50 protein-coding genes, 2 pseudogenes and 1 riboswitch (2 of these 53 cut by a window edge) are annotated in these 56,806 nt (G+C 73.9%); of the genes and pseudogenes, 18 read left to right on the forward strand and 34 right to left on the reverse strand.

Annotated features, from left to right (window positions below; all coding sequences use genetic code 11):
* From ACFYML_RS00540 to ACFYML_RS00555, 4 genes are all read right to left on the reverse strand, one after another.
* A protein-coding gene (locus tag ACFYML_RS00540; protein WP_387418620.1) for an alpha/beta fold hydrolase crosses the window boundary here: on the reverse strand, positions 1-320 show its beginning. Its footprint begins 772 nt before the window's first position; only the first 320 of its 1,092 coding nucleotides appear in the window; its start codon is at positions 318-320; its stop codon lies beyond the left edge, outside the window.
* A gap of 114 nt (positions 321-434) precedes the next feature.
* Positions 435-1,553 (reverse strand): alanine racemase, encoded by a 1,119-nt coding sequence (alr, locus tag ACFYML_RS00545; protein ID WP_387418621.1) that lies wholly within the window; start codon positions 1,551-1,553, stop codon positions 435-437.
* Between the two features lie 111 nt (positions 1,554-1,664).
* The gene (locus ACFYML_RS00550) at positions 1,665-3,134 is read right to left on the reverse strand and encodes an NAD(P)H-hydrate dehydratase (protein WP_387418622.1); all 1,470 of its coding nucleotides are present in this window, start codon (positions 3,132-3,134) and stop codon (positions 1,665-1,667) included.
* Between the two features lie 56 nt (positions 3,135-3,190).
* Positions 3,191-3,559 carry a holo-ACP synthase gene (locus tag ACFYML_RS00555; RefSeq protein WP_073834878.1) on the reverse strand — a complete coding sequence of 123 codons (369 nt, stop codon included), beginning with the start codon at positions 3,557-3,559 and terminating at the stop codon, positions 3,191-3,193.
* Positions 3,560-3,780: 221 nt separating this feature from the next.
* Here ACFYML_RS00555 and ACFYML_RS00560 point away from each other — a divergent pair, with 221 nt between their 5' ends.
* On the forward strand, positions 3,781-4,077 hold the full coding sequence (locus ACFYML_RS00560) for a type VII secretion target (RefSeq protein ID WP_387274779.1): 297 nt from the start codon (positions 3,781-3,783) through the stop codon (positions 4,075-4,077).
* Positions 4,074-5,828 carry an alpha/beta hydrolase gene (locus ACFYML_RS00565; protein WP_387418623.1) on the forward strand — a complete coding sequence of 585 codons (1,755 nt, stop codon included), beginning with the start codon at positions 4,074-4,076 and terminating at the stop codon, positions 5,826-5,828. The genes ACFYML_RS00560 and ACFYML_RS00565 overlap by 4 nt, the downstream gene beginning before the upstream one ends.
* 65 nt (positions 5,829-5,893) lie before the next feature.
* On the opposite strand, the gene glmS is transcribed toward ACFYML_RS00565, so the two are convergent.
* Both glmS and ACFYML_RS00575 read right to left on the reverse strand, forming a co-directional pair.
* Entirely contained in the window at positions 5,894-7,807 is a 1,914-nt protein-coding gene (gene glmS, locus ACFYML_RS00570; protein WP_387418624.1) for a glutamine--fructose-6-phosphate transaminase (isomerizing), read from the reverse strand.
* Positions 7,808-8,053: 246 nt separating this feature from the next.
* Complete coding sequence (locus tag ACFYML_RS00575) at positions 8,054-9,823, reverse strand: LVIVD repeat-containing protein (RefSeq protein WP_387418625.1); 1,770 nt, start codon at positions 9,821-9,823, stop codon at positions 8,054-8,056.
* Between the two features lie 300 nt (positions 9,824-10,123).
* On the opposite strand from ACFYML_RS00575, the gene ACFYML_RS00580 reads away from it, so the two are divergent.
* The 4 genes from ACFYML_RS00580 to ACFYML_RS00595 are packed head-to-tail and all read left to right on the forward strand — an operon-like array spanning position 10,124 to position 14,094.
* On the forward strand, positions 10,124-10,813 hold the full coding sequence (locus tag ACFYML_RS00580) for a DUF305 domain-containing protein (protein ID WP_387418626.1): 690 nt from the start codon (positions 10,124-10,126) through the stop codon (positions 10,811-10,813).
* A gap of 4 nt (positions 10,814-10,817) precedes the next feature.
* Positions 10,818-11,753, forward strand: a complete 936-nt coding sequence (locus ACFYML_RS00585; protein ID WP_387418627.1) for an MmpS family transport accessory protein — start codon at positions 10,818-10,820, stop codon at positions 11,751-11,753.
* A gap of 47 nt (positions 11,754-11,800) precedes the next feature.
* Complete coding sequence (locus tag ACFYML_RS00590; protein WP_387418628.1) at positions 11,801-12,988, forward strand: pyridoxal phosphate-dependent aminotransferase; 1,188 nt, start codon at positions 11,801-11,803, stop codon at positions 12,986-12,988.
* Positions 12,985-14,094, forward strand: a complete 1,110-nt coding sequence (locus ACFYML_RS00595; RefSeq protein WP_387418629.1) for a threonine aldolase family protein — start codon at positions 12,985-12,987, stop codon at positions 14,092-14,094. The genes ACFYML_RS00590 and ACFYML_RS00595 overlap by 4 nt, the downstream gene beginning before the upstream one ends.
* Positions 14,095-14,623: 529 nt before the next feature.
* Here the strand turns inward: ACFYML_RS00595 and glmM are convergent.
* From glmM to ACFYML_RS00630, 7 genes are all read right to left on the reverse strand, one after another.
* Positions 14,624-15,979, reverse strand: a complete 1,356-nt coding sequence (gene glmM, locus ACFYML_RS00600) for a phosphoglucosamine mutase (protein WP_357438115.1) — start codon at positions 15,977-15,979, stop codon at positions 14,624-14,626.
* A 118-nt stretch (positions 15,980-16,097) separates the two neighbouring features.
* Positions 16,098-16,562, reverse strand: a complete 465-nt coding sequence (gene rpsI, locus ACFYML_RS00605; protein ID WP_030501567.1) for a 30S ribosomal protein S9 — start codon at positions 16,560-16,562, stop codon at positions 16,098-16,100.
* Positions 16,563-16,582: 20 nt separating this feature from the next.
* Complete coding sequence (rplM, locus tag ACFYML_RS00610; RefSeq protein WP_073834885.1) at positions 16,583-17,026, reverse strand: 50S ribosomal protein L13; 444 nt, start codon at positions 17,024-17,026, stop codon at positions 16,583-16,585.
* A 190-nt stretch (positions 17,027-17,216) separates the two neighbouring features.
* On the reverse strand, positions 17,217-18,587 hold the full coding sequence (locus ACFYML_RS00615) for an MFS transporter (protein ID WP_387418630.1): 1,371 nt from the start codon (positions 18,585-18,587) through the stop codon (positions 17,217-17,219).
* Positions 18,588-18,709: 122 nt separating this feature from the next.
* Positions 18,710-19,003, reverse strand: coding sequence for a hypothetical protein (locus ACFYML_RS00620; RefSeq protein ID WP_387418631.1), 294 nt, complete (start codon positions 19,001-19,003; stop codon positions 18,710-18,712).
* Entirely contained in the window at positions 18,993-19,253 is a 261-nt protein-coding gene (locus ACFYML_RS00625; protein WP_265007346.1) for a DUF6364 family protein, read from the reverse strand. The genes ACFYML_RS00620 and ACFYML_RS00625 overlap by 11 nt, the downstream gene beginning before the upstream one ends.
* A gap of 146 nt (positions 19,254-19,399) precedes the next feature.
* Entirely contained in the window at positions 19,400-20,095 is a 696-nt protein-coding gene (locus tag ACFYML_RS00630) for a class I SAM-dependent methyltransferase (RefSeq protein WP_387418632.1), read from the reverse strand.
* Positions 20,096-20,241: 146 nt separating this feature from the next.
* Between ACFYML_RS00630 and ACFYML_RS00635 the strand changes: the two genes are divergently transcribed.
* From ACFYML_RS00635 to ACFYML_RS00655, 5 genes are all read left to right on the forward strand, one after another.
* Positions 20,242-22,434 carry a molybdopterin oxidoreductase family protein gene (locus ACFYML_RS00635; RefSeq protein WP_387418633.1) on the forward strand — a complete coding sequence of 731 codons (2,193 nt, stop codon included), beginning with the start codon at positions 20,242-20,244 and terminating at the stop codon, positions 22,432-22,434.
* A gap of 112 nt (positions 22,435-22,546) precedes the next feature.
* Positions 22,547-24,007 carry an FAD-dependent oxidoreductase gene (locus ACFYML_RS00640; RefSeq protein WP_387418634.1) on the forward strand — a complete coding sequence of 487 codons (1,461 nt, stop codon included), beginning with the start codon at positions 22,547-22,549 and terminating at the stop codon, positions 24,005-24,007.
* Between the two features lie 26 nt (positions 24,008-24,033).
* Positions 24,034-26,565, forward strand: coding sequence for a nitrite reductase large subunit NirB (gene nirB, locus ACFYML_RS00645; protein WP_387418635.1), 2,532 nt, complete (start codon positions 24,034-24,036; stop codon positions 26,563-26,565).
* Positions 26,562-26,978, forward strand: a complete 417-nt coding sequence (gene nirD, locus ACFYML_RS00650) for a nitrite reductase small subunit NirD (protein ID WP_387274805.1) — start codon at positions 26,562-26,564, stop codon at positions 26,976-26,978. The genes nirB and nirD overlap by 4 nt, the downstream gene beginning before the upstream one ends.
* Positions 26,978-28,066: a uroporphyrinogen-III synthase gene (locus ACFYML_RS00655; RefSeq protein WP_387418636.1), complete on the forward strand. Its 1,089-nt coding sequence runs from the start codon at positions 26,978-26,980 to the stop codon at positions 28,064-28,066. Before nirD ends, ACFYML_RS00655 begins: the two co-directional genes overlap by 1 nt.
* A gap of 80 nt (positions 28,067-28,146) precedes the next feature.
* Here the strand turns inward: ACFYML_RS00655 and ACFYML_RS00660 are convergent, their stop codons facing one another.
* From ACFYML_RS00660 to ACFYML_RS00675, 4 genes are all read right to left on the reverse strand, one after another.
* Positions 28,147-28,770, reverse strand: coding sequence for an ATP/GTP-binding protein (locus ACFYML_RS00660; protein ID WP_387418637.1), 624 nt, complete (start codon positions 28,768-28,770; stop codon positions 28,147-28,149).
* Positions 28,751-29,113, reverse strand: a complete 363-nt coding sequence (locus tag ACFYML_RS00665) for a DUF742 domain-containing protein (protein ID WP_387418638.1) — start codon at positions 29,111-29,113, stop codon at positions 28,751-28,753. Before ACFYML_RS00665 ends, ACFYML_RS00660 begins: the two co-directional genes overlap by 20 nt.
* Before the next feature lie 66 nt (positions 29,114-29,179).
* Positions 29,180-29,587 (reverse strand): roadblock/LC7 domain-containing protein, encoded by a 408-nt coding sequence (locus tag ACFYML_RS00670; RefSeq protein ID WP_013288588.1) that lies wholly within the window; start codon positions 29,585-29,587, stop codon positions 29,180-29,182.
* Positions 29,584-32,580 carry a nitrate- and nitrite sensing domain-containing protein gene (locus ACFYML_RS00675; protein WP_387418639.1) on the reverse strand — a complete coding sequence of 999 codons (2,997 nt, stop codon included), beginning with the start codon at positions 32,578-32,580 and terminating at the stop codon, positions 29,584-29,586. Before ACFYML_RS00675 ends, ACFYML_RS00670 begins: the two co-directional genes overlap by 4 nt.
* 445 nt (positions 32,581-33,025) lie before the next feature.
* On the opposite strand from ACFYML_RS00675, the gene ACFYML_RS00680 reads away from it, so the two are divergent.
* Positions 33,026-34,207: an ABC transporter substrate-binding protein gene (locus ACFYML_RS00680; RefSeq protein ID WP_387418640.1), complete on the forward strand. Its 1,182-nt coding sequence runs from the start codon at positions 33,026-33,028 to the stop codon at positions 34,205-34,207.
* Positions 34,208-34,410: 203 nt separating this feature from the next.
* Here ACFYML_RS00680 and ACFYML_RS00685 read toward each other — a convergent pair whose 3' ends face one another.
* Both ACFYML_RS00685 and ACFYML_RS00690 read right to left on the reverse strand, forming a co-directional pair.
* Positions 34,411-35,250 (reverse strand): ABC transporter permease, encoded by an 840-nt coding sequence (locus ACFYML_RS00685; RefSeq protein WP_387418641.1) that lies wholly within the window; start codon positions 35,248-35,250, stop codon positions 34,411-34,413.
* 110 nt (positions 35,251-35,360) lie between these two features.
* Positions 35,361-36,392 (reverse strand): ABC transporter substrate-binding protein, encoded by a 1,032-nt coding sequence (locus ACFYML_RS00690; protein WP_387418642.1) that lies wholly within the window; start codon positions 36,390-36,392, stop codon positions 35,361-35,363.
* 285 nt (positions 36,393-36,677) lie between these two features.
* On the opposite strand from ACFYML_RS00690, the gene ACFYML_RS00695 reads away from it, so the two are divergent.
* From ACFYML_RS00695 to ACFYML_RS00710, 4 genes are all read left to right on the forward strand, one after another.
* Positions 36,678-37,472, forward strand: coding sequence for an ABC transporter ATP-binding protein (locus tag ACFYML_RS00695; protein WP_387419004.1), 795 nt, complete (start codon positions 36,678-36,680; stop codon positions 37,470-37,472).
* A gap of 2 nt (positions 37,473-37,474) precedes the next feature.
* Positions 37,475-38,425 (forward strand): LLM class F420-dependent oxidoreductase, encoded by a 951-nt coding sequence (locus ACFYML_RS00700; RefSeq protein ID WP_387418643.1) that lies wholly within the window; start codon positions 37,475-37,477, stop codon positions 38,423-38,425.
* Positions 38,422-38,730, forward strand: coding sequence for a cupin (locus ACFYML_RS00705; protein ID WP_148793507.1), 309 nt, complete (start codon positions 38,422-38,424; stop codon positions 38,728-38,730). Before ACFYML_RS00700 ends, ACFYML_RS00705 begins: the two co-directional genes overlap by 4 nt.
* Before the next feature lie 74 nt (positions 38,731-38,804).
* Positions 38,805-42,203, forward strand: coding sequence for a hypothetical protein (locus tag ACFYML_RS00710; protein WP_387418644.1), 3,399 nt, complete (start codon positions 38,805-38,807; stop codon positions 42,201-42,203).
* 23 nt (positions 42,204-42,226) lie between these two features.
* On the opposite strand, the pseudogene ACFYML_RS00715 reads toward ACFYML_RS00710, so the two are convergent.
* The 7 genes and pseudogenes from ACFYML_RS00715 to thiE all read right to left on the reverse strand — a co-directional run.
* Positions 42,227-42,561: pseudogene (locus ACFYML_RS00715) on the reverse strand (phosphomethylpyrimidine synthase ThiC); the annotation flags it as partial.
* 5 nt (positions 42,562-42,566) lie between these two features.
* Positions 42,567-43,355 carry a bifunctional hydroxymethylpyrimidine kinase/phosphomethylpyrimidine kinase gene (thiD, locus tag ACFYML_RS00720; RefSeq protein WP_387418645.1) on the reverse strand — a complete coding sequence of 263 codons (789 nt, stop codon included), beginning with the start codon at positions 43,353-43,355 and terminating at the stop codon, positions 42,567-42,569.
* Between the two features lie 245 nt (positions 43,356-43,600).
* A pseudogene (locus ACFYML_RS00725) lies at positions 43,601-44,188 on the reverse strand (thiamine phosphate synthase); the annotation flags it as partial.
* 86 nt (positions 44,189-44,274) lie between these two features.
* On the reverse strand, positions 44,275-45,051 hold the full coding sequence (locus tag ACFYML_RS00730) for a thiazole synthase (protein ID WP_387418646.1): 777 nt from the start codon (positions 45,049-45,051) through the stop codon (positions 44,275-44,277).
* Positions 45,048-45,248, reverse strand: a complete 201-nt coding sequence (gene thiS / locus ACFYML_RS00735; protein WP_073834907.1) for a sulfur carrier protein ThiS — start codon at positions 45,246-45,248, stop codon at positions 45,048-45,050. Before thiS ends, ACFYML_RS00730 begins: the two co-directional genes overlap by 4 nt.
* A complete protein-coding gene (thiO, locus tag ACFYML_RS00740) occupies positions 45,239-46,333 on the reverse strand; it encodes a glycine oxidase ThiO (RefSeq protein ID WP_387418647.1) in 1,095 nt (364 codons plus the stop codon). The genes thiS and thiO overlap by 10 nt, the downstream gene beginning before the upstream one ends.
* Positions 46,327-46,953, reverse strand: a complete 627-nt coding sequence (gene thiE, locus ACFYML_RS00745) for a thiamine phosphate synthase (RefSeq protein ID WP_387418648.1) — start codon at positions 46,951-46,953, stop codon at positions 46,327-46,329. Before thiE ends, thiO begins: the two co-directional genes overlap by 7 nt.
* Positions 46,948-47,055: riboswitch (TPP riboswitch) on the reverse strand. Its footprint overlaps the gene before it by 6 nt.
* A 121-nt stretch (positions 47,056-47,176) precedes the next feature.
* On the opposite strand from thiE, the gene ACFYML_RS00750 reads away from it, so the two are divergent.
* Positions 47,177-48,091 carry an endonuclease domain-containing protein gene (locus ACFYML_RS00750; protein WP_387418649.1) on the forward strand — a complete coding sequence of 305 codons (915 nt, stop codon included), beginning with the start codon at positions 47,177-47,179 and terminating at the stop codon, positions 48,089-48,091.
* 191 nt (positions 48,092-48,282) lie between these two features.
* Here ACFYML_RS00750 and ACFYML_RS00755 read toward each other — a convergent pair whose 3' ends face one another.
* The 4 genes from ACFYML_RS00755 to ACFYML_RS00770 form a co-directional block, all read right to left on the reverse strand.
* The gene (locus ACFYML_RS00755) at positions 48,283-49,245 is read right to left on the reverse strand and encodes an aldo/keto reductase (RefSeq protein ID WP_387418650.1); all 963 of its coding nucleotides are present in this window, start codon (positions 49,243-49,245) and stop codon (positions 48,283-48,285) included.
* 121 nt (positions 49,246-49,366) lie between these two features.
* Positions 49,367-50,164: a nucleotidyltransferase family protein gene (locus ACFYML_RS00760; protein ID WP_387418651.1), complete on the reverse strand. Its 798-nt coding sequence runs from the start codon at positions 50,162-50,164 to the stop codon at positions 49,367-49,369.
* Positions 50,161-51,840 carry an ATP-binding cassette domain-containing protein gene (locus ACFYML_RS00765; protein WP_387418652.1) on the reverse strand — a complete coding sequence of 560 codons (1,680 nt, stop codon included), beginning with the start codon at positions 51,838-51,840 and terminating at the stop codon, positions 50,161-50,163. The genes ACFYML_RS00760 and ACFYML_RS00765 overlap by 4 nt, the downstream gene beginning before the upstream one ends.
* A gap of 41 nt (positions 51,841-51,881) precedes the next feature.
* The gene (locus tag ACFYML_RS00770) at positions 51,882-52,487 is read right to left on the reverse strand and encodes a class I SAM-dependent methyltransferase (RefSeq protein ID WP_387419005.1); all 606 of its coding nucleotides are present in this window, start codon (positions 52,485-52,487) and stop codon (positions 51,882-51,884) included.
* Between the two features lie 126 nt (positions 52,488-52,613).
* Between ACFYML_RS00770 and ACFYML_RS00775 the strand changes: the two genes are divergently transcribed.
* Positions 52,614-53,810 carry a hypothetical protein gene (locus ACFYML_RS00775; RefSeq protein ID WP_387418653.1) on the forward strand — a complete coding sequence of 399 codons (1,197 nt, stop codon included), beginning with the start codon at positions 52,614-52,616 and terminating at the stop codon, positions 53,808-53,810.
* A gap of 26 nt (positions 53,811-53,836) precedes the next feature.
* Here ACFYML_RS00775 and truA read toward each other — a convergent pair whose 3' ends face one another.
* From truA to rpsD, 4 genes are all read right to left on the reverse strand, one after another.
* Positions 53,837-54,670 (reverse strand): tRNA pseudouridine(38-40) synthase TruA, encoded by an 834-nt coding sequence (gene truA / locus ACFYML_RS00780; protein WP_387418654.1) that lies wholly within the window; start codon positions 54,668-54,670, stop codon positions 53,837-53,839.
* Positions 54,671-54,744: 74 nt separating this feature from the next.
* A complete protein-coding gene (gene rplQ, locus ACFYML_RS00785) occupies positions 54,745-55,296 on the reverse strand; it encodes a 50S ribosomal protein L17 (protein WP_387418655.1) in 552 nt (183 codons plus the stop codon).
* 34 nt (positions 55,297-55,330) lie between these two features.
* Positions 55,331-56,353, reverse strand: coding sequence for a DNA-directed RNA polymerase subunit alpha (locus tag ACFYML_RS00790; protein WP_013735931.1), 1,023 nt, complete (start codon positions 56,351-56,353; stop codon positions 55,331-55,333).
* A gap of 98 nt (positions 56,354-56,451) precedes the next feature.
* Positions 56,452-56,806, reverse strand: the 3' portion of a protein-coding gene (gene rpsD / locus ACFYML_RS00795; protein WP_357438186.1) for a 30S ribosomal protein S4. The gene runs 272 nt beyond the window's last position; 355 of the gene's 627 nt are visible here — the last part of the coding sequence; the start codon falls outside the window, past its right edge; it ends in the stop codon at positions 56,452-56,454.

The raw sequence follows: 56,806 nt of genomic DNA on the forward strand, positions 1-56,806 counted from the left end.
GTCCCCATGTCCAGGCAGAAGCCGTGCACCAGCACGACGGTAGGGTGCCCGGCGACCGGCCGGGTCGGCTCGACCACCTCCACCTGGATGTCGGTGCCGTCCGGCATCTCCAGCAGGAACGACTCGTCGTACCGCTGCTGGCCGAAGTCCTCCTGCGTGTACCGGTCGGCGGGGTCGGCCTTGAGGCGGCGGACCAGGACCCGCTCGCTCACCACGCCCGCGGCGAGCCCCGCGGCGGCGACACCGACGGCGGCGCCGACCACTCCGGCGACCCGCCCCGCGGCGGTCCGCGGCCGCGGGACACGGAAGCGTCCGCTCACGGCGCTGTCTCGGTTCGCGACTGCGGGGCTCGCAACCCCGGCTCACTCCTCGCGCTCACGGCGCTGTCTCGGTTCGCGACTGCGGGGCTCGCAACCCCGGCTCACTCCTCGCGCTCACGGTCGTTCGCCGTCGTAGACGCGGGGCACCCGGACCCCGCCGAACCGGGTCACGATCTCGTAGTTGATGGTGCCGACCGCCTCGGCCCAGTCGTCGGCGGTGGGCTCGCCGGCCGCGCCGCTGCCGAAGAGGGTCGCCACGTCGCCGGCCGCCACCTCGTCGTCGCCGCAGTCCAGCACGAACTGGTCCATGCAGACCCGGCCGGAGATGGTCCGCCGCTTGCCGCCGAGCTGCACCGGACCGGTGTTCGAGGCGTGCCGGGGCACCCCGTCGGCGTACCCGAGCGGGATGACGGCCAGGTTGGCCTCCCGCTCGGTGAGGTAGGTGTGGCCGTACGACACGCCGGTGCCGGCCGGGACGCGCTTGGTCAGCATCACCCGGGCCCGGGCGGTCATCGCCGGGCGCAGCCCGAACTGCTCACCGGCCACCGGCGAGAGGCCGTAGACCGCCAGACCGGGGCGGACCAGGTCGAAGTGGGTGTCCTGGCGGGTCAGGGTGGCGGCCGAGTTGGCCAGGTGCCGGTAACGGGGGCGCAGCCCCGCCTTCTCGACCATGGCCAGCCCCTCATGGAAGACGGCGAGCTGGCGGTCGATGGTGGGGTGGCCGGGCGAGTCGGCGTACGCGAAGTGGCTCCACACCCCGACCACCTCGACCTGGCCGTCGGCCTCGGCCTTCGCCGCGGCCTCCAGCAGGGCGGGCCAGTCGGCGACGGTCGCCCCGCCGCGCGCCAGGCCGGTGTCGATCTTCAGGTGCACCTGGGCCGGGCGCTCCGCCCGGCGGCTCGCCTCGATCATCTCGTCGAGCTGGGCGAGGCTGGCGCAGCCCAGGTCGACGCCGACCGCGACGCCGTCGTGCAACGGCAGCCCGGGGGCGAGCAGCCAGGCCAGCACGGGCGCGGTAATCCCCGCCTGGCGCAGGTTGAGCGCCTCGTCGAGGGTGCAGACCCCGAGCCAGTCCGCGCCGGCGTCGAGCGCCGCGCGGGCGGCCGGCACCATGCCGTGGCCGTACCCGTCGGCCTTCACCACCGCCATCAGCTCGGCGCTGGTGCCCGCCCTCAGGCGGGCCACGTTCTCCCGGATCGCGTCCAGGTCGACGCGCACCTCCGACTGCCACATGTCCCCAGCCTACTTCCGCCGGTGATCACCCTGGCCCGGAGCCGCGTGGTCCGCCCGCTGGCACCCCCGCCAGGCAGCCCGACCGCCGGCCGGGCCGCTGGGCCACCGCGGTCAGCCCAGGCGGGCGATCACCGGGCGGAGCGCGGTGGCCACGTCGGGTGCGGTCACCGGACCGCCCCGGGCCGCCTCCCGGCCAGCCAGCCCGTGCAGGTACGCCGCCGCGGCGGCCGCCCGCTCGGCGGGCAGCCCGGCGGCGAGCAGCGCGCCGAGCAGCCCGGCCAGCACGTCGCCGGTGCCTCCGGTGGCCAGCACCGGGGTGCCGGTCGGGTTGACGTACGCCCGGCCGGCCGGGGTGCCGATGATCGTCCGGTCGCCCTTGAGCAGCACCACCGCGTTCATCCAGGCGGCCAGCCGCAGCGCGGCCGACACGCGGTCCGCGCCCGGGGTCTCCCCGCTGAGCCGGGCGTACTCGCGGTCGTGCGGAGTCACCACGATCGGCGCGTCCCGCTTGCGCAGCAGGTCCGCCATCGCGCCGTCGACCAGCAGGGTGAGCGCGTCGGCGTCGAGCACCGCCGGCACCGGCGCGCTGAGCACGGCCCGCAGCTCCGTGGCGGCCTCCTCGCCGGTGCCCAACCCGGAGCCGCAGACCCAGGCCTGCACCCGGCCGGCATCGGCGACCCGGCCGGTGGCGATCACCGACGGGTGGTGGTGCAGCACCTCCGCGCGGGCCCCGCCCGCGTACCGGACCATGCCGGTCGGACCGGCCAGCGCGCCGGCCACCGAGAGCACCGCCGCCCCGGGGTACGTGGCCGAGCCGGTCGCCACGCCGACCACCCCCCGGCTGTACTTCTCCGCGGACGGGCCGAGCCGGGGCCACCAGTCGACCACGTCCGACCACTCGGTGACCCGCAGCGCGGGGGTCCCGCGCAACCACGGCCCCAGCCCGATGTCGACCACGTCCACGTGCCCGGCGAGCGCGGCGGCCGGGCCGACCACCAGGGCCGGCTTCAACGCCCCGAAGGCGACCGTCACGTCGGCGCGCACCGCGCACGGGCGGCCGGAGGCGGTGAGCGGCACGTGGCCGGTGTCCACCGCGACGCCGCTCGGCACGTCCACCGCCACCACGGTGGCCCGGGCACCGTCCCGCCCGGAGCGCCCCGCCAGGCTCGCCGCGAGCTGCTCGGCGGTCTCCCGCAGCCCGCCGGTGCCGCCGATCCCGACGATGCCGTCCAGCACCAGGTCCACCACGGCCGGCGGCCGGTCCACCAGCCGCCCGCCGGCGGCCCGCAGCGCGGCCAGCCCCTCGGCGTGCGCCCGGCCGGGACTGAGCAGCAGGGCCGAGACCGCGGCGCCCCGGCGGGCCAGGTGCGCGCCCGCGTACAGGGTGTCGCCGCCGTTGTCGCCGGAGCCGACCAGCAGCAGCACCTGGGCGCCGTAGACGCCGCCCCGATCGGAGAGCAGCAGGGCGCAGCGGCGGGCCAGCCCGGCGGCGGCCCGCTGCATCAGCGTCCCGGGCGGCAGGGTGGCCAGCAGGCCGGCCTCCGCCGCGCGTACGTCCGCGACCCGCCACACCGGTCTCATGCCACCCCGTCCCGTCCGTTGTCTCGCCAGGCGGGCCGGCCGGCCCGCCGGTCGCCTCACCGCTCCGCGACCACCATGGCCGACGCGATCCCGCCGTCGTGCGACAACGACAGATGCCAGCGGTTGATCCCGCGGTCGGCCGAGGCGGCGGCCACCGTGCCGGAGACGGTCAGCCAGGGCCGGCCGTCCGGATCCGGCACGATCTCGCAGTCGTGCCAGCGCAGCCCGCCCGGCGCGCCGAGCGCCTTGGCCACCGCCTCCTTGGCCGCGAACCGGGCGGCCATCGACTCGGGCGAGCGCGGGTTGCCGGAGCGGGTGAACCGTTCGGCCTCGGTGAACAGGCGGTCGGCGAGCAGCGGGGTCCGCGCCAGGGCCCGGGCGAACCGGTCCACCAGCACGACGTCGATGCCGACAGCCACGATCACGGACTCACCCTACCGGCGGTCGCGGCCGCACATTAGCCGCCGGCTGCGCGGTGGACAACGCCTGTGGACAACCCGGGGGTACGGCCGCCGCCGGCTGTCCACAGGGCCGGTGGGGATGCGCGGACGCCGCCTAGCGTCCCGGTTGCCTGATCCTGCAGGCGACCGTTGGTTCCGCCGCCGGTGAGCCCCGCCGGCGGCCCGTTGTCCCGGGGAGTCCGCCGATGGCCGAGGAGCCGTTCACCGTCGAGCCGGAGCTGCTGCGGGGGGTCGCCCGGCAGTTGGGCGACGACGCGTACCGGCTGGCGCACGGGCTGGCCGGCACGCCCGGGCTGGTGGTGCCGGCCGACGGCTGGCGGGCCGGGGCCGCGCTGGCCGAGCTGGAGGCGGCGGTGCACCGCTGGTGCGGGGCGCTCGCCGCCCGGGTGGCGAGCACCGCCGACGCGGTCCGCAGCGCCGCCGACGGCTACCAGGCGACCGACGAGCGGGCCGCCCGACGGCTGGCCGGGATCCCCCGGTGACGGGCCCCGCCGGCGCCTCGGCAGCCCGCTCCACGCCCGCCCGACCCGGTCCGGCCGGCACGGCCACCCCGGGCGGCGCGCCGACCCTGCGCCGGGAGGCCGCGTGGCCGGGGTCCGCATCCGGCGCGCGGACGCCGGCCGGTGACACCTCCGGTCCGGTCGGATACGCCCAGCTCTGGGCGGCCGACCCGGGTGCCTGGACCCGGGTCGGGGCGGCCTGGCGGGGGGTGATCGGCCCGGTCCGGCAGCGGGCGGACGGGCTGGACGCCCGAGTGGCCGCGCTGCGGCCCGGCTGGTCCGGCGGGGCCGCCGGCGCGGCGCAGGGCCGGATCGGGGCGCTGCGCGGCGCACTGACCGACGTGCTGCCCGCGCTGGTCGAGGTCGACCAGGTGCTCGCCGAGTTCGCCGCCCGGCTCGCCACGGCGAAGGCCCGGCTCGCCGCCGCCGTGGCGCACGCCGACGCGGGCGGCCTGCTGGTGGACCGGGTGGGTGCGGTCCGGCCCGATCCGGCCCACCCGCGCCGCGCCGCCCCGGCCGGCCAGGCGGTCGCCCAGGTGGCGGCCGAGCTGCGGGCCGCACTGGCGCTGGCCGGCGGCGCGGACCGGGAGGCCGCCGCCCGGCTGGGCGAGCTCAGCACGGCGGCGGTCACCGGCTGGGTGAGCGTCCCGCCCGGCGCGCGACCGGCACCCGGCGCCGGGCCGGCTGAGGTGAGCCGCTGGTGGGCGGGGCTCACCCCGGCCGAGCGCCGCTGGCTGGTCGGCCACGAGCCGGCCCGCATCGGTCACCTCGACGGGGTGCCGGTGGCAGCCCGGGACCAGGCCAACCGGCTGCTGCTGGGCGAACGGCGGGCGGGGCTGGCCGCTGCCCGGGTGGGGCTGCTACGTCCGCTGCCGCCGGGGCCGCCCGAGCTGGCCCGGCAGGCCCGGCTCGCCCGGCTGGAGGCGGCCCTGCGCGGCCTCGACGGGCTCACCGAGCGGCTGGGCGAGGCGAGGGTGCCCCGGGCGTACCTGCTCGGGCTCGATCCGGCCGGGGACGGGCGCGCGGTGGTGGCGCTGGGCAACCCGGACCGGGCGGCGGCCGTGCTGACGTACGTCCCCGGGATGACCGCGGACCTCGCCGACGCCCCCGGCGAGCTGGGCCGGGCCGCGCGGGTGCTGGACCGGTGCACGGCGCTCGGCCCGGGCGAGGAGACGGCGGCTGTGCTCTGGCTGGACTACGACGCGCCGGACCACCTGCTCGAGGCGGCCCGGGCCCGGCAGGCGGAGGACGCCGGGTCGGCGCTGCACCGGTTCCAGGAAGGGCTGCGCGCCTCGCACGACGGCCCGCCGGCCCGGCAGACCGTGCTCGGCCACAGCTACGGCTCGCTGGTGGTCGGCACCGCCGCCCGCGACCACGGGCTGAGCGCCGACGCCCTGGTCTTCGTCGGCTCCCCCGGTGCCGGGGTCGACCACGCGAGCGAGCTGCGGATGCCGCCCGGGCAGGTCTGGGCCAGCACCGCGCCGGACGACGTGATCCGGCTGGCCCGGCCGCCGGACGAGCTGGCCCGCCGGGCGGTGCTGGCGGGGACGCCCCTCGGCCCGGTGGCGGCGGTGCTCGACCGGCACGACCCCGGGCTGTGGTTCGGGCGCGACCCGAGCGACCCCGGCTTCGGCGGCCGGCGCTTCCCCAGCGGCCGGTACGGCCACACCGGCTACTGGGAGCCCGACAACCCTGCGCTGGACGGGATGGCCCGGATCGTGCTGGGCCGATGAGCGCGGCGGGTACGGAGACGACCAGGCCCCTCCACCCGGGAGCGGAGGGGCCTGGTCGGGGTGGACTACTCGACCGTGACCGACTTGGCCAGGTTGCGCGGCTGGTCGACATCGTGCCCGCGGGCGGCGGCGATCTCGGCGGCGAGCACCTGGAGCGGCACCGTGGTCACCAGCGGCGCCAGCAACGTCGGCACCCGCGGCACGTAGATCAGGTGGTCGGCGTAGCGGACGACCGCCTGGTCGCCCTCCTCGGCGATCACGATGGTGCGGGCGCCCCGGGCGCGTACCTCCTGGATGTTGGAGACGACCTTGTCGTGCAGCATGCCCCGGCCGATGGGCGACGGCACGATGCAGATGACCGGGGTGCCCTTGTCGATCAGTGCGATCGGGCCGTGCTTCAGCTCGCCGGCGGCGAAGCCCTCGGCGTGCATGTACGCCAGTTCCTTGAGCTTCAGCGCGCCCTCCAGCGCCACCGGGTAGCCGACGTGCCGGCCGATGAAGAGCACCGTCGGCTCGGACTTCAGGTCACGGGCGAGCTCCCGGACGGGCTCGATCCGCATCAGCAGCTCGCGCAGCTTGCCCGGCACCTCCTGGAGCTGCTCGACGACCGCGCCGACCTCGTCGGCGAACTTGATCCCGCGTACCTGGGCCAGGTGCAGGCCGATCAGGTAGCAGGCGACGAGCTGGGTGAGGAACGCCTTGGTCGAGGCGACCGCGATCTCCGGGCCGCCGTGGGTGTAGAGGACGGCGTCGGACTCGCGCGGGATGGTGGAGCCGTTGGTGTTGCAGATGGCGAGCACCCGGGCCTTCTGCTCCTTGGCGTGGCGCAGGGCCATCAGGGTGTCCATGGTCTCGCCGGACTGCGAGATCACCACGATCAGCGTGGAGCGGTCCAGCACCGGGTCGCGGTAACGGAACTCGCTGGCCAGCTCCACCTCGCAGGGGATCCGGGTCCAGTGCTCGATGGCGTACTTGGCGACCAGGCCGGAGTGGTAGGCGGTGCCGCAGGCGACGATGAAGATCTTGTCGACGTCGCGCAGGTCCTGCTCGCTGAGCCGGACCTCGTCGAGGGCGATCTCACCGGTCTCGGTGAGCCGGCCGAGCAGCGTGTCGGCGATGGCCTGCGGCTGCTCCTCGATCTCCTTGAGCATGAACCAGTCGTAGCCGCCCTTCTCGGCGGCGGAGGAGTCCCAGTCGATGTGGAAGTCCTTGCCGGTGGCGGGCTGGCCGGCGAAGTCGGTGATCTCGATGTCGTCCGGGGTGATCAGGACGATCTGGTCCTGGCCCAGCTCGACCGCGTCGCGGGTGTGCTCGATGAACGCGGCCACGTCGCTGGCCAGGTAGTTCTCGCCGTCACCACGGCCGACGACCAGGGGCGAGTTGCGCCGGGCGCCGACCACCGCGCCGGGGATCCCGGCGTCGACGGCGAGCAGGGTGAAAGCGCCCTCCAGCCGCTGGCAGACCAGCCGCATGGCGGAGGCGAGCAGCTGCGGGCTGTCGACCTCGCCCGCCGCGCGCAGGCCGGCCAGCGACCGGGCGAGCAGGTGGGCGGCGCACTCGGTGTCGGTGTCGCTGGCGAACTCGACGCCCTCGGCCTCCAGCTCGGTGCGGAGCCGGGCGAAGTTCTCGATGATGCCGTTGTGGATCACGGCGACCCGGCCGTCGGGGGACAGGTGTGGGTGGGCGTTGCGGTCGGTCGGCCCGCCGTGGGTGGCCCAGCGGGTGTGGCCGATGCTGGTGGTGCCGTCGCCGATGCCGATCGGGCTGGCCGCGCAGGACTCCGGATCGGTGGCCGCGCGCTCGGCCAGGACCTTCTCCAGGTTAGCCAGCTTGCCGGCCTTCTTCTCGATCAGCAGCTCGTCGTCGCAGACGACGGCCACACCGGCCGAGTCGTAGCCGCGGTACTCCAGCCGCCGCAGTCCGTCCAGCACGATGCCGAGCGCCGGGCGCGCGCCGGCGTAACCCACGATTCCACACATGGTCCGCAGCCTAACCCAGTTTCGCTCACCACGCGTGCTCGGAAGTCGGGTAAACAATCACTGAATCTGAGCGAACTGGTGGTCAGAGGGCAAGGATCGGACAAATCCCAACCACCGAGCGGCGCGTGGGAGCGCCCACCCGCCGGCTCCCCGCTTCGGGCGCCATGGCCAGTGGCCGGAAACAAAGGGCTCCGGCCCGGCGGATCCGCCGGGCCGGAGCTGTAGTGCCTTGAGTGTGCCTGTGGGTCAGCTCGTCTTCACCGATCCGGTGACCGCGCTGTCCCGCACGGTGCCGCCGATGGCGTCCACCGAGCCGTTCACCTTGCTCTCCACGATCGACACCACGGAGGCGCCGGTCGCGGTGACCGAGCCGTTGAGGGTCGAGTTGAAGGCGATCAGACCGGCGCCCGGCGCGACCTTGGTGGCACCGTTGACGGTCACCCCGTCCAGGCAGGTGATGCCGGACGTGATGTCGAGGCCACCGTTCTGCCGGTTGCGCAGGACGGTGGTGCAGGCCGGGTAGCTGGGCTGGGTCTGCACGTTCAGCTCGGCGAAGGAGATCGCCCGAGCGTTGTTCGTCCGCGGGTCGTCCAGCTTGAGGACGTCGAGACCCTTCTGGATGTCGTTCGAGTAGATGTATCCGTTGTGGTAGTACGTCGACCAGGCCCCACCGAGGATGCGGCGGGTGTCCGAGAGCGGGCCCCGCTCCCAGTAGGCGATCTCGACCGGGTTGGCCGAGTCGGTGAAGTCGATCACCGAGATGCCGCCCTGGTACCACGCCTGGACCATGATGTCGCGGCCCATCGCCGGGATCAGCGAGCCGTTGTGCGCAACGCAGTTCTCGAGGGTGGTGTTCAACCGCGGGATCTTGAAGTAGCTCTTGAAGACCAGCTTGCGGTCCGCACCGGAGCCGACGATGTCGTAGATCGCGTCCGCGCCCTGGTTGGTCCGGTAGCTGCTGGTGCAGATCGCGCTGCTGCCGCCGCCGAGCTCGTCGGTGAAGACCACCTTGTTGCCGGCGTTGTTGAACGTGGCCGAGTGCCAGAACGCGAAGTTCGTGTCCCGGACCTGGCTGAGGATCACCGGGTTCTCCCGGTTGGAGATGTCGAACAGGACGCCGTCACCCATGCAGGCGCCGGCGGCCAGGTCCAGCTCCGGGTAGGCGGTGATGTCGTGGCAGCCGCTGGTGGAGTTGGCGCCGGTGGTTCCCGGGAAGAGAACCGGGGTGGCCACCACGGCGGCGCTGGTCGGGTTGTCCAGCGGCACCTTGATGATCGAGATCTTGTCGTGCGGCGTCTTGCAGTAGAAGGCGCTGGCCGACGGGCCGTACGACTGGACGTAGACGTAGACGCTCTTCCCGTCCTTGCTCGGCACCAGCGTCTGGGTGTGCGAACCGCAGTCGGTCCGGACCGACTTGATGTACCGCGGGTTCGCCTTGTCGCTGATGTCGAAGATCCGGACGCCCTCCCAGGAGCTTTCCTGGGTCACCGAACCGACCGAGCTGCTGCACGAGTCGTTGGTCCGCGGCTGGTCGACCGCGAAGAACAGCAGGTTGCCGATGACCGACGGGTCGCCCTGCGAGCCGGAGCAGACCACCTGGCTGACCACCTGAGGCGAGCTGGGGTTGCTGACGTCGAAGACGTTGAAGCCCTCGTAGTTGCCGGCGAAGACGTAGTTGCCCTGGAACGCCAGGTCCGAGTCGTACGCCCCCTCGCTGGCGAACCCGCCGAACTTCGGGATGTTGGCGATCTGCCGGATGTTCGCGGTGCTGGCGATCTCGTCGATGCCCGGGATGGTGTTGGTGGCGGCCACGTCGTTGGCCGCCTCCTCGCCGATGCAGTACTCGGCGAAGTTGTCCCCGGCAGCCCGGAACGACTCGCAGACGTCGGTGTTCTCGGTGGATTCGGTGGCACCGCTCGCCGGCGCCGCGGCCACGACGGTGGTCAGGAAAAGGGCGCCTGTGGCGGCAAGGCTGATGGTCAGCCTTCGGCTCCCTCGTGGGGTTGCTTGGAACATATGGACACCCTTCGTCATGGGGTTGAGCAGGGTGTCGGGACGATAACCTGGCGTTCGATACAAGATTGTGATCCAGCTCACACTAAACACTCGCTTGTGGTCACGGTTCAGTGAATGTGGCGGCGGTGCGGTGGCACGAATAACCGCAGGTGGGACCAATCGAACCTTTTCGCTGCCCGCGATCTTCCCGGTGCAGGTCAACGCCGCGTTACGATCCCGGCCATCCTCGGGGCGGACGGCGGGAGTCGAGTTGTGCTAGGTGTACGGTTCCGATCTCTTTTTGGACGGTCGCGGGCGATTGTGCTGGTCGAGCTGGCCGTGCTCACCATGGTGGCCGCCGGGGCCGCGGCGGTCGTCTGGTGGCCCGACGACCAGCCGAAACCGGCGGCGAAGGCGAGCCCACCGGCATCGCTCGCCCTGCCCGGCCTGCCGGAGGCAACCGCGCCGGTGCTGCTGCCCGGGGCTCCCGGTGAGGCGGCGAAGACCCTCCCGGCCAATGAGATGCCGCCCGTGCCGCGCCGGTCGCACAACAACGCCGACATCCGGTTCGTGACGATGATGATTCCGCACCATGAGCAGGCGCTCGTGATGGCCAAACTGGTGGCGGACCGGGGACAGAACCCGCAGCTCAAGATCATCGCAGACCGGATCCTGGCGGCCCAGGAACCGGAGATCAAGACGCTGGAGACCTGGCTGACGGACCGGGGTTTGAACCGGAACTCCGGCCCCGGCCACCAGCACGGCATGGCCGGCATGCAGTCAGCGGAGGCATTGGACCAGCTCACCGCCGCCCGGGGCGCCGAGTTCGACCGGATGTTCGTCACCATGATGGTCGAGCACCATCAGGGCGCGATCGACATGGCGGGCGAGGTGCTGGCGCTCGGCGTCGACGGCGTCCTCAACGAGATGGCCACCAGCGTCGTCGTGGAGCAGGGCGCTGAGATCAACCGGATGCGCGAGGCGCTGGGCGCCCGTCCCCCTGCGAGCTGACCCGATGTCCGAGCCAACGCCGACCCCCCAGCCGTCGGCCGACGGGGGCCACGCCGATCCCACCACCCCACCGGCGCCCGCGCCCTGGACACCGCCCGATCCGCTCGCCGGCCCCCAGCCCTGGACGCCGCAGACGCCGTGGTCGCCGACCCCCTGGTCGCCAGCACCCTGGTCGCCCGGCTCGACCGGCACACCCGGCCCGACAGGCGTGGCGGGCACGGCGGGCGGCATCGGGACGCCGGGCAACACCGGCCAGCCGGAAGCGACCGCCGACCCGGCCCGCACCGGGCCGCCGGGCCCCGCCGACCCGCCGCGGCCGGCCGTCCCGCCCGTCACCCCGGTCCCGCCGCCGGCTCACCCCTGGCCCGGGTACGCCGCACCCGGCTGGCCTCCGGCCGGCTACCCGCCGCCGTACGCGTACCCCGGGATGCCGCCGACCCGGACGAACGGCGGCAAGATCGCGGCGATCGTGGCCGCGGTGGCCACCGTCCTGGTGCTGCTCTTCTGCGGCTGTGTCGGCCTGGGCGTGCTCGGCAGCTCGTTCGGTGACCCGGTGCCGTCCGGGGAGCCCTACGGCGACTCGGGCTACGACGACTCGGGCTACGGCGAGCCGGAGGAGGACGCCACCGCCGGGCAACCGAGCCCCGCCACCACCCCGTCGGGCGGGCCGGGCCGGTTCGAGGTGGTGTACGAGGTGACCGGCACCGAAGCGGTGAACGTCCAGTTCTACGACGCCAACGGCGACTTCCTCCAGGTCGACGGGGTGCGGTCGCCGTGGCGGCTGGCGTTCACCGCCAACGACCGGGAGCGGGTGCAGATCGTCGCCTTGCCCGCCGACCGGGGCGGCGACCCGATCACCTGCCAGATCACCATCGACGGGAAGGTCGTCTCCCGGGATTCGAGCTCGTCGGGCGCGATAGCGACCTGCTTCGGGTGGTGAGACCGGCGAGTCGTGCGACGCGGGCGCCGGGCCGTAGGCTGGCCCGCGTGACGACGACCGATCCGCTGGTGGCCCGGATGCGGCCGTTCGGCACCACCATCTTCGCCGAGATGTCCGCGCTGGCCGTGCGCACCGGGGCGGTCAACCTCGGCCAGGGCTTCCCGGACACCGACGGCCCGCCGGAGATGCTCGCGGCCGCCGCCGAGGCACTCCGCTCCGGCCACAACCAGTACCCGCCGGGCCCGGGGATCCCGGCGCTGCGCGCGGCCGTCGCGGCCCAGCAGCGCCGCTTCTGGGATCTGGCGTACGACCTGGACGGCGAGATCGTGGTGACCGCCGGCGCCACCGAGGCGATCGCCGCCAGCATCCTCGCCCTCTGCGAGCCGGGTGACGAGGTGGTCTGCTTCGAGCCGTACTACGACTCGTACGCGGCCTCGATCGCGCTGGCCGGTGCCGTCCGCCGCCCGGTCACGCTCCGTCCCGCCGCCGACGGCCGGTACGCCGTCGACCCGGCGGAGCTGCGCGCCGCGTTCGGGCCGCGTACCCGGCTGGTGCTGCTGAACTCCCCGCACAACCCGACCGGCAAGGTGTTCACCCGCGACGAGCTGGCCCTGGTCGCCGAGCTGTGCCAGGAGCACGGCGCGTACGCGGTCACCGACGAGGTGTACGAGCACCTGGTCTTCACCGACGCGGCCGCCCCGCACGTACCGCTGGCGACGCTTCCCGGGATGCGGGAGCGGACGCTGCGCATCTCCTCGGCCGGCAAGACCTTCTCCTGCACCGGCTGGAAGGTCGGCTGGGTGAGCGGGCCCGCCCCGCTGGTCTCCGCGGTGCTGCGGGTGAAGCAGTTCCTCACCTTCGTCAACGCCGGGCCGCTGCAACCGGCCGTCGCACTGGCGCTCGGCCTGCCCGACGCCTACTTCACCGACTTCCGGGACGGCCTGCAGCGACGGCGGGACCAGCTCGTCGCCGGGCTCACCGACGCCGGGTTCGACGTGCTCGCCCCCGAGGGCACATACTTCGTCACCGCCGACGTCACCCCGCTCGGCGGCCGGGACGGGGTCGAGTTCTGCCGATCGCTGCCGGAGCGCTGCGGTGTGGTGGCCGTGCCGACCCAGGTCTTCTACGACGACGCCGAGGCGGGGCGGCGGCTGGTCCGGTTCGCCTTCTGCAAGCGCCCGGAGGTGCTGACCGAGGCGGTGGACCGGCTGCGCCAACTGAAGGGAAACCGATGACCGACCCGAACGCCGGCCGGCTACGCCGGATGGCGGCGCAGCGCAACTGCGACACGGTGCTCTCCGGCAGGCCGCCGGCCTCGGTGGCCGAGCAGTTGGAGGCGCTCCGAGCGATCACGACCGACGACCTGCTGCCCGACTTCTACGGCGAGGGCGGGGCGGTCGAGGAGCTGGAATGCCGCGTCGGCGAACTGCTCGGCACCGAGGCCGTCGCCTTCTTCCCCACCGGCACGATGGCCCAGCAGGTCGCCATGCGGTACGGCGCCGAGCTGACCGGACGCAACGGCGTCGGCCTGCACCCGCTCAGCCACCCGATGCTGCACGAGCGGGACGCGCCCGCCGTGCTCGGCGGCCTGCGGCCGGTACGCACCACGGACGCGCCGCGCAGCCCGACCGCCGAGGAGGTCGCCGCGCTCGACGAGCCGGTCGGCACGCTGCTGCTGGAGCTGCCGCTGCGTGACGCCGGGTTCGTCCTGCCGACCTGGGACGAGCTGGTCGCGGTGGTCGAGGCGGCCCGGCAACGGGGTGCCCGGGTGCACCTGGACGGTGCCCGGCTCTGGGAGTCCACCGTCCATCTGGGACGCACACCGGCCGAGGTCACCGCCCTGGCCGACAGCACGTACGTCTCGTTCTACAAGTCCCTCGGCGGGCACTCCGGTGCGGCGTTGGCCGGCTCCGCCGAGCTGGTCCGCTACGCCCGAGCCTGGCGGCACCGCTACGGCGGAAACCTCTTCCAGCAGTCGCCGGCCGCCCTGGCCGCGCTCGCCGGCCTCGCCCACGAGCTGCCCCGGCTCGCCGGCTACGTGGCGCACGCAAAGGTGGTGGCGGCGGCGCTGGCCACCCTGCCTGGTGCCAGGGTGCACCCGGCGCCCCCGCACACGCACCAGTTCCGGCTCTGGCTGCCGCACCCGGCGGACGCGCTCAACGCCGCCAACCTCGCGCTCGCCGAGGAGGAGAAGGCGTGGTTCGTCGGCGGCTGGCGGGACACCGAGGTGCCCGGCATCGCGCTGGCCGAGGTGACGGTGGCCGCCCCGGCGCTGGAACTGGACGCCGACCAGGTGGTCGACCTGGCCGACCGCTTCCTGCGCCGGCTGCCGCCGCGCTGACCACCGGGCGTCCCGGACGCGGCGGGGCACGCCAGGATGGCCCGGGCGGGGCGGGGCACGCCAGGATGGCCCGGGCCGCCAGGACCATCCACCGGTACCACGCCAAGGTCGCCATCGCCCGTTTCTCCCTTTGGAGCTGATGTCGTCAGCGGCTCCCTTTGGAGCTGATGTCGCCAACGACTCAGGTGGGGCCTGATGTCGTCAACGGCTCACGCCGTGCGCCCGCCGGTCGATCCGGTCGGACCCGGTTGCCACCGCGCCGGGCTGATATCGCCATCGACTCAGCTCCACGAAGACAGACAGCGGTGTCAGCCGACCCCGAGGCCGATATCGCAAACGACTCAGCTCCAGAGGAGCCGGACACACAGCTCCTGCCACGGCCTGGTCACCGACGACGACGGGGAGGCATCGGGCTGAGCTACGCCACCAGGTCGATATGCCCGGCCAGTCACCGGACGCCGAGCCTTGGGCTCGAGGACACCCCAGAGCGGAAGGGCCAGCGCAGACAGCTGCCGGGCCGGAACGGCGGTCAGCCGGCCGGGCTGGCGGTGCGTACCTGCTCGGCGATCCGCTCCGCGACGGACCGGGCGGTGGTCTCGGTGGCCGCCTCGACCATGACCCGGACCAGCGGCTCGGTGCCGGAGGGGCGCAGCAGCACCCGGCCGGTCTCGCCCAGCTCGGCCTCGGCCCGCTCCACCTCGGCCCGGACGGCCGGCGCGGCGGAGCCCACGGTCCGGTCGCCCACCGGCACGTTGATCAGGACCTGCGGCAGCTTGGTGACCACGGCGGCCAGCTCGGCGAGCGACTTGCCGGTGGCTGCCATCCGGGACATCAGGTGCAGCCCGGTGAGCACCCCGTCGCCGGTGGTGGCGTACGCGGGCATGACGATGTGGCCGCTCTGCTCGCCGCCCAGGGCCAGCCCGGAGGCGCGCAGTTCCTCCAGCACGTACCGGTCGCCGACCTTGGTCTCGAGCAGCCGGATGCCCTCGGCGGACATGGCGAGCTTCAGGCCCAGGTTGCTCATCACGGTGGCGACCAGGGTGTCCTCGGTCAGCGCGCCGGCCTCCCGCATGGCCAGGGCGAGGATCGCCATCACCTGGTCGCCGTCGACCTCGTCGCCGTCGGCGGTGACCGCCACGCACCGGTCGGCGTCGCCGTCGTGGGCGATGCCCAGGTGCGCGCCGTGCTCCACCACGGCGGCCCGCAGCGCGTCCAGGTGGTTGGAGCCGCAGTCGTCGTTGATGTTGAGCCCGTCCGGCTCGGCGCAGATCGCGATCACCTCGGCGCCGGCCTCCTGGTACGCCACCGGGGCGACCTCGGCAGCCGCGCCGTTGGCGCAGTCGACCACCACCTTGATCCCGTCCAGCCGGTGCGGCACGGTGCCGACCAGGTGCTGGACGTAGTGGTCGGCGCCGTCGAGCAGGTCGTGCACCCGGCCCACCCCGGCGCCGATCGGCCGCTCCCAGGCGGTGGTGGCGTTCGCCTCGACCGCCGCCTCGATCCGCATCTCGATCTCGTCGGGCAGCTTGTGCCCGCCGGCGGCGAAGAGCTTGATCCCGTTGTCCGGCATCGGGTTGTGTGAGGCGGAGAGCATGACGCCCAGGTCGGCCTTGGCCTCGGCGGTGAGGAACGCCACCGCCGGGGTGGGCAGCACGCCGACGCGTACCACGTTGGCGCCGGCGCTGGTGAGCCCGGCCACCACCGCGGCCTCCAGCATCTCGCCGCTGGCCCGGGTGTCCCGGCCGACCACGGCGAGCGGCGGATGACTCTTGTCCGACTCGGCGAGTGTGTGCGCGGCGGCGACCGCAACCGCGAGCGCCAACTCCGGGGTGAGATCCGCGTTCGCCCGCCCGCGTACGCCGTCCGTGCCGAACAACCGGCCCATACCCGCCAACCTCCGATGGAACTGCCGTTGCGAGGAGAGGAAAAGCGAACGGCCGGGCCACCTCCCGTAGAGGAGGCGGACCCGGCCGTCCGTCAGAAGTACAAGGCGCTGCTGATGATCAGCGCTTCGAGTACTGAGGAGCCTTACGGGCCTTCTTGAGGCCGTACTTCTTGCTCTCCTTGACCCGGGCGTCACGGGTCAGGAAGCCGGCCTTCTTCAGGGCCGGGCGGTCGTCCGGCTCGCTGACGATCAGCGCCCGGGCGATGGCGAGGCGCAGCGCGCCGGCCTGGCCGGTGGTGCCGCCACCACGCAGGTTGGCGATCACGTCGAACGCCTCGGCCTTCTCGGCGGTCACCAGCGGGTCCTTGATCAGCTGCTGGTGCACCTTGCTCGGGAAGTAGGCCTCGAGGTCACGGCCGTTGCAGGTGATCTTGCCGCTGCCGGGGACGATGCGAACCCGGACGATGGCCTCCTTGCGCCGACCCACGGTCTGGATCGGGCGGTCGCCACGAGGCGCGCGGGCGACGGGCGCCGGCGCCTCGGTGGCCTCAGGGGCAACCTCGGTGGCGGTGATGTCGGTCATGCTGCTTCCTTCGCCCGCGCTCACTGCGCGATCTGCTTGATCTCGAACGGCACCGGCTGCTGCGCGCCGTGCGGGTGCTCGGCACCGGCGTAGACCTTCAGCTTCTTGAGAATCTGACGGCCGAGCTTGTTGTGCGGGAGCATCCCCTTCACGGCCAGCTCGATGGCCCGCTCGGGACGCTTGGTGAGCAGCTCCTCGTAGCCGACCTGCTTCAGACCACCCGGGTAACCGGAGTGGCGGTAAGCGATCTTCTGCTGGCGCTTGTTGCCGGTCAGCGCGACCTTGCCCGCGTTCACGATGACGACGAAGTCGCCCGTGTCGACGTGCGGCGCGAAAGTCGGCTTGTGCTTGCCACGCAGCAGCGTGGCGGCGTGGGTCGCGAGGCGGCCCAGCACGACATCAGAGGCGTCGATGACGTGCCACTGACGCTCGATCTCACCCGGCTTCGGGCTGTACGTACGCACAGGTCTACCTTGTCTCGTCGTCGGTCTGGGGTCGCGCGCCGAGGTGACCAGGCGCGCACGAACGACCAAGCGTACCTGATGCGGCACGCCTAAGAATGTCGTACAACAGCAGGCAACGATACCCGGCCGCCCGGCGACAGGTCAAAACGGGGTGGTCCCCGCGCGGCCCGCGCTTCCACCATGGCGCAGGTCACACGCCGGACAGCTTACGTGGCCCCGGCCGCAGGTACACCACCCAGGTCACCGCGAAGCAGAGCGCGTACCAGCCGATGAAGGCCAGGTAGGCCGCGTCCGCGGTCCCGGCGGCGAGGAAGGACTGCCGGAAGGCCACGTTGACCAGCACCCCGCCCGAGGCGCCGACCGCCCCGGCGATGCCGATCAGCGCCCCGGACCGCCGCCGGCTGCGGCGCTCGGCCGCCGCCCGGTCGCCGGTCCGCTCCGCCTCGGCGGCGGCCCGGGCCCGGAAGATCGCCGGGATCATCTTGTATGTCGACCCGTTGCCGATCCCGGAGAACACGAAGAGCGCCAGGAACCCGACCAGATAGAGCGGGAACGACCGCTCGCGGGCGGCGTACAGCACCAGCGTGGCGCCCACGGCCATCGCCGCGAAGTTCCAGAAGGTGACCCGGGCCCCGCCGAGCCGGTCGGCGAGCTGGCCGCCGACCGGCCGGATCAGCGAGCCGATCAGCGGCCCGAGGAAGGTCAGCCAGGCGGCGTCGACCGGAGTCGGGAACCGGTCGTGGAACTGGAGCTGGAGCACCTGGCCGAAGGCGAACCCGAAGCCGATGAACGAGCCGAAGGTGCCCACGTAGAGCAGCGACATCACCCAGGTGTGCGGGTCGCGGGCGGCGGCCCGCAGTGCCCCCGGCTCGTTGCGCGCCCCGGGGACGTTGTCCAGCCAGCGCGCCGCGGCGAGCGCCGCGAGCACGATCAGCGGCAGGTAGACCGCCGGCACCAGCCGGGGGTACGCCGCTCCGGCGGTGGCCAGCACGGCCAGCCCGACGAGCTGCACCGCCGGCACGCCGAGGTTCCCGCCGCCGGCGTTGAGCCCGAGCGCCCGACCCTTGAGCCGGTCCGGGAAGAACAGGTTGATGTTCGCCATCGACGAGGCGAAGTTGCCCCCGCCGACCCCGCTCAGGCAGGCCAGCACCATCAGTGTCGAGTACGACACCCCCGGCTCGATCAGCAGCGCCATCGGCACCGCCGGCACCAGCAACAGCAGCGCGCTGACGACGGTCCAGTTCCGCCCGCCGAACCGGGCCACCGCCAGCGTGTACGGCAGCCGCAGCACCGCGCCCAGCGCGGCCGGCACGGCGGTGAGCAGGAACTTCCCGGCCGGGTCGATGCCGTACTCCGGGCCGAGGAAGAGCACCGTCACCGACCAGAGGCTCCACACGGAGAAGCCGACGTGCTCGGCGAAGATCGAGACGTACAGGTTGCGGCGGGCGATCGGGGCCCCGGCGGTGTCCCAGAACCCGGGGTCCTCGGGGCGCCAGTCGGTGATCGACCGCCGGCGCCCGGCGTCGGGGGCCGGGGCCCGGGGGGAAGCGAGCGTGCTCACGGCGACTCCTCCTCGTCGATGACGAGGGGGACGCTAGGAACGGCTGGTTTCCCGGCCGTGCCCGTCCCGGGTCGGGCCGGAAACGGAGACCGCACGTCCGCCGAAAGCCGGCGGTGAGCCGGTCAGAGCTCCTGGAGGATGCGCAGCGCCCGGCCGACCCGTTGCATGGTCTCGGTGTCGGCGACGTCCACGCACTCGGTGAACCACTTCTTCATGGGCGACGAGAGCCGGTCGGGCATCACCACGTAACCGCCCATGACCACCGCGAGGGGTGAGTCCCGCAGCAACGATTCCTCGACCACCTCGGCCACGATCACGATCGGTACGTCGGTGGAGTTGTAGACGTCGGAGCTGATCACCAGTCCGAGCCGTTCCCGGGCGCCGGAGATGCGCCAGACCTCTCCCCTACGCAGCACGCGGACGTCCGCCGCCGAAGAGGGCGTCGTCGACCATCGCGGCCTCCTGGGCGTCGGCCAGGGCCGCGGACTCCAGATCCAGGCCGGCGCGGCCGACGGCGGCGGCGTGCGCGGTGAAGACCTCGCGCAGCGCCTTCTCCCGGGCGGCCTGGTCCATCCAGGCGGAGAGGGAGAGCCCTTCCCGCTTGGCGAACCGGCGCGCCTCCTCGATCGTCTCGTCCGAGAACGACAGCGTCACCTTGGCGGTCATGCCGGACAGATTACCCACTGGTATGACCAGCAGTCATCCCCCCTCGCGCCCGTCGGCGAACCGGACAGCGAGGCACGGGCGGGGCGGACGGGACGTGGCCGCTCAGGCTGGCCGGCCTCGACGTGGCGGTCGAGCCGCGCCGACCGTCACGGGCGGCGGCCGCCGAAGACGGCGAACCGCCACTCCTTGAAGAAGCAGTCCACGTCGGTCAGGCCGGCGTCGGTGAGCCAGCGGCACTGGTCGGTCACCGGCGCCGGCCGGTCGTGCCGCATCCGCTCCCGGGCCGCGGCGATCTCCTCGGCGTCCGAGCCCAGCTCGGTGATCCGGGCCGTCCAGACCTCGTCGTAGCGCCGGTCCAGCGCCGGGGTCGGGCCGGCGACCTGCTCGGCGTTGACGAACACCCCACCGGGCACCAGTGCCTCGGCCGCCCGCCGGTAGAGCGCCCGCTTGCCGTCGTCGGCCAGGTGGTGGATGGCCAGGGCCGAGACCACCGCGTCGTAGCGGCCGGCGGGCAGCGGGTCGGCCAGATCGGCGACCACCGTCCGGTGCGGCACGCCTCGGGCGGCCAGGTGGCCGGTGGCCACCGCGAGCATGCCCGGCGCGGCGTCGACCAGGGTCAGCCGGACGCCCGGCACCGCCGCGGCGAGCAACAGGGCGAGCAGGCCGGTGCCCGCGCCCAGGTCCAGCACCTCGGGGGTACGCCCCGACGCGAGCGCCGCCCGCAGCGGCGGTGCGGCGACCTGGACCGCGGTGCCGTAGAAGGCGTCGAAGCAGGGCACCAGCCGGCGCCGGGCCTCGTCGTAGCTCCCCGCCACCGCGTCGAACGCGTCCGCCACACTCATCGCGCCTCCCATTATTCAGGATTTCCGTCTCATATTCTAAACCTGCCCATCCGGCCCGTCACTCCCGTGCGGTGTGAGGCGCTCTTGACAGGACCGAAACAGACGGGACCCGGACCGGAAACCGCCCGCCGGCACGCTTTCCCGACATGACACAGGGTGCCCGCGTGACGACGCGACCGGGGGTCCACCGCCGGGAGGTCGCCACGCACTGCCCGTACTGCGCGCTCCAGTGCGGCATGGTGCTGCGCGAGGCCACGGGGCGGATCGAGGTCGCGCCCCGCGATTTCCCCACCAACCGGGGCGGCCTGTGCCAGAAGGGCTGGACCGCCGCCGAACTGCTCGACCACCCCGACCGACTGGCCACCCCGCTGCTGCGGGACCGGCCCGGCGCACCGCTGCGCCCGGCGAGCTGGGACGAGGCCCTCGACCGGGTGGCCGCCGGGATCCGCGCCGTCCAGGACCGGCACGGGCCGGACGCGGTCGCGGTCTTCGGCGGCGGCGGGCTGACCAACGAGAAGGCGTACGCGCTCGGCAAGTTCGCCCGGGTGGCGCTGCGTACCCGGCACATCGACTACAACGGCCGCTGGTGCATGTCCTCGGCCGCCGCGGCCGGGCTGCGCGCCTTCGGCGTCGACCGGGGGCTGCCCTTCCCCCTCGCCGACCTCGGCCGGGCGGACACCCTGCTGCTGGTCGGCGCGAACCCGGCCGAGACCATGCCGCCGCTGCTGCGGCACCTCGCCGACCAGCGCGCCCGGGGCGGCCAACTGATCGTGATCGACCCCCGGCTCACGGCCACCGCCCGGCAGGCCGACCGGCACCTGCAGCCGTTGCCCGGCACCGACCTGGCGGTGGCCAACGCGGTGCTGCACGTGGCGCTCACCGAGGGCTGGCTCGACCGGGCGTACGTGGCCGACCGGACCAGCGGCTTCGACGAGGTCCGACGGACCGTGGCCGGGTACTGGCCGGCCGAGGTGGAACGCCTCTCCGGGGTACCGGTGGCCGACCTGGAGGCGACCGCCCGGGCGCTCGCCACGGTGGACCGCGCGATCATCCTCACCGCGCGGGGCGCGGAACAGCACGCCAAGGGCGTCGACACGGTCAGCGCGTTCATCAACCTGGCGCTCGCCCTGGGCCTGCCCGGCCGCCCCGGCTCCGGGTACGGCTGCCTCACCGGGCAGGGCAACGGCCAGGGTGGGCGGGAACACGGGCAGAAGGCCGACCAGCTCCCCGGGTACCGGCGGATCGACGACCCGGCGGCCCGGGAGCACGTGGCGCGGGTCTGGGGCGTACCCGCCGACGACCTGCCCGGGCCCGGGGTGCCCGCGTACGCCCTGCTGGACTCGCTCGGCACCGCGGCCGGCCCCCGGGCGCTGCTGGTCTTCGGCTCCAACCCGGTGGTGTCGGCACCCCGGGCGGCCCGGGTCGAGTCCCGGCTCCGCGCCCTCGACCTGCTGGTGGTGGCCGACTTCGTGCGCTCCGAGACGGCCGATCTGGCCGACGTGGTGCTGCCCGTCGCGCAGTGGGCCGAGGAGGACGGCACGATGACCAACCTGGAGGGTCGGGTGCTCCGCCGGCGGGCGCTGCGGGAGCCGCCGCCCGGGGTCCGCACCGACCTGGCCGTCCTCGCCGGCCTGGCCGCCCGACTGCACGCAGGGGCCCTTCATCGCGCTCCGCACCGTACGGACCCCTTCCCAACGCAAGGCCCCGCTGTCAGCAGCGGGGGCAACGCGGCCGGCGGGCACGGCTTCCCGGCCGATCCGCGCGCCGTCTTCGAGGAACTGCGCCGGGCTTCGGCCGGCGGGCCGGCGGACTACGCCGGCGTGACCTGGGAGCGGGTCGAACGGGACGAGGGCGTCTTCTGGCCCTGCCCCGACCCGGACGGGCCGGACACGCCTCGGCTCTTCACCGAGTCCTTCCCGACGCCGGACGGGCGGGCCCGGTTCCACCCGGTGACGCACCGGCCGGCCGCGGAGGAGGTGTGCGCCGAGTACCCGCTGCACTTCACCACCGGCCGGGTGCTCGCCCACTATCAGTCCGGCGCGCAGACCCGGCGGGTCGACGCGCTGCGCCGGGCCGCCCCGGAGGGCTTCGTCGAGCTGCACCCGGACCTGGCCGACCGGCTCGGCGTGGCCGGGGGCGACGAGGTGCGCGTCGTCTCCCGCCGGGGCGAACTGCGGGCGCCGGCCCGGCTCAGCCCGGCGATCCGGCCGGACACCGTCTTCGCGCCGTTCCACTGGCCGGGCGCGGCGCGCGCCAACTCGGTCACCAACGACGCCGTCGACCCGGTCTCCGGAATGCCGGAATTCAAGATCTGCGCCGTCCGGGTGGAGAAGGCATGAGCGAGCGAAGCGAGCGAATCATCCGGCACAGCGCCTTGGAGCCTCATGGCCGATCGGAGCGGAGATCGGTCATGAGCGAGCGGAGCATCGGACACTGCCCGGCGGAGTCGCCATGAGAGTGGTCATCGTCGGCTACGGGATGGCGGGCGCGCGGCTCGCCGCCGAGCTGCACGCGCGCGACGGCGACCGGAAGGTCACCGTGCTCGGGGCGGAGCAGCACCGGGCGTACAACCGGATCATGCTCTCCGCCCTGCTGGCCGGAAAGATCGACGAGCCGGACGTGGAGCTGACCGAGGTCGCCGGGCAGGGCGTGGACGTCCGGACCGGGCTGGCGGTCACCGCGATCGACCGGGACGCGCGGGAGGTACGCACCGCCGACGGCGACCGGCACGGCTACGACCATCTGGTCCTCGCCACCGGCAGCCGGGCCGTGGTGCCGCCGCTGCCCGGGCTCGACCCGCTGCCCGACCGGGTGGTCCCGTTCCGCACCCTGGACGACTGCCGGCGGATCCTCGCCGCCGCCCGGGGCGCCCGCCGCGCCCTGGTGCTCGGCGGCGGGCTGCTCGGGCTGGAAGCCGCGCGCGGGCTCGCCGCCCGAGGGCTGGACGTGACCGTGGTCCACCCGACCGGATGGCTGATGGAACGACAGCTCGACCCGACCGCCGGGGCGGTGCTCGCCGGCACCCTCGCCGGGCTGGGCGTACGGACCGCGCTGGCCGTCCCGGCGACCGGGGTGGCCGCCGACGCCGACGGGGTCCGCCTCGACCTCGCCGACGGCCGCTCGCTCCACGCCGACCTGCTGGTGCTCTCCTGCGGCGTACGCCCGGACACCGCCCTGGCCGCCGCGGCCGGGCTGGCCGTGGATCGGGGCGTGCTGGTGGACGACCGGTTGCGGAGCAGCGACCCGCGCATCTCGGCGATCGGCGACTGCGCCCAGCACGCCGGGGCGCTGACCGGGCTGGTCGCCCCGGCCTGGGCGCAGGCCCGGGTGGTGGCCGAGGTGCTGGCCGGCGAGGACCCGCTCGCCCGGTACCGGCCACGGCCGGTGGTGACCCGGCTCAAGGCGGCCGGCATCGACCTCGCCGCGATGGGCGACACCGCCGACGGCACACCGCCCGCCGGCACCGCCCCGGATGACGGCGGACCGGTCGAGGAGTTGACCTTCGCCGACCCGACCCGCGGCACGTACGCCCGGCTGCGGATCCGCGACGGCCGGTTGACCGGGGCGATCCTGCTCGGCGACAACCCGGCCGTCGGCACGGTGGTGCAGCTCTTCGACCGGGGTGACCCGGTGCCCGCGGACCGCCGGGCGCTCCTGCTCGGGCGGGCGTTCGGCGCCACCCCGGCCACCCCCGCCGCGTCCCCGGCGCTGATGCCGGACGCGGCCACGGTGTGCCAGTGCAACGACGTCCACAAGGGTGCGCTGGTGGCGTGCTGGCGTGCCGGCGCCCGGACCGTCGAGGAGCTGTCGGCGGCGACCCGGGCGGCGACGGGCTGCGGCGGCTGCCGGGACGCGGTGGCCGGCATCGCCGACTGGCTCGCCGAGGCGGACCCGGTGGCGGTGACGCGATGAACGGACGGGACAGCGGAGGTGATGGCATGCGGGGCGGCAGACTGGTGGTCGTCGGCAACGGCATGGTCGGGCAACGCTTCGTCGAGGCGTTGCGGGCCCGGGACCACGACCGGCGCTGGCGGGTGACGGTGCTCGCCGAGGAGCGGCAGCCGGCGTACGACCGGGTCCGGCTCTCGGCCTTCTTCGACGGGGTCGGCGCGGCGGAGCTGAACCTGCACACTCCCGACGAGGGGGTGGTGCTGCACCTGGGCGAGCCGGCCACCGGGATCGACCGGACGCGGCGGGTGGTGACCACGGCGACCGGCAGCCACCCGTACGACGCCCTGGTGCTGGCCACCGGGTCGTACGCCTTCGTGCCGCCCGTCGACGGCGCCGACCTGCCGGGGGTGTTCGGCTACCGGACGCTGGACGACCTGGCCGCGATCCGGGAGCACGCCCGGGGCCGGCGGGCCGGGGCGGTGATCGGCGGCGGCCTGCTCGGCCTGGAAGCGGCGAACGCCCTACGCCTGCTGGGCCTGTCCACCAGCGTGGTCGAGTTCGCGCCCCGGCTGATGCCGGTACAGGTGGACGAGGCGGGCGGGGCGATGCTCCGCCGTTACGTCGAGGAGCTCGGCGTCACCCCGTACCTGGGGGTGGCCACCACCGCGCTGCGCCCCGGCCCGGACGGCACGGTCGCCACGCTGGAGCTCTCCGACGGCCGTACGGTCGACGCCGAGCTGGTCGTGGTGGCCGCCGGCATCCGGCCGCGGGACGAGCTGGCCCGGACGGCGGGCCTGCCGCTCGGGCCGCGGGGCGGGGTGCTGGTCGACGCCACCTGCCGGACGGCGGACGAACGGATCTGGGCGGTCGGCGAGTGCGCGGCGGTGGACGGCACCTGCCACGGCCTGGTCGCTCCCGGGTACGCGACCGCCGAGGTGGTCGCCGACCGGCTGCTCGGCGGGGCGGCCACCTTCCCCGGCGCGGACACCGCGACCAAGCTCAAGCTGCTCGGGGTGGACGTGGCCTCGTTCGGTGACGCGCACGGCACCACCCCGGGCTGCCTCGACGTCACCTTCACCGACCCGGCCACCCGCACGTACGCCAAGCTGGTCCTCTCCGACGATGCGCGGACGCTGCTCGGCGGCGTCCTGGTGGGCGACGCCGGCGCCTACCCGACGCTGCGGGCGAGTGTCGGCGGGCCGTTGCCCGCTCCCCCGCTGGCCCTGCTGGCACCGGCCGGCGGCGCCCCCGCCGGGGTCGGCGCGCTGCCGGCCGCGGCCCAGGTCTGCTCCTGCAACGCGGTGACCCGGGCGGACCTCGACGCGGCGATCGCGGGCGGGGCGGGGGACGTGCCGGCGTTGAAGGCGTGCACCCGGGCCGGTACGAGCTGCGGTTCCTGCCTACCGATGCTCAAGCAGCTCCTCGACGCGGCCGGGGTGCGGCAGTCCACCGCGCTCTGCGAGCACTTCGACGCCAGCCGGCAGGAGCTGTTCGACATCGTCCGGGTCCGCGGCATCCGCACCTTCTCGCAGCTGATCGCCGAGCACGGGCGGGGGCGCGGCTGCGACATCTGCAAGCCGGTGGTGGCCTCGATCCTCGCCTCCCTCGGCACCGGGCACGTGCTCGACGGCGAGCAGGCGTCCCTCCAGGACACCAACGACCACTTCCTGGCCAACCTGCAACGGGACGGCAGCTACTCGGTGGTGCCCCGGATCCCCGGCGGGGAGATCACCCCGGAGAAGCTGATCGTGATCGGCGAGGTGGCCCGGGACTTCCGGCTGTACACCAAGATCACCGGCGGGCAGCGGATCGACCTGTTCGGGGCCCGGGTCGAGCAGCTCCCGCAGATCTGGCGCCGGCTGGTCGACGCCGGCTTCGAGTCCGGCCACGCGTACGGCAAGGCACTGCGCACGGTGAAGTCCTGCGTCGGTGAGACCTGGTGCCGGTACGGGGTGCAGGACTCGGTCGGGCTGGCCGTCGCGCTGGAGCTGCGCTACCGGGGACTACGCGCCCCGCACAAGCTCAAGGCGGCGGTCTCCGGCTGCGCCCGGGAGTGCGCCGAGGCGCGCGGCAAGGACTTCGGCGTCATCGCCACGGAGACGGGCTGGAACCTCTATCTCGGCGGCAACGGCGGCTTCCGGCCCCGGCACGCCGACCTGTTCGCCACCGACCTGAGCACCGACGAGCTGGTCACGCTGATCGACCGCTTCCTGATCTATTACATCCGGACCGCCGACCGGTTGCAGCGCACCGCCGCCTGGCTCGAGGCGATGGAGGGCGGGCTCGATCACCTGCGCTCGGTGCTGGTGGACGACGCGCTCGGGCTCTGCGCCGAACTGGACGCGGCGATGGCGCGGCACGTCGCGTCGTACTCGGACGAGTGGCGGGACGTGCTGGCGGACCCGGAGCGCCTGCGCCGGTTCACCTCGTTCGTCAACGCCCCCGACGTGCCCGATCCGTCCATCACGTTCACCGTCGAACGCGGCCAACCGGTGCCCGCGCGCGGCGCACCACCGGCGGCCGGTGCCGACCGCCGCCGCCAGCCGGTGGCGCTCGGCCTTCCGGAGGTACGCCCATGAGCCAGCGCAGCGAGCGAATCAGTCAGCTCAGCCTCTTGACCTCGTCGCGACGCCGGGCGGAGCGAGGTGACGCGACGAGGAGGCTCGACTGGACGTCGGTCTGCCCGCTCGACCGGTTGGACCCCGATCGCGGGATGGCCGCGCTGGTCGACGGCGTGCAGGTGGCGCTCGTCCGGACCGGCGGCGAACTGTACGCGGTCGACAACCTCGACCCGGTCGGCGGCGCGTACGTGATGTCCCGGGGGATCGTCGGCAGCCGCGGCGGCGTGCCGACGCTGGCCTCACCGCTGCACAAGCAGGTCTACGACCTACGGACCGGGTGGTGCCTGGACCTCCCGGACGTGGCGCTGCGGCGGCACGAGGTGCGCTGCCGGGACGGGCAGGTCGAGGTGCGGCTGCGGCAGGAGGAGTGATGCGGGAGGAACTGGCCGGCTTCACCATCGGGGTCACCGCCGACCGGCGACGCGACGAACTGGCCGCGCTGTTGCAGCGGCGCGGCGCGCGGGTGGTGCTCGCCCCGGCCCTGCGGATCGTGCCGCTGGCCGACGACACCGACCTGCGCGAGGCCACCCGGGCCTGCCTCGACCGCCCGCCGGACGTGCTGATGGCCAACACCGGCATCGGGATGCGCGGCTGGCTGGAGGCGGCCGAGGGGTGGGGCCTGGGCGAGCCCCTGCGTGCCGTGCTCGCCCGGTCCTACGTGGTCTCCCGCGGCCCGAAGGCGACCGGCGCGATCCGGGCCGCCGGGCTGCGCGAGCACTGGTCCCCGGCCTCGGAGAGCTGCGACGAGGTGATCGACCACCTGGTCCGGCGCGGCGTGGCCGGCCAGTTGGTCGCGCTCCAACTGCACGGCGAGCGGCAGCCGGAGTGCACCGAGGCGCTGGAAGCGGCCGGTGCCACGGTGCTCGAGGTACCGGTCTACCGGTGGGCGCCGCCGACCGACCCGGCTCCGCTGCACCGGCTGATCGACCTGGTCGCGGGGCGGATGGTCGACGCGGTCACGTTCACCTCCGCCCCGGCGGCCGAGGCGCTGCTGCGGGCGGCCGGGGACCGCACCGAGACGGTGCTGGCGGCGCTGCGGGGGGACGTGCTGGCCGGTTGCGTCGGCGCGGTCACCGCCGAACCGCTGGTCCGGCGGGGGGTGCCGGTGGCCGCCCCGAGCCGGGCCCGGCTGGGCGCCTTGGTGCGGACGATCGTGGACGAGCTGCCCCGCCGGACGGTGACCGTGCGGGCCGGCGGGCACCAACTGACGCTGCGCGGGCACGCCGCCGTGGTCGACGGGGAGTTGCGACCGCTCGCGCCGGCCCCGATGGCGGTGCTGCGGGCGCTCGCCGCGTCGCCCGGCAAGGTGCTGTCCCGCACCGCCCTGCTGCGTACCCTGCCCCGGGGCGCGGACGAGCACGCGGTGGAGATGGCGGTCGCCCGGCTGCGGGTCGGACTGACGGCGCCCCGGGTGGTGCAGACCGTGGTCAAGCGCGGCTACCGCCTCCGCGTGGACTGACGGCAGCGGGGGCTGCCTTCGGCGCACCGATCCGGCCGAGCCGCCCGTCCGGTCCGGCTACGGACGGGACGGGCGGACGGTCAGCCGACCGAGGCCGGGTAGCCCCGATCGTGCTCGGCCTGCAGCCGGAGCATGGCGTGCTCGACCACGGTCACCAGCACCTGCTTGACCGACTCGCGATGCCGGGCGTCGCACATCACCAGCGGCACGTCGGGCGAGATAGCCAGCGCCTCGCGGACCTCCTCCAGCTCGTACTGCGCGGCGCCGTCGAACCGGTTCAGCGCCACCACGTACGGCAGGTTGCGGTTCTCGAAGTAGTCCAGCGGGGCGAAGGCGTCGCTGATCCGCCGGGTGTCCACCAGCACCGTGGCACCCACCGCACCCCGGATGATCTCGTCCCACATGAACCAGAAACGGGTCTGGCCCGGCGTGCCGAAGAGATAGAGGATCAGGTCCTGGGCCATGGTGATCCGGCCGAAGTCCATGGCGACCGTGGTGGTCTCCTTGCCGGGCACCTTCGACGGATCGTCGATGCCCACCCCGGCCGCGGTCATCAGCGCCTCGGTGGTCAGCGGCGTGATCTCGGAGATCGCGCCGACCAGGGTGGTCTTGCCCACCCCGAAGCCACCCGCGACCACGATCTTCGCGGAGATGATCTCCCGGCTGCGGCTCGCCCCGGCGGGGTCATAGTTCGCGAAGTCCACTTAGCACCCTTCCCAGCAAGTTCATCCGCTCCTGGAACCCCGTCACGGGAGCGGCAGTGTGTAGCGTCAGCAGGCCCTCGGCCACCAGGTCGGCGACCAGCACCCGGGTGACGCCCAGCGGCATCCGGGTGTACGCGGCGATCTCCGCGAGCGACTGCGCCCGGCCCTCACAGACCAGGGCAATGCGGTACTTGTCGTGCCCGGCGAACCGCGCCTCGGCCGACTGTGTGGGCGTGCAGGAGAGCACCGCCTCCAACGCGATGTTCTGCAACGGCTCGGTGCGGCCGCGGGTGACCGCGTACGGTCGCACCAGCGCCCCACGCGGATCCCGCCGTGGTTCCATCTCGCGATCACCTCCCTTCGTACGGAGCCGGTCGGCTCCCGGTCACCAGGTCACACCGAACGCCGGTCAGGACCGGACAGCATCCCGCGGCAGCGGGACCAGCGCCTGGCCGACCCGCTCCACCAGCAGCGCCATCTCGTAGCCCACCTGGCCCACGTCGCAACTCCGGGCGGCCAGCACCGCCATCGAGGAGCCGTCGCTGATCGACATGAGGAACAGGTATCCGCTGTCCATCTCGATGACCGTCTGGAGCACCCCGCCGGCGCTGAACATCCGCGCGGCGCCCTCGGTCAGGCTCACCACGCCGGAGGTGATCGCGGCGAGCTGGTCGGCTCGGTCCCCCGGCAGGTCGCGGGAGGAGGCGAGCAGCAGCCCGTCCGCGGACACCGCCACCACGTGGGCGATGCCCGCCACGCTGTCGGCGAAGTTGGTGAGCAGCCAACCCATGTCCTGCATGGCCGCTGGCCTGTTCATCGGTTCGTCTCCTTGGTCGAGTTGCTGTTCAGGTCCGCGCCGGCCGTCCGACCCCGCTGCACACCGCGGTGGTAGGCCGAGAGCAGACCGCGTACTTCGTCCGGCGTGCGCTTGGCGCGGGACCGGCCGCCCTTCGGCTCGATGCCCCCGGGAACGAGTTGGGCCTGCGGCACGCGCTTCGGCAGACCGGAGCGGGTGGTCCCGCCGGTGCTGGGCTCCGCGGCCTGGCTGGCCCGCGCCCAACCGTCGTCGGCCGCCGTCCGCCAGGCGTCCGGGTCGATCGCCGGCGGCGCGGGCGGGGGCACGGCGGCGGGCGGCGGGGTGTACGGCGGCGGCGAGGCCATCGCCGACGCCTGGGCGCCCGGGGTACGGGTCGGCAGCGGCGGCGCGGTGGCGGATCGCTTCGGGGCGGCCGGCGGGTCTTCGTCGAACCGGGGCCGGGCGAAGATCGTGGTCTCGTCCTCGCCGTGCGAGCGGAACCAGACCGCCTCCATCTCCCGGAAGATCGGCGCCTCGGCCGGGTGGGCCGCCAGTGGCGCGGCCGGGGCCGGCTTGGCGACGTCGACCGGCGGGGCCGACGCGAGCGGCTGGTACGCCGACACGGCGGGGTACGCCGGCGGCGCGGAGGTTGGGCCGAGCGGCGTGGCCGGCGCGCTGGTTGCGGCCACCTCCCCGCCCGGGGTCCGCTTCGGCAGCGGGGCGAGCGCGGGGTACCCGAGGGTGGGTCCGCCCAGCGCGTAGCCGGCACCGGAGACGGGGGTCGCCGGGGCGGGCGGCGGCACGGGCGGCAGCGCGCCCGTCACGCCCCCGACCTGCACGGCGGGGCCGGTGTCCCGCGCCTCGTCCAGCGACTGCCAGCGGGCGGGCGGCGTGGGGGTCCGCCACTGGTCGGTGAGCGTGGCCGTGGTGGTCCGCCCCGCGCCGGCCAGCGGTTCTGCGGCGTGGCCCACCGGATTCAGCGGGGCCTGCTCGACGGCGAGCGGCTGGCGCGGCCGGCTCAGCTGGGCCGGGCCCCGGTTCGCCGGCAGCACCACGGTGGAGTTCGGCAGGGTCACCTGGGCGACGGTGCCGCCCTCGACGTTGCGGCGCAGCTCGACCCGGATGCCGTAGCGGGCGCCGAGCCGGCTGACCACGGCCAGGCCCATCAGCCGGAACGCCGCCACGTCGACCGTGGGCGGTGCGGCAAGCCGCCGGTTCAGCGAGTCGAGCTGCTCGTCGCTGAGGCCGAGGCCGCGGTCCTCGACCTGGATCAGCACGTAGTCCCGGATCCGTCGGCCGTCCGCGACCACCGTGGTGTTCGGCGGCGAGAACCGGGTGGCGTTGTCGAGCAGCTCGGCGACCAGGCGGACCACGTCGTTGACCGCGTGCGCGGCGACCGAGATGTCGGTGTCGACGGTGCCGAACTCGATCCGGTTGTAGAGCTCCACCTCGGACTGGGCGGCCCGCAGCACGTCGACCAGGAGCGCGTCGTCCCGGCGCGGCACGGCCGAGTCGGCGCCGGCCAGCACCAGCAGGTTCTCGTCGTTGCGGCGCATCCGGGTGGCCAGGTGGTCGAGTTCGAAGAGCTGGGCCAGCCGCTTCGGGTCCTCCTCGCCCCGCTCGATCGCGTCCAGCTCGCCGATCATCCGGTCGACCAGGTTCTGCGAGCGCCGGGCCAGGTTGAGGAACATCGCCGAGACACTGGTCCGCAGCGCCGCCTGCTCGGCCGCCACCCGGACCGCTTCCCGGTGGACCACGTTGAAGGCCGCCGCCACCTGGCCGACCTCGTCGCGGTTGGTCAGCTTGATCGGGTCCCGGACCTGCTGGACGATCTCGTCCACGCCACCGTCGCCGATGGCGTTGACGTTCTGCAGCCGGTTGACCGCGTCCGGCAGGTCGTGGTTCGCCACCGCCAGGGCGCCCTCGCGCAGCCGGCGCAGCGACTCGTTCAGTGAGCGGGCCAGGACCACGGCCAGGGTCACGGCGATGAACAGGGTGAGCAGGACGATCAGGCTCTCCACGACGGCCTGCCGGATGACGGCCGACAGGACCGCGTCGGCGTCGGCGAGCAGCTGGTTCTGGAGCTGGATCTCGGCCCACCGCATCAGGTCGTTGACCGCGCCGATGGCGGCCGCGGCGTTGTCCCGACCGACGAGCGGGGGCTTGTTGACCGAACGGGACACGTCGTTCGCGACCCGGTCGGCGAGCTGCACCGCGTCGCCGGAGACCGTGCTGTCCACCAGGGCACGCTGTGCCGGCTCGGCGGCCTGGGAGAAGGCGATCAGCGCCTCCTGCTGGGCGGTCAGGGTGCCGATGAAGGAGGAGAACTGTTCCTCGTCGATCCGGCCGGCGGCGAGCGCGGTGAAGACCACCGCCTGCTCCTCGGCGACCTCCGCCTTGGCGTGGGCGAACGCGGCCACCGCCCGGCGGGCATCGGCGATGCCCTCCGCGCCCGGCTGCTGGGCGAGGGTGTCGCCGTACGCGACCAGGTCGCCGAGGATGATGCCGTAGCGCAGGCTCGCCTTTGCCACCGGCATCTGCTGCCGGTCCAGGACCTCCTGCCGGGTGCCGTTGAGGGTGGCCAGGTGGTCGTCGATGACCTTGAGCCGGCTACGGACCGAGGCCGGCACGTCGCCGAGCCCGTTCCGCTCCTCCTGGTACGCCGCGATCCGCTCGTCGGTACGCCGTACCCGCAGGTTGTAGTCGTCCGGCTTCTGCTCCGCCCCGGCCAGGTACGCGGCCGCCGCCATCCGCTCCTTGTGCAGATCCTGGGCCAGCGCCGACACGTCGATCGACAGCGCGGTCAGCGACCGGATCCGGGTGGCGTCGTACGCGCCCTCGCCGACCGAGACGAGTCGGATGGTCGCCAGTGCGATGACGGCTGCCACCGGTACAACCAGGATGAGAGCGAGCTTGGAACGGATGCGCGCGTCTCGCAGCCGAGGCAGCCTCCGTCGCCGGTTCCGCTGATCGGCGTCAGTGCTCTCGGGCAGGGTCGTAGGTCCGGTGCTCACGACATCGCCTCCGTCGTTTCTTCCACGCTTGACCCGCCGACCCGTGCCTGGTGCAGCGGCCAGCGCCACGCGCGGCACGGGCGGAATTTCATCAGAAGAGATCCGACTTGGGAAGTCGCAGTGAGGCAGGAAACGGTCGGCGGCGGCCCAACCCCTGATCCGGTCAACTATTACCTTCATTTCCTCAAGCCCCTGAACAGGGCATGTAACTCCAAGGTGGTCATTCGCATCTGCGCAGTAATTACCGGTTAACGGTCCGTGCCCCCAGCATGTGGGACGACCGTCCCACGCAACTCCCGGCAGCGCGCTTGACCACAGGGCCTGGCATTGGCAAGGTTTTGCAGGCTTCGCGCACACCGTACGGCAGACCAATCCCGTTTCTCCACTGAGGACGGACAAGCGGCGGTGATCGGGCCCGCGCCCACGCCGCACCTGGAGGACTGAGTTGAGCCCCATCCGCTCCGCGAGCATCGCGGCGCTCGCATCGGCCGTGCTGGCCACCACGCTCACCGGCTGCCAGTTCGGCGGGGAGCAGCAGGACATCAGCCCCATCGTCATCGCGGCGGACCTCGAACTGTCCGGCGGCTACGCGCCGGTGGGCAAGGTGTACCGACGCGCGCTGGAACTGAAGGTCGACCAGCTGAACTCCTCCGGCGCACTCGGCGGCCGAAAGATCGAGCTCAAGGTGAAGGACAACCGCTCGGACGCCGCCGAATCCTTGCGCAACATCAACGATTTCGCCAATGACTCGCGGGTCAGCGCCGTCATCATGGGCGGTTGCAACGATTGCGCGATCGGCGCCGCCCCGACGATCGGCGAGAAGCGCATTCCCACGATCGCGCTGGCATCCGCCAGCGCCGTCACCGAACCGGTCGCCGACCGCAAATACGTCTTCAAACTGGCCCCGAACGCCGGCGACAGCGCCGCCGCGCTCACCACCGAACTGGCCCGGAAGGGCTTCCGCAAGGTGGCCGTGCTGTACAGCGCCGACCAGTCGGGCGAGGAAGGGCTGACCGCGCTGCGCCGCGAGTTCGGCAAGGCCGGCATCCGGCTGCTCCGTGCCGAGGCGGTACGGCCCACCGACACCGACGTCAGCGGCCAGGTCTCGCAACTGGTGGCGAAGAAGCCGCAGGCGCTGGTCATCTGGACCCCACCGGAGCAGGCCTCGCTCGCGGCCGACAACGCCCACGAGAACCACTACCCCGGGTCGCTCTTCTTCGACGCGGCGGCGGCGGGCGACCTCTTCCTCGGCGCCTCGGCCAAGTCGACGGAGCAGGCGACGCTGATCTTCACCCAGACCATGGTGATCGACGACGTCATCGCCACCACCCCCGCCAAGGCGGCCCGGCGACAGTGGTTCCAGGACTACACCGCCCAGTACGGCGGCTACAACGGCACCTCCTCGTTCGCGGCCGACGCGGTGCAGCTCATCGCGGACGCCGAGCTGCGCTCCGGCAGCGCGGCCGGCAAGGTGAACCGGGACGCCCTGCGCGACGTCCTGGAGACCTCGCAGCTCGACGGCCTCTCCGGCCCGATCCGGATGACGCCGGACAACCACTCCGGGCTGATGCCGCAGGCGTTGACGACGCTGGTGGCTCGGGGTGGGCGCTGGCGGCTCGCTGGCTGATTTTCTCCTTGCGGTGGGGTGTGGCCCCAGCACAACCGGCTCCGGGCGGTCAGGCTTGATCCCTCCGCCGGTTGCGCTGGGGCCACACCGTCGGTGGTTCCGCGCCGTCCGCCCCGCTTGGTTGATCTCGGGGGTCTACGGTTGGTTGATCTTGGGGGCCTACGGTCGGCGTCCGGTCCGCTGTTGACGTCTGCTGTTTGTGGTCACCTGGCCGAGGTGGTGGCTCTGACCCAGGGGAGGGCCAGGCGTTCGATCAGGGTGAGGGCGGAGTAGAGCACGATGCTCATCAGCGCCACCAGCACGATCGCCGCCCACGCCGTCGCGGTGTCGCCGACGCCGTTGTACTGCAGGATCTGCTGGCCCAGCCCGGGCTGGTCCGAATAGAACTCGCCGATCACGGCGCCGATCGAGGCCAGCGGCATGGCCACCTTCAGCCCGACGAAGATCTGCGGCAGCGCGGCGGGGAAGCGCACCTTGCGGAACGACTGCCACCATGACGCGTTGAGCGACCGGCCCAGTTCGGCGAGGTCCGCCGGAGTGGTGGTCAGCCCGGTCGCGGTGGACAGCACGATCGGGAAGAAGCAGAGCAGGAACACCATGGTCAGGATGGGTTTCTCCCCCCAGCCCACGGCGACCACGAGCAGCGGCCCGAAGGCGATCTTCGGCACCGCGTTGACCGCCACCAGCAGCGGCGCGAACATCCGCTCCACCCGGCGGGAGGCGGCCAGGGCCATCCCGATCAGCACCCCGGCGAGCGACGAGAGCAGGAAGCCGAGCAGGGTCATCCAGGTGGTGATCCCCAACGCCGGCAGCAGCACGTGCGCCGACCCGGTCAGCGAGCGTCCCACCGACTGCGGCGGGGGCAGCAACGCCGGGTGCACCAGCTGCACGCCCGAGGTGACCAGCCACCAGGCCGCCACCGTGATCACCAGCCCGAGGGCCGGTAGCAGCACCGCCGCCGGGCGTACACCCGACCGGCGTGGGACGGGCGGGGTCTGCGCCGGCGGCTGCGGCGCCGGCGCCCCGGCGCTGGTCTCGGTCAATTGCGTCAAGGTGTCCTCATCTCTCCGCCGGCCGGACGACCGGCACGCGAAGGGGGTGCCCCCCGCCGGAGCCCCGGCGAGGCGCACCCCCGTAGTCCGAGCCGGCCCGGTCAGGCCTTCGGCGCGAGGTTGAAGTCGATGATCTGGTCGGGGGTCAGGTTCTGCTTGAGCGCGCCCGCACCCTGGAGCAGGGCGATGGACTTGGCCACCCGGCCGCTGTCCAGGGTGCCGATCGCCGTGCCCGAGTTGCTGGACCGGACGTACGCGGCCATCAGCTGCAGCTCGGCGGCGGCTGCGGCCGGGTTGGTCGCGTCCACGTTCTTCTTGAGGAGATCCGCCGCCTCCTGCGGGTGCTCCAGGGCATACTCCAGGCCCTTGAGCAGCGCCGCGACGAAGCGCTTGACCATCTCCGGCTTCTCCTTGGCGATCTTGGTGGAGGTGATCAGCGCGTTGCCGTAGAGGTCCTGCATCACGTTGCTGTAGGGCAGCACGACCGGCGTCTTCTTGGCCACCGCCTGGACGGTCGGCTGGCCGACCACGAACTGGCCGATGCCGTCGACCGAGCCGGCGCCCAGCATGCCGATCAGCGCCGCGGCGTCACCGTTGACCCAGGTGACCTTGCTGGCGTCGACGCCGGCCAGCCGGGCGTACGTCGGGAAGAGGTTGCGCACGACGGAGAAGGGCGTGTCGGCGAGCTTCTTGCCCTCGAGGTCCTTCGGGGTGGCGATGTTCTTGCCCTCGACCGACACGATCGCGGCCATGGTGCGCTGCTGGATCGCGGCCACCGCGACGAAGTCCTTGGCCTGGCCGTTGCCCATCTGGAGGAGACCGCCGGTCAGGTCGATCGGGCCGAAGTCGGCCTGGCCGCCGGTGACGAGCTTGATGACGTCGCCGGTGCCCTGGCCCGGCTTGATCTCGACGTCGAAGCCGGCCTCCTTGAAGAAGCCCTTCTCCTTCGCCACCCAGGCGTACGAGTCACGCCCGAAGTTGCCAAACGAGGTGAGGTAGGTCACCTTCTCTAGGGTGCCGCTGGCCGCGTTCTTGGTGTCCGCGGACTTGTCCGAGTCGCCGCTGCAGCCGGCGACGAGGGCGAGGGCGGTGGCCAGCGCGGCGGCGGCGACCGTACGGGTCAGCCTTCTCATCTATGCACCATGTCCTTTCCGACCAGGCCATATTCGCCTGGGCGGGTCGTGGTTCGACGGTGCCGGCCGGAGGGGACAGCCGACCGGTTCGTCGTGAGGGGACTATTCGCGCGCAACAGCGTACGAGAAGCTGGTTGACCTCGGTCGGGCGTCCGGGTTGCGGAACGGAAACGAAGTTGCCTGACGGAAAGCGGACTGCCGTCTACCCCGGACGGTGCTATGCACGGTCGATCCCGCTACGCTAGCCCGGCTCACGTTCGCGACGTGGAAGGGAGCCGGCGGGAGATGATCCAACTGTCCGGGGTGTCCCGCACCTTCGACGGCCGCTCGGGACGGGTCGAGGCCCTGCGCGGCATCGACCTCGACGTCGCGGAAGGCGAGTTCGTCGCCATCCTCGGCCGCTCCGGTTGCGGCAAGTCGACGCTGCTCCGCATGATCGCCGGCCTGCTCCCGGCCACCGCGGGCGAGATCACCGTGGCCGGGACGCCCATCACCAAGCCCCGCCGGGACATCGCCATGCTGTTCCAGCGGCCCGCGCTGCTGCCCTGGCGTTCGGTGCTGGACAACGTCCTGCTGCCGGTGGAGATCTTCGGCTGGAGCCGGGCGAAGCACCGGGACCGGGCCCGCGAGCTGCTCGCGATGGCCGGGCTCGGCGGTTTCGAGAAGCGCCTGCCGCACGAGCTCTCCGGCGGCATGCAGCAGCGGGTCTCGCTGTGCCGGTCGCTGATCGGCGGGCCACGCGTGATGCTCATGGACGAGCCCTTCTCGGCGCTCGACGCGCTCACCCGGGAGGAACTCTCCGGCGAGCTCCAGCGGGTGCACATGGAGACGAAGGCGACCATCGTCTTCGTCACCCACTCCATCGACGAGGCGGTGCTGCTCGCCGACCGGGTGGTCGTGCTCAGCCCGCGCCCCGGCCGGATCCGCAAGGTGGTCGAGGTGGACGTCCCCCGGCCGCGCACCCTCGGCCGGCACGCGCACCTGGCCGACGTGGCCCGGATCAGCGCCGACCTGCACGAGCTGCTGATGGAGCGGGACGCGCCCGCGCAGCCGGAGCCGGCCGGGACGGCCCGGCAGTGACCATGCGAGTGTCGGTGTTCACCGAGCCGCACCGCGGAGCCAGCTACGACGACCAGCTCCGCTTCGCCCGGCGGGTGGAGGAGACCGGCTTCGAGGGCTTCTTCCGGGCCGACCACTACCGGTCGATGGGCGATGACCCGGGCCTGCCCGGCCCCACGGACGCCTGGCTGACGCTGGCCGCGCTGGCCCGGGAGACCTCCCGGATCCGGCTCGGCACGCTGGTCAGCTCGGCCACCTTCCGGCTGCCCGGGCCCCTGGCCGTGCTGGTCGCCCAGGTCGACCAGATGAGCGGCGGCCGGGTCGAGCTGGGCCTCGGCGCGGGCTGGTACGAGCGGGAGCACACCGCGTACGGCATCCCGTTCCCCCCGGTGGCGGAGCGGTTCGACCGGCTGGCCGAGCAGCTGGAGATCATCACCGGGCTGTGGCGTACCCCGGCGGGCGAGACGTTCAGCTTCGCCGGCGAGCACTACCAACTCCTCGACGCGCCCGCGCTGCCCAGGCCGGTGCAGCGGCCCGGCCCGCCGGTGATCGTCGGTGGGCGGGGCCCCAAGCGCACCCCGGAGCTGGCCGCCCGGTACGCCGACGAGTTCAACCTGCCGTTCAAGTCCGTCGCCGAGACGGCCGCCGCATACGACCGGGTACGCGAGGCGTGCGACCGCACCGGGCGCGCCGACTCGGGGCGGCCGCCGCTGGTGCTCTCCGCCGGGGTGGTGGTGGCCATCGGCCGTACCGACGCGCAGGCGCAGCGCCGGGCCGCGCCGCTGCATGTCAAGAGCGCCCTCCCTCCGGAGGATCCGGTGATCGGCTCCCCCGCCCAACTCGTTGACCGGCTCGGCGAGTTCGCCGCCGTCGGCGCCACCCGGATGCACCTGCGCCTGATCGACTTCGACGACCTCGACCACCTGGAGCTCATCGCCGCCGAGGTGCTCCCCCAACTGGACGGAACCCGATGACCGACCTCTCCGCCGACCTCGAACTCGGCCCCGTGGGCCAGGAGATCGTCTTCGAGAACGACAAGGTGCGGGTCTGGCACATCCGTCTGGAGCCGGGCGAGCGGCAGCCGCTGCACCGGCACGACCACCCGTACCTGGTGGTCGCGATCCAGGGCGCGAAGAACGTGGTGCAGACCATCGACGGCACCACCATCGATGCCGACGAGCCGACCGGCGGGGTGGTCTACCGCGACCCCGGCGCCGTGCACATGCTGACCAATGTCGGCGACACCACCTACCTGGCCCGCCTCGTCGAACTGAAGTAACCACCCCGACACCAGCGCGCCGCACCCAGAGTGGTAAGTGGCGATCGACCCCACCTGGCCGTAACGTGCCGGACATGGCCTTTCGGACGTGGGGCAGGCTGCTGCTCACTGCGCTCGTGGTGAGCTTGCTGGCCGGGGCCGGCCAGCTCGGCATCGCATACGGGTTCGGCGTCGTACGCCTCAACGGCGCGTTCATCGACGGCTCGGTCAACCGGTGGCCGGCCCAGCTCGTCTGGGTCGCCTGGTTCGCGGCGATCGCCGCGGTGACCGGCGCCGTCCTCACCGAACGGTTCGCCCGGCGGGACGGGCTGCCCGGCGGCACCAGCGAACAGCTCGCCGTCGCCGGTGCCGCCGCCCTGGGCGCGATCGTCGTCGCGCCACTGTGCATGCAGCCGGCCCGCGCGGCCGAGCTCGGCGGCACCATCGAGCCGGTGTGGGCGGTCGGCATCTGCGCGATCCTCGGCGCGGTGGTCGGGGCGGGCGCCGCGGTCGCCGTCCTGCTCAAGCCGCCGCTGGGCTGGAACATCGCGCTGTCCGCGGGGGCCGTCTGGCTGCTCGCGCTGATCTCCGCCGCGCCGTCGGTGGCCTCGACCGGGCCGCTGCTCAGCGTACGCCTGGGGGTCCTCGAACCGTCCTGGCTGGACCCCGCGCCGGCGCAACGCCTGGCCGCGCTGATCATGCCCACGGTGGCCCTGCTGGCCGGTGCGGCGGTCGGGGCGCTGGCCCGCCGGCGCGGGCACTCCCCGCTCGTCGGCGGGGCGGCCGGGGCGGCCGGCCCGGTCCTGCTGGCCTTCGCCTACCTGACCGCCGGCCCCGGCGTCGCGACCGACCGCTACCAGCTCGCCCCCTACTACGGGGCGCTGGTCGCGGTGGCCGCCGGCGCGCTCGGCTCGGCCGCCACGACGGTGCTGCGCCGGCCGGTCGCGGAGACCGAAACCAGCGCGATCGAGCCGACCGACATCCTCCAGCCCCTGCCGTCGTCACCCGCCGGTCCCGGCGACCCGGGCTTCGCCGCGGAGCCGGCAACCGACTCCCTGGGGGCTGCCGAAGGTACCGCCATCCAGTCGAGCCTTCCCGAGGCCGGACGGGAGCCGACCCCCCGGAGTACCGACGCCCCCACGCCCGCCCACTGGGACTGGCCGCGGGCCTCCGATTTCACGCCGTCGCCCCGGCCGGCCCACCGGTCCCGGGCCGACCGGACGACCCCCGACCGCACCGGCCTGGACGACGACCGCACGATTTCCGCCGAGCACACCGCGTTCGAGGACCGCCCGGCCCCGGCCGGGCCCATCGAGATCGAGGGCTCCAGCACCTCCGCCGACCGCGCCGGCGTTGACCACCGCACCATTGCCGCCGACCACACCGCCTCCGTTGAGCCCGCCACCCCGGCCGGCCGGGGCTCCGCCGACGAGCGCAGCTCCGCCGAGGGGCCGGGTCCCGTCGCCGGGGCCGCCGCTGCCGGGCCGGAACCGGAGGCTTCGCCGAGCCCGGCCGGCGACGCCGGCAGCGACGCGCCCGTCGCCGTGCGGGACGCCGACGACCTGACGCAGACTCTGCCGGTGCCCGGGCTGCTGCCCCCGCGGCGGCGCACCGCCGCCATCGACGTGCTCGCCGCCGGCCGCCCGGCACCAGACCAGGCCGTCAAGCCGCAGGAGTCGACCGCCGCCTCCCCAGCCCCGGCTCCGGCTCCGGCTCCGGCTCCGGCGACGCTTCCGGAGCGGGTGCCGTCGCCGGACGTCGCGGCGCTCGCGGGCGCGGCGCCGTCGCCGCGGGCGGAAACGCCGGCCGAGCCGGAGCCGGACCACAGCACGCCACTCGGGGAGGCAGCCACGACGTCGCCCACCGTTCCACGGGGCGGCGGCCTGCCCGACCACGAGGCGCCGGCGCGGGCCGACGGAGACGACCCGGCGACCCCGGCACCCGCCGCGCGGCCGGTTGCCGGCCGCCGATCCCGCCGGCAACCGCGTCCGGCGCCGGCCGCGGCCAAGGCGGTCCCAGCCGAAGCGGGCAGCGGCAGGCTGGCCGACGCCGGAACGGGCCCGCGAACGGATTCGCCTGCCGTGGCCGCCGCCGCGCCGGTCCAGGTCGGGCCGGCGCCGGCCGCAGCCGGGCCGGAGAGCGCGCCGGCGAACCCCTCGGCGGCGGAGGCGGCGGCCGGTGCCGGCGATCCGGGCTCGACGAGCACCCGCCCGGGCAGCCGATCCAGGCGCGGACGCAAGACCCGTACCAGCCCGGCAACCGCAACGACTCCGGCCAGCGCGGCGAGCCCCGTCCCGGCCCCGTCGACCGAGGCGACCCCAGCCGAGGCGGCGCTCAGCGCGGCGGCCTCCACCGAGGCGAAGCCGGCCGAAGGCACGCCCGCTGCGGCGGCCTCCATCGACGCGAAACCAGCCGGAGGCGCGCCCGGCGCGGCGGCCTCGACCGAAGCGAAGCCGGCCGAAGGCACGCCCGGCGCGGCGACCCCCACCGAGGCGAAGCCAGCTCAAGCGACCCGGGCCCACCGGAGGCCAGCCCGGACGGCCTCGACCGAGACGGTCCCGGCCCAGGCGCCCCGGATCGAGGCGGACCCGGCCCAGGCGGCCCCGGATCAGGCGGCCCCGATCGAGGCGCCGCACGCCCGGGCGACGCCGGAGGTGCCCCCGGCCGACCCGCACACGCCTGCGCCGGCGGTCGACGTACCGGCGCGCTCGGCGTCTCCGGCGACGCCGCCGGCCCCCCGGGCGGCCGGCGACCTCGACCAGCGGCCGGGCGGCCGGACGCCGCTGTTCGGTGCCGAGCCGGCCGACGCCACGGCGGATCCCCAGACCAACGAGGGTGGACGCCGGACCCGGAGTTACTTCTTCTCCGACGACGAGCCCGCGGCGACCGACCTGCCCGGCCCGGCCGACGCACCGGCGTCGCCGCGCCCGCGCTTCCCGATCTTCGAGGACGTGACGGATCGGCCGGACGAAGCCCTACCGACCGGCCCGGTGGCACTCCCGCCCAGCCAACCGGTCGGCCCACAGGACGGTGCCGGGCCGGGCAGCGGCGGCGACCCGACCGCTGCCACCGGCAGCACGACGGGCACTCCGGATCGGACGGAGGCGCCGGCCGGGGCAGCCCGGGTCGAGCCGATGCCGCGTCCCCGTCACCGGGCCCTGCCGGACCTGGGCCGCGACGCCCGTTGGGACGCCTTCGCCAACGCCCGGCAGGCGACCCCCGTCCTGCCGAACGCCCCGCAGGCCGGCGGCCGGCACGCCGACACCACCGGATCCCCGAACGCAGGCGAGGAGGGCGGCGAGCCGGGTGACGGACGGTCGAAGCTCCGTGGCCTGTTCCGCCGCAACCGGGCCAAGGGCACGCCGGATGACGCGGGCCGCGAGTCCGAGTCGCTGGCGCAGGACGAGGAGTACGTCGACTGGGTCGCCGGACTCGCCTCGGACGACGGGCAGGACATCCCTACGCTGCGCGGCGGCCGCCACCACCGCGACTGACCCTGCGGTCCGGGCCGGCCACCTGGCCGGTCCGGACCGGAGGCGCTCAGGCCAGCGGCGGGTAGACCCGGGAACCAGCCGAGCGGAAACTGGTCCTCCCAGCGGAACTCGAACCGCGCCCGGGACAGCGCGTCGTCCCAGCCCTGCGCCCCGCGGTGCCCCTTGGCCAGGTCCGCCGCGTGCGCCGCGATCTTGTACGCGATCACGCCCGCCGTCACGTCGTCCCGGTCCGGCAGCCCGAGGTGCTCCTTCGGGATGACGTAGCAGAGCATCGCGGTGCCGGACATGCCGATCATCGCGGCGCCGATCGCCGAGGTGATGTGGGGGCGATGTCCGTGGTCAGCGGCCCCAGCGTGTAGTGGCTCAAGCGGACCAGCCGAAGTGGTCCAGCGGACCGGATCCCGCGCCCAGTTCCCAGTCCCGCGCGCCGGCCAGCGCGCGGGCGACGTACTCCTTGGCGGCGGTGACCGCGACCGGCACGGGATCGCCAGCCGCCAGCCGGACGGCGATCGCCGCCGACAACGAGCAGCCGGTGCCGTGGGTGTGCCGGGTGCGCACCCGGGGCCCCCGCAGCAACCTGGTCGCCCCGCCGCCGACCAGCACGTCCACCGACTCACCCGCGGCGTCCACGTCGCCGCCGGTCACCACCACATGCGCCGGGCCGGCGGCCGCGAGGGCCTCAGCCGCCGTGACCATCTCCTCGACCGCGGTCACCGGGCGTCCGGTGAGGGCCGCGGCCTCCGCGCAGTTCGGCGTCGCCACCTCGGCGTACGGCAGCAGCCGCTGCACCGCCTCCACCACCCCGAGCGGGTGTCCACTGGTGGCGACCAGCACCGGGTCGACGACGAGCCGGGGCAGCCGCCCCGCCTCCGCCACCTCGGCGATCGCGTCGGCGACCGCCGGGGTGCCGAGCATGCCGGTCTTCACCGCGCGCACGGCGAAGTCGCCGAGCACGCTGTCGAGCTGGTCCCGGACGGTCTGCGGGGGCAGCGGCAGGACGGCGTCGACGCCCCGGGTGTTCTGCGCGGTGATGGCGGTGATCACGCTGGTGCCGTACGCGCCGAGGGCGGCGAAGACCTTGAGGTCGGCCTGGATGCCCGCGCCGGCGCCGGAGTCTGATCCGGCGATGGTGAGGACTGTCCGCGGTGTCATGTCTCGTCCTCCGTTGCTGTTGAGGGTCGGCACTCCGCTGGCCTTGAGGGCTGCGGCCGACCGTGCCCACTCCGGGCGGTCAGGCTTGATCCCTCCGTGGGCACGGTCGTCCGCAGCCCCGTCGTGGGGACCTCCGGCGGGGCGTGCCAGCTTTGCGGCACAGGGGTGACCGCTTCGCGAGAGTTCTCGGTCGGCCGGGTGACCGCCTTGTGGAAGCTCCCGGTCAGAGTGGTGACCGCCTCGTGGAAGCTCTCGGTCAGTGTGGCGGCCGCCTCGCCGGGGTCGTCGGCGCGCATGACGCCGCCCAGCACCGCCACCCCGGCGGCGCCCGCCTCGACGCACGCGGTGACCTGCTCGGGCGTCTCGATGCCGCCGAGGGCCAGTGCCGGCACCGGGCTGAGCTCGATCAGGTCGGCGAGTCGCGCCGGGAGCAGGGGCGGGCCGTAGCCCGGCTTGGTTCTGGTCGCCCAGACCGGCGACAGCGTCACGTAGTCCTCTGTGGTCAGCCGGGCCACCTCGGTGGCGTCGTGGCAGGAGCGGCCGACGAGGCCGACGACCGGCGGCGGGTACGGGCCGGCGGCGGGCAGATGGATGGCGTCGCCGCCGAGCGGGTCGGGACCGGCGACGACCAGGGTGCCGCCCGCCTCGGCGAGGATCGCCCGCAGCTCGCCGGCGAGGGCGGCCCGTTCGGCGCGGGGCAGGTCCTTCTCTCGGAGCACCACCCAGCGCACTCCCCCGGCCACCGTCGCTGCGATCACCTCGGGCAGCGGCCCCCGCGCCACCCGCCGGTCCGTCAGCACCACCAGGCCGGACGGCGCGGCGCTCGACGCGATCTTGGAAGAATCCGGCCCCTCCAGGGACCCTTTCCTACCAAGATCTCCTTCAGCTTGGTGACCAGCGGCCACCCCGGACGGTGCGGTCACAGGTCCGGTCTTCCCTCGTCGGGGGTGGAGGCGAGGGCGTGGAAGCGGCGGGCGATCCGGCCCGCCCCGCACGCGAGCCGTCCGGCCGCCACCGCGTACCGCATTGCGGTGGCCATCGCCACCGGGTCGGCGGCCCGGGTGACCGCACTGGCCAGCAGCACCGCGTCGCAGCCCAGCTCCATGGCGAGCGCGGCGTCCGAGGCGGTGCCGATGCCGGCGTCGAGGATCACCGGCACGTCGACGCTCTGCCGGATCAGCCGGATGTGGTGCGGGTTGCTCACGCCCAGGCCGGAGCCGATCGGCGCGCCGGCCGGCATCACCGCCGCGCAGCCCACGTCGGCCAGCCGCCGGGCCAGGACCGGGTCGTCCGAGGTGTACGGCAGCACGGTGAACCCGTCCGCCACCAGCTCCTCGGCGGCGCGCAGCAGCTCCACCCCGTCGGGCAGCAGCGTGCGTTCGTCGCCGATCACCTCCAGCTTCACCCAGTCGGTGTCGAACGCCTCCCGGGCCAGCTGGGCCACCTTCACCGCCTCCGACGCGGTGTGGCAGCCGGCCGTGTTCGGCAACACCCGTACGCCACACCGGTCGAGCAGGTCGAGCAGGCCGCCGCTGCCCGGCGCGTTGTCGACCCGGCGGAGCGCCACCGTGACCAGTTCGGTGCCGGAGGCGCGGATCGCCTGCTCCAGCACGCGCAGGTTGGCCGCCCCGCCGGTACCGAGGATGAGCCGGGAGCCGAACGCGGTCCCGCCGATCTCAAGGGTCATGGCGCTCACCCGCCCTGGGCGGCGCTGAGCACCTCGACCCGGTCGCCGTCGCGCAGGACGGTCGCCGACCAGCCGCCGCGCGGCACCACCTCGCCGTTGACCGCGACCGCCAGGCCGCGCCGCTGGCCGGTGACCTCCCGGACCACGTCGGCGACGGTCGCTCCGCCGGGCACGCTCCGCCCGGCGCCGTTGACGATCAGTTCCATCTGGGCTCCTCCTCGGGTACGAACCGGTCCGGGGTGAACGGGGCGAGCAGCGGGTCCGGCTCGCCGGTGGCGATCAGCTCGGTGACCAGGTCGGCGGTGACCGGGGTGAGCACGATGCCGTGCCGGTGGTGGCCGGTGGCGACGAGCACGCCCGGCCGGCCGGGCAGCGGCCCGATGATCGGCGCGTTGTCCGGCGTACCGGGGCGCAGCCCGGCGGACGCCTCGACCAGGTCGTACTCGGCCAGCTCGGGAACCAGGTCGACGGCGGCGCGGAGCAGCCGGAGCACCGCGCCCGCGGTCACCTCGGTGTCGGTGCGCTCCTCGACGGTCGCCCCGACCACCACCTCGCCGCTGCCCCGGGGCACCAGATAGATCGACTCGCCGTCGGCGTACCCCCGGATCACGTGCCGGAAGCCCGGCGCGCCGCCACCGGGCGCGCGGAGCCGGAGCACCTGCCCCTTCACCGGCCGGACCGGCAGCCCGGTGAGCGCCGCCGCGCCGCATCCGGCGGCGACCACGGTGAACCGGGCGTCCACGTCGGAGAGTCGGTCGACCGGGGCGGGGCGGAGCGCGACGCCGGCCCGCTCTGCGGCCGCGCGCAGCGCCGCCACCAGCCGGCGTGGGTCGACCTGATGGTCGCCGGGGGCGACCGCGCCGCCGCGCACCCGGGGGGCCAGCGCCGGCTCGCGGTCCCGCAGCGCGGAGGGACGCAGCGGCGTGATCGACAGCCCCAACCCCTGCTGGTACGACCAGAGCCGGCGCGCCTCGGCCAGGTCGTCGGCGGTCAACCCGACCACCAGCGTGCCGTCGGTGCGGTACCCGACGTCGGCGCCGGCGGCCTCGGTCAGCTCGGTGGCGAAGGCCGGCCAGCGGGCGGCGGAGTCGGCGAGCAGCCCGGTCAACTCGTGCTCGCCGAAGTACGCCTCGGCCACCGGCGACAGCATCCCGGCCGCCACGTGCGACGCCCCGGAGCCCGGTGCCGGATCGTGGACGACCACCCGCAGCCCGCGCTGCGCGCACCGCCACGCGATCGCCAGCCCGACCGGTCCCGCCCCCACGATGGCGACGTCCGGCCGGGTCAGCACGCCAGTGCCCCGAGCAGTTCGGCGGTGGTCCGGGCCGGGTCGGCGGCCTCGGACAGCGCCCCGACCACCGCCACCCCGTACGCCCCGGCGGCCCGCAGCGCCGGCACCCGCGCGGCGGTCACCCCGCCGATCGCGATCACCGGTACGTCCACCGCCCCGGCGACCGCGCGTATCCCCTGGGGGCCGATCGGGTCGGGCAGCCCGGCCTTGGTGGCGGTGGCGTGGCAGGGGCCCACGCCCAGGTAGCTGGCTCCGGCGGCGACCGCCGCGACGGCGGCCCCCGGTTCCCGAGCGGTGGCGCCGAGCACGGCGGTGGAGCCGAGCACGTGACGGGCGGCTGCCACGGGCAGGTCGTCCGCGCCGACGTGGCCACCGGCCGCGTCCACCGCGAGCGCCACGTGCAGCCGGTCGTTGACCAGGCAGGTCGCCCCGTACGGCCGGCACAGCGCGACCACCCGGCGGGCCAGTTCGTACGCCTCCCGGTCGGTGGCGTCGTCCACCACCCGGACCTGGACGACCAGTTCGGCGCGGGCCACCGGCAGGGCGGCCCGCAGCACGGCGAGCGGATCCCGCCCCGGCCGGGTGTCGGTGATCAGATGCAGACGTCCCAGGGACGGCACGGCAACACTCCTCCCTGCGCCGGCATTACCCGGATCAGGTTCGACGGTCGGGGGCTGCAGCCCCCCTCTCAGCCCGGTGCACCGGGCTCCCGTGGGTCACTTGTGGCCTACCGTACGACGTCCGCCGCGGATCCGCCAAGGGCGGGTGGCACTTTTCCCACCCACCGTCGGCTGTGGAGGGCGCGGACAGCCTGTGCTCACCCGGTCACACCATGCTGTCCTGATGCCCGCATCCGCGCGCGTCCCGCGACGCTTGTCGTTCCTGCCGTTCCGGGGCAGCGCCGCCGTCTCAGACGGGCAGCTCACCTGGGCGATGCTCCGCGGCCCCGCCTGGCGACGGCTGCTGCCCGACGTGTACGTGCACCGCGACGGCTACCGGTTGGACGACCATCGCATGTGGTGCGACGCCGTCGCGCTCCGCCTGCCTCCCGGCTCGGCCATCGCGGGACGCAGTGCGGCCTATCTGTGGGGAGCGGACCTGCTCGCGCGGGACGCGCCGGTCACGGTCCTGCTGCCGCGGGCCGCCCGGGTGCGTCCGCACCCGCGGGTGCACGTGATCCGATCGGTGCTGCCGGACGCGGACCGCACGCGCTTCGCCGGGCTGCCCGTCACCACGGCGCTGCGGACCACCTTCGACCTTGGCCGGCAGGGCCCGCGCACTGACGCGCTGATAGCCGTCGAGGCGCTGCTGCACCGCCGGGTGGTGAAGCTGCCCTTGTTGCGGGTCTTCGCTGCCGCGCGCCCCGGCTGGCCAGGGATGCCGTTGCTGCGGGAGGTGTTGGCGCTGGCGGAGCCGCTCAGCGAGTCACCGATGGAGACCCGGCTCCGGCTGCTCCTGCTCGACGCCGGGCTGGGTCCGCTCACCGCCCAGCACGACGTGCTCGATGCCCGGGGACGCTTCGTCGGGCGAGTGGACCTCGCCTGGCCGGCACTCCGCGTTGCGGTTGAGTACGACGGCGACCACCATCGGAAACGCGCGCACTTCCGCCAGGATGTCGCCCGGCTGAACGCCCTCCGGGCGGCCGGCTGGCTGGTGCTGCGCTTCACCGCCGACGACGTGCTGCGCCGGCCCGCCCACACCGTCGCCCTGGTCGCCCAGGCCCTCCGCGAACGCGGCGCAACCCTCGTCGCCCGCTGATCGCCCCGGCCACCACCACCCGCCCACCGCTGTCGTCTCCGGACCGGCGAGGCGTCAGTGGAACGCCATGGAGGTCAAACGCCGCGGGAAACCTCCATGGCGTTCCACTCACCGGCGTGCGCCGAGCGGCGGACAGCGCGCTGCCCCGGTGCCGTGGGACGGCGCCGGGGCAGCGGGTGTGCGGGGTCGGGTCAGAGGATGGCGTCGAGGGCGGCCAGGTCCTCGTCGGTGGGCTGCCAGGCACCCGCCTCGGCGTTGGCGCGTACCTGCTCGGGCGTGGTGGCACCGGCGATCACCGAGGTCACCGCCGGGCGGGCGGCGAGTCCACCGATGGCCACCTGGAGCATCGAGATCCCACGCTCCGCCGCGTACGCCTCGATCGCCTCGATGGTGTCCCAGTCCGCGGCGGCCAGCCGCTCGGCGTACCGGCCGCCGCCGGAGAGCCGGCTGCCGGCGGGCGGCGCCTCGCCCCGGTGGTACTTGCCGGTGAGCAGGCCGTTGGCCAGCGGGAAGAACGGCAGCATGCCCAGGCCGAACCGCTCGCAGGCCGGGATGACCTCGGCCTCGACGCTCCGCTCCAGCAGGCTGTAGTGGTTCTGCGCGGAGATGAAGCGGGTACGGCCCTGCGAGGACGCGGTCCAGTCGGCGTCGGCGATCTGCCAGCCGGCGAAGTTCGAGTTGCCGAGGTAGCGGACCTTGCCGGCACGGACCAGGTCGTCCAGGGCGGCAAGTGTCTCGTCGATCGGGGTGTCCGAGTCGGGTTCGTGCATCTGGTACAGGTCGATGTGGTCGGTGCCGAGCCGGCGCAGCGACGCCTCGACCGCGCGGGCGATGTAGCGGCGGGCACCCCGGGCACCGAAGTCCGGCCCGTTCAGGCCGTGCATGTCCATGCCGAACTTGGTGGCGACCACCACGTCGTCGCGGTGGCCCTTGAGCGCCTGCCCGAGCAGTTCCTCGGAGCTGCCCTGCGGCTCGCCGTAGATGTCGGCGGTGTCGAAGAAGTTGATCCCGGCGTCGAGCGCGGCCTCGACCACTGCCCGGGTGCCGTCGAGGTCGAGCTTGCGGCCGAAGTTGTTGCAGCCGATGCCGACCACGGACACCACGAGCCCGGAGTCGCCCAGCCGGCGGTACGTCATCTCACTCACGAGATCCACCCTATGCTCAGGCGCGGACCAGCATCCGGGTGAGTCGTTCATGCCATCAGGTTCGCAGCGGCGCGCCGTCCCCTGCCGCCGGTCCCGACACACCGGCACCGGTCGCCGCCGTCCGGCCCGCTCAGCCGAGCACGTCGGCGACCAGCCGCCGCGCGGCCGCCAGGGTCCGTGCCAGCTCCTCCGGGGTGCGACCGACCTCAGCGAGCAGCCCGTACGCCCGGGACACGAAGTCGGGCGGCGCACCGGGCAGCCGCCCGGCCGAGGCGATCATCCCCTTCTCGTTGACCAGCCACCGCCCGGCCCGGCCGTGCAGCGCCTGGACCAGCACCCCGACCGCCCGGAACAGGCAGCCCGCCACGTACGCACTGTCTCCGGCGGCGGCACCCTTGGCCGCCCCGTCGAGCAGGAAGCCGGCCTCCCACCCGCCGGCCACCAGGGCCTCCCCCAGCGCGGGCGGGTACGCCTGCGTCTCCGACCGCAGCGCGGCCAGTTCCCCGGTCGGGTCGCCGAGCACCCGGCCCAACGCCACCTCGCCTGCGTACGCGTGCGAGTAGAAGCCGAGCGGGTGCCCGGCCTGCACGCCCACCGTGTAGCGGCCGGCCCGGCAGTCGGCCCAGACGGCGTGCACCCGGTCGAGGTCGCGGTAGATCCAGTCCACCGCCACTCCGCCGACGCGCAGCCAGCCACCGCCGTCGACCCACGGCCCCCAACCGCCGGGCGCGGTGAGCTGCACCTCGTGGTCGGCGACCGTGGCGGCGACGGCGCGCAGCCCGGCCACGTCGAGCGGGCCGCGGTAGTAGACACCCAGGTCCCAGTCGGAGTCGGGCCGGTGCTCGCCCCGGGCTCGGCTACCGCCCAGCGCCACCGCGACCACCCCGTCGACCGCGCAGAGGCGCTCGACCAAGGCGTCGTCGATCACGCCACGTCCCAGACCGGCTCGGGGGTCTCCACCACCTCGCCGTCGCCGCGGAACAACACGAACCGGTCGAAGGAGCGGGTGAACCACCGGTCGTGGGTCACCGCAATCACCGTCCCCTCGAACGCGGCCAACCCCGCTTCGAGCGCCTCGGCGGAGGCCAGGTCGAGGTTGTCGGTCGGCTCGTCGAGCAGCAGCAGGGTCGCGCCGGAGAGCTCCAGCAGCAGCACCAGGAAGCGGGCCTGCTGGCCACCGGAGAGGGTGCCGAAACGCTGATCGCCCTGCCCGGCCAGCTCATACCGGGACAGCGCCGCCATCGCCCCGTGCCGGTCCATCCCGGTCCGGTGCTCGTCGCCCCGCCAGAGGATGTCGACCAGCGTCTTCTCCATCAGCTCCGGCCGGTCGTGGGTCTGCGAGAAGTGCCCGGGCCGGACCCGGGCGCCGAGGCGTACCACCCCGCCGTGGGCGACGGGGGCGAGCGCGGCCGCGCCGTCGACCGGCGCGTTGGCCGGGTCCGGGTCGCTCCCACCGCGGGCCAGCAGGCGGAGGAAATGCGACTTGCCCGTCCCGTTCGCGCCCAGCACGGCGACCCGGTCGCCGTACCAGAGCTCCAGGTCGAAGGGGTAGGTCAGGCCGTCGAGCTCGAGCTGCTCGCAGACCACCGCCCGCTTGCCGGTCCGCCCGCCGGTCAGCCGCATCCGGATGTCCTGGTCCTTCGGGGGTACGGGCGGCGGCCCGGCCTCCTCGAACTTGCGCAACCGGGTCTGCGCCGACTGGTAACGCGAGGCCATGTCGGAGTTGTACGCGGCCTTCTGCTTGTACATCAGCACCAGCTCGCGCAGCTTCTGGTGCTCCTCGTCCCAGCGCTTGCGCAGCTCGTCGAGGCGGGCGTGCCGGGCCACCCGCGCCTCGTGCCAGCTCGCGAAGCTGCCCGGATGCACCCAGGCGCTGCCACCTTCGACGGCGACCACCCGGTCGGCGGTCTGCGCCAGCAGCTCCCGGTCGTGCGAGACGTAGAGCACCGACTTGCCGGACTCGCGCAGCCGTGCCTCCAGCCACCGCTTGCCCGGCACGTCGAGAAAGTTGTCCGGCTCGTCGAGAAGGAGTACCTCGTCGGTGCCCCGGAGCAGCAGTTCGAGGGCGAAGCGCTTCTGCTGGCCGCCGGAGAGGGTCCGCACCGGGCGGTCCCGGGCGGCATCCCACGGCAGGTCGAGGACGATGGTGGTGACGGTGTCGAAGAGCACCTCGGCGTCGTACCCGCCGACCTCACCCCAGGCCGCGAGCGCGTCCGCGTACGCGAGCTGGGCCTTGCCGGCGGCGGTGCTGTACTTGCCGCGAACCTCGGCCGCCCGCATGGCCGCCTCGGTCTCGGCGAGCCGGTGGCCGGCGTCGCGCAGCGCCGGCGGGGCGAGCGCGAGGGCCAGGTCGGCGAGCGTCGAGTCGTCACCGATCATGCCGATGAACTGCCGCATCACGCCGAGACCGCCGGAGCGGGCGATCGCGCCGGTCTTCACCGGCAGGTCGCCGGCGACCATCCGGAGCAGGGTGGTCTTGCCGGCGCCGTTGGGCCCGACGAGGGCCACCTTGGCGCCCTCACCGACCCGGAACGACACCTCGGCGAAGAGCTCCCGGCCGTCCGGGAGGAAGTGCCCGACCCCTGCCACGTCCACGTATCCCACGCGGGCATCCTGCCCGAGGGGGCGGCACGGGCGACACTCGATTATCGGGTGACCCGCAGCACCCGGTAGCCCTTCTGGCTGGCGTGCCGCTCGACCTGCCAGCCCTGCTCGACGAGCCAGCGGTGCAGCGAGTCGCCGCCGAGGTGCCGGGCGACGACCAGCCACGCCACCCCGTCCGGGGCGAGCCGGGGCAGCCAGCGGAGCAGCAGCTCGTGCAGTTCCGGCTTGCCGATCCGGATCGGCGGGTTGGACCAGATCTGCGCGAAGGAGAGATCGGTCGGCACCTCGTCGGGCGCCACCACCCGGACCCGGTCGGCGACGCCCACCCGGGCAGCGTTGCCGGCGGTGAGCTCGCGGGCGCGCTCGTTGACGTCGACCGCCCAGACCGTGGCGGCCGGCGCGCTGGTGGCGAGTACGCAGGTGATCGGGCCGAATCCACAGCCGACGTCGAGCAGCGGGCCGGTGGTGGTGGCGGTGGGCAGCTCGGCCTTGCGCAACAGGACGGCAGTGCCGGGGTCGAGCCGGTCGGCGGAGAAGACCCCGCCGGCCGAGGCGAGCGTGTAGTCGCGCCCGGCGACGGAGAACTCGACCTCGCGCGGCTGGGCGGCGGTCGTGGGTTCAGCGGTGAAGTAGTGGTCGCCGGTCACGTCCGGCATTGTCGCACCGGCCCCGGACGGCACCGCCGACGGTGTGGCGAAGTAGATGCGACACCACTTCGCTTGATTTTCCCGATATTACCCCCGAAAGGGACAATGGGTCCTAGGGTAACGCACATGGTGTATCGGTACGAGTCCGATGAGGACGGCTTCCTGGAGTACCCGAGGCCCGGGTCGGAGCCGTCCGTACCCGCGGCACCGCCACCCGCGGGCCCCTCGCCGTCCCGCTTCCCCACTCCGTCGCTGCCCCCGCCGGTGCGGCGCACCCGACCGCCCGTCGACGTCATCCCGGCCCCGGCCCCCACCCCGGCGCCGGCCCGGCAGGCGTCCGCTCCGGCCGCCGCCCGGGCCACCGGGCCGACGCCGCCGCCGGCGTCCACCACCGCACCGCATCGGGAGGCAGCCCCGCCGGCGTCCACCACCCCGGGCCGCCCATCCGCGCCGGCCGCGGAGCCCCCGGTCACCCACCCGGCAGACGAGCTGGACCTGGCCGAGCCCGCCAGGCCGGCCCGCAGGCGCGGCGGCGGCCGGGCCTGGCAGGTGCTGATCGGCGGCGCCGCCGTGCTGGTGCTGCTCGCGCTCTGCGGCCTGGCCGTCGCCGCCCTGCTGCAGGAGCGGACCGGCAACCCGCAGGCCGGCCAGCAGACCGGGCAGCCCGTGGTGGAGCAGTCGGCCGCGGCCGACGGGAAGGACCTGGACTCCCGGGACACCGACCAGTTGGCGCTCACCGCCAAGGAGGTCTTCCCGGGCCGGCAGCTCGTGGTCGCCAGCGGCCAGCCGGCCTACCAGGTGCTCAAGTCGCAGTCCAGCGGCAGCTGCGCGGTCGCGGCGACCGGTGAGATCGCCGACCTGCTCGTCCGCCTCGGCTGCAACCAGGTGGTCCGGGCGACCCTCCGCTCCCCCGACGGGGACTACCTGATCACCGCCGGCCTGTTCAACCTGACCGACGTGGCCAGCGCCCAGCGGGCCCGGGACCGGATGCGGCAGCTGCTCGACGAACGGCAGGGCCGGCTGCAGGGCATGTCGGTCGACAACAGCACCGAGGCCGTGGCGAAGGCCGCCGCCCGGGTCGGCTGGCAGGTACGCGGGCACTACCTCGCCTACTGCCTGGTCACCCGCGCGGACGGGCAGCGGATCAGCTCCACCGACGCCAACGCGCGCGACATCCTGTACGACCTGATCGAGGTCTACCTGAACCGCGGCGTGCTGGAGCGCCGGGCGAACGGCGGGGTGGCCAGCCAGCCCACCCAGCCGCAGACCGACGACACCGCCGGCCAGAACGCGACCGACCAGCGGAGTCCCCGCAACAACTGACCGGCGGCCCGGCGCGGGAAGGACGGTCAGCCCTCGGCGACCGGGACCCGGATCCGGCGGGTGAGGTCGGCGCGGCGGGCGTACTCGGCGGGGTCGTCCGGATAGCCGACGGCGACCAGGGTCAGCCCGTGCGCCGGGGCCACGGTCACCTCGCTGGACCGTTCCCGCCGGCTCAGCATGCTGGCCGGCCACTCCACCGGCCGGCGACCGTCCCCGGCGACCAGCATGGCGCCGACCAGGCTACGCACCATCGCCTGGCAGAACGCGTCGGCCTGCACCGTGGCGACCAGGATCCCGTCCGGGTCGCGCCGCCAGTCCAGCCGGGTCACCTCGCGCAGCGTGGTGGCGTTCTCCTTGCGCCGGCAGTACGCCGCGAAGTCGTGCTCCCCCACCAGGCCGCCGGCGGCGGCGTTCAGCGTCGCCAGGTCCAGCAGCTTCGGCCAGGCGAGGGTGTCGGTGCGGCGCAACGGCTCGGCACCCCACGGGGCGTCGGTGACGCGGTACTCGTAGCGGCGGAAGGTGGCCGAGAAGCGGGCGTCGAAGTCGGCCGGCACCTCGGTCATGGCGCGTACCCGCACGTCGGGCGGGAGCAGCCGGGCCAGGCGGCGCAGCAGGCCCCCCTCGTGCTGCCGCCATCCGGCGGTCGGCAGGTCGAGGTGGCAGACCTGCCCGGTGGCGTGCACGCCGGCGTCGGTGCGGCCGGCCACGGTCAACCCGGTCGCGGTGCCCGCGCCGAGGATCAGGTCCAGCGTCTCGACCAGCACCCCGGCGACGGTGCGCCGGGTGGGCTGGGCGGCCCAGCCGGAGAAGTCGGTGCCGTCGTACGAGACGTCCAGCCGCAGCCGGGTCCGCTCGTCCACCTCGTACCTCCCGTTGACGGCGTCGGGCCCGGCACCCCACGAGGGGATGCCGGGCCCGACGATGCTGCCTCTGCTCAGGCCTTGTTCTCGTTGGCCTCGTCGCTGTCCTCGCGGGCGGCGGCGGTGTCACCGGAGACGTGCACCGGCGGCTCGGAGTCCTGGTCGGCCGACGCCGGGGCCTCCTCGGCCGGGGCCAGGGCCTCGACCTTGTCCTGCTGCGCGGCCTTGCGGGCGGCGGTCTTCTTGTTCGCCTTCGGCTCGGCGACCTGAAGCTCCTCCACCAGCTCGATGATCGCCATCGGAGCGGCGTCACCCTTGCGCGGGCCGGTCTTCACGATCCGGGTGTAGCCACCGTTGCGGTTGGCGTACCGGGGCGCGATCTGGTCGAACAGGGTGTAGACCACGTCCTTGTCCTTGACGACGGCCAGCACCCGCCGGCGCGAGGCGAGGTCGCCCCGCTTGGCCTTGGTGATCAGCTGCTCGGCCAGCGGACGCAGCCGCCGGGCCTTCGTCTCGGTGGTCTGGATCTTGCCGTGCTGGAACAGCGAGGTGGCCAGGTTGGCCAGCATCAGCCGCTCGTGCGCGGGGCTGCCGCCGAGGCGGGGGCCCTTGGTGGGCGTGGGCATTGTTGGTGCTCCTCAGATGTGGCGGCAGCCGGACTTAGAGCTGCTCGGTCTCGCGGTAGTCGTCGGTGTCGTAGTCGGCTTCGCCGAAGGCGTCCACGACGTGCGCCGGGTCGAAGTTCGGGGCGGAGTCCTTCAGCCCCAGGCCCATCCCGGCGAGCTTCATCTTGACCTCGTCGATCGACTTCTGACCGAAGTTCCGGATGTCGAGGAGGTCCGCCTCGGTACGCCCGATCAGCTCACCAACGGAGTTGATGCCCTCGCGCTTGAGGCAGTTGTAGGAGCGGACGGTCAGGTCCAGCTCCTCGATCGGCAGAGCCAGGTCCGCCGCCAGCTGGGCGTCCTGCGGGGACGGCCCGATGTCGATGCCCTCGGCGGTCTCGTCCAGCTCCCGGGCCAGCCCGAACAGCTCCACCAGCGTCGAGCCGGCCGAGGCCAGCGCGGTACGCGGGCCCATCGACGGCTTGGTCTCGACGTCGATGATCAGCCGGTCGAAGTCGGTCCGCTGCTCGACGCGGGTCGCCTCGACGCGGTAGGTCACCTTGAGCACCGGCGAGTAGATCGAGTCGACCGGGATCCGGCCGATCTCCGCGCCCGCCTGCTTGTTCTGCGCCGCCGTGACGTAGCCCCGACCCCGCTCGACGGTCAGCTCCATGTCGAGCCGGCCCTTGCCGTTCAGGGTGGCGAGCTTCAGGTCCGGGTTGTGCACGGAGACACCGGCCGGGGGCTGGATGTCACCGGCGGTCACGTCGCCCGGGCCCTGCTTGCGCAGGTACATGCTGACCGGCTCGTCGTGCTCGGAGCTGACGCAGAGCTCCTTGATGTTCATGACGAGCTCGACCACGTCCTCCTTGACCCCGGGGATCGTGGTGAACTCGTGCAGCACGCCGTCGATCTTGATCGAGGTGACGGCCGCACCCGGGATGGACGACAGCAGCGTACGCCGCAGCGAGTTGCCCAGGGTGTAGCCGAAGCCCGGCTCCAGCGGCTCGATGGTGAACCGGGACCGGGTCTCGTTGATCGACTCCTCGGAGAGGGTCGGTCGCTGGCTGATGAGCATGTTTTCTCTTCTCTTCCGGGGCGCCCGCCATATGACGCCCACGACACAAACTGTTCCGGTGGCCCGCCCCCTCGGGGGCGGGCCACCGCAACGAGCCCTTACTTCGAGTAGAGCTCGACGATCAGCTGCTCCTGGACCTGGGTGTCGATCACCTGGCGGGCCGGGAGCGAGTGCACGAGGATCTTCAGCTGGCTCGGGATGGCCTCCAGCCACGCCGGGACGGTCCGCGAGCCGGCCTCACCCTGCGCCACCAGGAACGGGGTGAGCTCCTTGCTCTTCGCACGCACCTCGATGATGTCGTGCTCCTTGACCCGGAACGACGGGATGTCGACCTTCTTGCCGTTCACCGTGAAGTGACCGTGCTTGACCAGCTGACGGGCCATGTCCCGGGACTTGGCGTAGCCGGCCCGGTAGACCACGTTGTCCAGCCGCGACTCGAGGATCTGCAGGAGG

The sequence above is a fragment of the Micromonospora sp. NPDC007230 genome, assembly GCF_042869115.1.
Classification (GTDB): Bacteria; Actinomycetota; Actinomycetes; order Mycobacteriales; family Micromonosporaceae; genus Micromonospora.

Excerpts from the sequence above, each read along its gene's own strand:
- alr (WP_387418621.1), bottom strand. The coding sequence starts at position 1,553 with ATGTGGCAGTCGGAGGTGCGCGTCGACCTGGACGCGATCCGGGAGAAC.
- ACFYML_RS00550 (WP_387418622.1), bottom strand. The coding sequence starts at position 3,134 with ATGAGACCGGTGTGGCGGGTCGCGGACGTACGCGCGGCGGAGGCCGGC.
- ACFYML_RS00560 (WP_387274779.1), top strand. The coding sequence starts at position 3,781 with ATGGCCGAGGAGCCGTTCACCGTCGAGCCGGAGCTGCTGCGGGGGGTC.
- glmS (WP_387418624.1), bottom strand. The coding sequence starts at position 7,807 with ATGTGTGGAATCGTGGGTTACGCCGGCGCGCGCCCGGCGCTCGGCATC.
- ACFYML_RS00575 (WP_387418625.1), bottom strand. The coding sequence starts at position 9,823 with ATGTTCCAAGCAACCCCACGAGGGAGCCGAAGGCTGACCATCAGCCTT.
- ACFYML_RS00585 (WP_387418627.1), top strand. The coding sequence starts at position 10,818 with ATGTCCGAGCCAACGCCGACCCCCCAGCCGTCGGCCGACGGGGGCCAC.
- ACFYML_RS00595 (WP_387418629.1), top strand. The coding sequence starts at position 12,985 with ATGACCGACCCGAACGCCGGCCGGCTACGCCGGATGGCGGCGCAGCGC.
- glmM (WP_357438115.1), bottom strand. The coding sequence starts at position 15,979 with ATGGGCCGGTTGTTCGGCACGGACGGCGTACGCGGGCGGGCGAACGCG.
- rpsI (WP_030501567.1), bottom strand. The coding sequence starts at position 16,562 with ATGACCGACATCACCGCCACCGAGGTTGCCCCTGAGGCCACCGAGGCG.
- ACFYML_RS00625 (WP_265007346.1), bottom strand. The coding sequence starts at position 19,253 with ATGACCGCCAAGGTGACGCTGTCGTTCTCGGACGAGACGATCGAGGAG.
- ACFYML_RS00630 (WP_387418632.1), bottom strand. The coding sequence starts at position 20,095 with ATGAGTGTGGCGGACGCGTTCGACGCGGTGGCGGGGAGCTACGACGAG.
- ACFYML_RS00635 (WP_387418633.1), top strand. The coding sequence starts at position 20,242 with ATGACACAGGGTGCCCGCGTGACGACGCGACCGGGGGTCCACCGCCGG.
- ACFYML_RS00640 (WP_387418634.1), top strand. The coding sequence starts at position 22,547 with ATGAGAGTGGTCATCGTCGGCTACGGGATGGCGGGCGCGCGGCTCGCC.
- nirB (WP_387418635.1), top strand. The coding sequence starts at position 24,034 with ATGCGGGGCGGCAGACTGGTGGTCGTCGGCAACGGCATGGTCGGGCAA.
- nirD (WP_387274805.1), top strand. The coding sequence starts at position 26,562 with ATGAGCCAGCGCAGCGAGCGAATCAGTCAGCTCAGCCTCTTGACCTCG.
- ACFYML_RS00655 (WP_387418636.1), top strand. The coding sequence starts at position 26,978 with ATGCGGGAGGAACTGGCCGGCTTCACCATCGGGGTCACCGCCGACCGG.
- ACFYML_RS00665 (WP_387418638.1), bottom strand. The coding sequence starts at position 29,113 with ATGGAACCACGGCGGGATCCGCGTGGGGCGCTGGTGCGACCGTACGCG.
- ACFYML_RS00670 (WP_013288588.1), bottom strand. The coding sequence starts at position 29,587 with ATGAACAGGCCAGCGGCCATGCAGGACATGGGTTGGCTGCTCACCAAC.
- ACFYML_RS00690 (WP_387418642.1), bottom strand. The coding sequence starts at position 36,392 with ATGAGAAGGCTGACCCGTACGGTCGCCGCCGCCGCGCTGGCCACCGCC.
- ACFYML_RS00695 (WP_387419004.1), top strand. The coding sequence starts at position 36,678 with ATGATCCAACTGTCCGGGGTGTCCCGCACCTTCGACGGCCGCTCGGGA.
- ACFYML_RS00700 (WP_387418643.1), top strand. The coding sequence starts at position 37,475 with ATGCGAGTGTCGGTGTTCACCGAGCCGCACCGCGGAGCCAGCTACGAC.
- ACFYML_RS00705 (WP_148793507.1), top strand. The coding sequence starts at position 38,422 with ATGACCGACCTCTCCGCCGACCTCGAACTCGGCCCCGTGGGCCAGGAG.
- ACFYML_RS00710 (WP_387418644.1), top strand. The coding sequence starts at position 38,805 with ATGGCCTTTCGGACGTGGGGCAGGCTGCTGCTCACTGCGCTCGTGGTG.
- thiD (WP_387418645.1), bottom strand. The coding sequence starts at position 43,355 with ATGACACCGCGGACAGTCCTCACCATCGCCGGATCAGACTCCGGCGCC.
- thiS (WP_073834907.1), bottom strand. The coding sequence starts at position 45,248 with ATGGAACTGATCGTCAACGGCGCCGGGCGGAGCGTGCCCGGCGGAGCG.
- ACFYML_RS00750 (WP_387418649.1), top strand. The coding sequence starts at position 47,177 with ATGCCCGCATCCGCGCGCGTCCCGCGACGCTTGTCGTTCCTGCCGTTC.
- ACFYML_RS00775 (WP_387418653.1), top strand. The coding sequence starts at position 52,614 with ATGGTGTATCGGTACGAGTCCGATGAGGACGGCTTCCTGGAGTACCCG.
- rplQ (WP_387418655.1), bottom strand. The coding sequence starts at position 55,296 with ATGCCCACGCCCACCAAGGGCCCCCGCCTCGGCGGCAGCCCCGCGCAC.
- ACFYML_RS00790 (WP_013735931.1), bottom strand. The coding sequence starts at position 56,353 with ATGCTCATCAGCCAGCGACCGACCCTCTCCGAGGAGTCGATCAACGAG.